This is a genomic window from Carnobacterium viridans (assembly GCF_900102725.1).
GTDB lineage: Bacteria > Bacillota > Bacilli > Lactobacillales > Carnobacteriaceae > Carnobacterium_B > Carnobacterium_B viridans.
Genome location: NZ_FNJW01000008.1, coordinates 1 through 57,671 on the forward strand (window position 1 = coordinate 1; position 57,671 = coordinate 57,671).

At 35.3% G+C, this 57,671-nt stretch carries 55 protein-coding genes, 1 tRNA gene, 1 other RNA gene, 3 pseudogenes and 2 other annotated features (1 of these 62 running past the window's edge); of the genes and pseudogenes, 53 read left to right on the plus strand and 7 right to left on the minus strand.

Annotated elements, in window-relative coordinates:
• Nucleotides 1-165: 165 nt before the first annotated feature.
• The 10 genes and pseudogenes from BLT48_RS01485 to BLT48_RS01530 all read left to right on the plus strand — a co-directional run bounded on the left by BLT48_RS01485 (nt 166) and on the right by BLT48_RS01530 (nt 10,413).
• A pseudogene (locus BLT48_RS01485) lies at nt 166-735 on the plus strand (phage tail tube protein).
• Nucleotides 735-1,031, plus strand: a complete 297-nt coding sequence (locus BLT48_RS01490; protein ID WP_176944045.1) for a hypothetical protein — start codon at nt 735-737, stop codon at nt 1,029-1,031. The pseudogene BLT48_RS01485 and the gene BLT48_RS01490 overlap by 1 nt, the downstream one beginning before the upstream one ends.
• Nucleotides 1,028-1,435, plus strand: a complete 408-nt coding sequence (locus BLT48_RS01495; protein WP_089974651.1) for a DUF5361 domain-containing protein — start codon at nt 1,028-1,030, stop codon at nt 1,433-1,435. Before BLT48_RS01490 ends, BLT48_RS01495 begins: the two co-directional genes overlap by 4 nt.
• Nucleotides 1,347-3,788 (plus strand): annotated as a pseudogene (locus BLT48_RS01500) (phage tail protein). The gene BLT48_RS01495 and the pseudogene BLT48_RS01500 overlap by 89 nt, the downstream one beginning before the upstream one ends.
• The gene (locus BLT48_RS01505; RefSeq protein WP_089974654.1) at nt 3,785-4,714 is read left to right on the plus strand and encodes a hypothetical protein; all 930 of its coding nucleotides are present in this window, start codon (nt 3,785-3,787) and stop codon (nt 4,712-4,714) included. Before BLT48_RS01500 ends, BLT48_RS01505 begins: the two are co-directional and overlap by 4 nt.
• Nucleotides 4,714-6,279: a phage tail spike protein gene (locus BLT48_RS01510; RefSeq protein ID WP_089974656.1), complete on the plus strand. Its 1,566-nt coding sequence runs from the start codon at nt 4,714-4,716 to the stop codon at nt 6,277-6,279. Before BLT48_RS01505 ends, BLT48_RS01510 begins: the two co-directional genes overlap by 1 nt.
• Nucleotides 6,280-6,296: 17 nt before the next feature.
• Complete coding sequence (locus tag BLT48_RS01515) at nt 6,297-8,648, plus strand: hypothetical protein (RefSeq protein WP_089974658.1); 2,352 nt, start codon at nt 6,297-6,299, stop codon at nt 8,646-8,648.
• Between the two features lie 70 nt (nt 8,649-8,718).
• On the plus strand, nt 8,719-9,045 hold the full coding sequence (locus tag BLT48_RS01520; RefSeq protein ID WP_089974660.1) for a hypothetical protein: 327 nt from the start codon (nt 8,719-8,721) through the stop codon (nt 9,043-9,045).
• A 1-nt stretch (nt 9,046) separates the two neighbouring features.
• Complete coding sequence (locus tag BLT48_RS01525; RefSeq protein WP_089974662.1) at nt 9,047-9,313, plus strand: hypothetical protein; 267 nt, start codon at nt 9,047-9,049, stop codon at nt 9,311-9,313.
• A gap of 2 nt (nt 9,314-9,315) precedes the next feature.
• Complete coding sequence (locus BLT48_RS01530) at nt 9,316-10,413, plus strand: N-acetylmuramoyl-L-alanine amidase (RefSeq protein ID WP_089974664.1); 1,098 nt, start codon at nt 9,316-9,318, stop codon at nt 10,411-10,413.
• Between the two features lie 81 nt (nt 10,414-10,494).
• On the opposite strand, the gene BLT48_RS01535 is transcribed toward BLT48_RS01530, so the two are convergent.
• Nucleotides 10,495-10,737 (minus strand): hypothetical protein, encoded by a 243-nt coding sequence (locus BLT48_RS01535; RefSeq protein ID WP_089974666.1) that lies wholly within the window; start codon nt 10,735-10,737, stop codon nt 10,495-10,497.
• A gap of 149 nt (nt 10,738-10,886) precedes the next feature.
• On the opposite strand from BLT48_RS01535, the pseudogene BLT48_RS01540 reads away from it, so the two are divergent.
• The 17 genes and pseudogenes from BLT48_RS01540 to BLT48_RS01620 form a co-directional block, all read left to right on the plus strand.
• Nucleotides 10,887-11,123, plus strand: a pseudogene (locus BLT48_RS01540) (JAB domain-containing protein); the annotation flags it as partial.
• 159 nt (nt 11,124-11,282) lie between these two features.
• Nucleotides 11,283-11,483 carry a cold-shock protein gene (locus BLT48_RS01545; RefSeq protein WP_013710476.1) on the plus strand — a complete coding sequence of 67 codons (201 nt, stop codon included), beginning with the start codon at nt 11,283-11,285 and terminating at the stop codon, nt 11,481-11,483.
• 326 nt (nt 11,484-11,809) lie between these two features.
• The gene (locus BLT48_RS01550; RefSeq protein WP_013710477.1) at nt 11,810-12,010 is read left to right on the plus strand and encodes a cold-shock protein; all 201 of its coding nucleotides are present in this window, start codon (nt 11,810-11,812) and stop codon (nt 12,008-12,010) included.
• A 360-nt stretch (nt 12,011-12,370) separates the two neighbouring features.
• Nucleotides 12,371-13,384 carry a rod shape-determining protein gene (locus BLT48_RS01555; RefSeq protein WP_035022269.1) on the plus strand — a complete coding sequence of 338 codons (1,014 nt, stop codon included), beginning with the start codon at nt 12,371-12,373 and terminating at the stop codon, nt 13,382-13,384.
• Nucleotides 13,385-13,527: 143 nt separating this feature from the next.
• Nucleotides 13,528-14,379 carry a rod shape-determining protein MreC gene (gene mreC / locus BLT48_RS01560; RefSeq protein ID WP_035022272.1) on the plus strand — a complete coding sequence of 284 codons (852 nt, stop codon included), beginning with the start codon at nt 13,528-13,530 and terminating at the stop codon, nt 14,377-14,379.
• A complete protein-coding gene (gene mreD / locus BLT48_RS01565; RefSeq protein ID WP_089974670.1) occupies nt 14,380-14,901 on the plus strand; it encodes a rod shape-determining protein MreD in 522 nt (173 codons plus the stop codon).
• A 42-nt stretch (nt 14,902-14,943) separates the two neighbouring features.
• On the plus strand, nt 14,944-15,645 hold the full coding sequence (locus BLT48_RS01570; protein WP_035022277.1) for a septum site-determining protein MinC: 702 nt from the start codon (nt 14,944-14,946) through the stop codon (nt 15,643-15,645).
• Nucleotides 15,636-16,430, plus strand: coding sequence for a septum site-determining protein MinD (gene minD, locus BLT48_RS01575; protein WP_035022280.1), 795 nt, complete (start codon nt 15,636-15,638; stop codon nt 16,428-16,430). Before BLT48_RS01570 ends, minD begins: the two co-directional genes overlap by 10 nt.
• A 24-nt stretch (nt 16,431-16,454) precedes the next feature.
• Nucleotides 16,455-16,709: a binding site (T-box leader), on the plus strand.
• 94 nt (nt 16,710-16,803) lie between these two features.
• Nucleotides 16,804-17,601 (plus strand): amino acid ABC transporter substrate-binding protein, encoded by a 798-nt coding sequence (locus BLT48_RS01580; protein WP_089974672.1) that lies wholly within the window; start codon nt 16,804-16,806, stop codon nt 17,599-17,601.
• A gap of 40 nt (nt 17,602-17,641) precedes the next feature.
• Complete coding sequence (locus tag BLT48_RS01585; RefSeq protein ID WP_226776677.1) at nt 17,642-18,445, plus strand: amino acid ABC transporter substrate-binding protein; 804 nt, start codon at nt 17,642-17,644, stop codon at nt 18,443-18,445.
• Nucleotides 18,446-18,473: 28 nt separating this feature from the next.
• Nucleotides 18,474-19,109: an amino acid ABC transporter permease gene (locus BLT48_RS01590; RefSeq protein WP_035022289.1), complete on the plus strand. Its 636-nt coding sequence runs from the start codon at nt 18,474-18,476 to the stop codon at nt 19,107-19,109.
• A gap of 15 nt (nt 19,110-19,124) precedes the next feature.
• On the plus strand, nt 19,125-19,817 hold the full coding sequence (locus tag BLT48_RS01595) for an amino acid ABC transporter ATP-binding protein (protein WP_089974677.1): 693 nt from the start codon (nt 19,125-19,127) through the stop codon (nt 19,815-19,817).
• 93 nt (nt 19,818-19,910) lie between these two features.
• Nucleotides 19,911-19,982 (plus strand) — a sequence feature (ribosomal protein L21 leader region).
• Nucleotides 19,983-19,997: 15 nt separating this feature from the next.
• Entirely contained in the window at nt 19,998-20,306 is a 309-nt protein-coding gene (gene rplU, locus BLT48_RS01600; RefSeq protein ID WP_013710487.1) for a 50S ribosomal protein L21, read from the plus strand.
• Nucleotides 20,307-20,323: 17 nt separating this feature from the next.
• A complete protein-coding gene (locus BLT48_RS01605) occupies nt 20,324-20,659 on the plus strand; it encodes a ribosomal-processing cysteine protease Prp (RefSeq protein WP_035022295.1) in 336 nt (111 codons plus the stop codon).
• A gap of 28 nt (nt 20,660-20,687) precedes the next feature.
• Nucleotides 20,688-20,972: a 50S ribosomal protein L27 gene (rpmA, locus tag BLT48_RS01610; RefSeq protein ID WP_023177465.1), complete on the plus strand. Its 285-nt coding sequence runs from the start codon at nt 20,688-20,690 to the stop codon at nt 20,970-20,972.
• A 249-nt stretch (nt 20,973-21,221) separates the two neighbouring features.
• A complete protein-coding gene (locus BLT48_RS01615) occupies nt 21,222-22,229 on the plus strand; it encodes a class I SAM-dependent methyltransferase (RefSeq protein ID WP_089974680.1) in 1,008 nt (335 codons plus the stop codon).
• A gap of 28 nt (nt 22,230-22,257) precedes the next feature.
• Nucleotides 22,258-23,448, plus strand: a complete 1,191-nt coding sequence (locus tag BLT48_RS01620) for an acetate/propionate family kinase (protein ID WP_035022303.1) — start codon at nt 22,258-22,260, stop codon at nt 23,446-23,448.
• A 55-nt stretch (nt 23,449-23,503) separates the two neighbouring features.
• Here BLT48_RS01620 and BLT48_RS01625 read toward each other — a convergent pair whose 3' ends face one another.
• The 3 genes from BLT48_RS01625 to BLT48_RS01640 all read right to left on the minus strand — a co-directional run bounded on the left by BLT48_RS01625 (nt 23,504) and on the right by BLT48_RS01640 (nt 26,072).
• Nucleotides 23,504-23,962, minus strand: a complete 459-nt coding sequence (locus BLT48_RS01625; RefSeq protein ID WP_035022306.1) for a universal stress protein — start codon at nt 23,960-23,962, stop codon at nt 23,504-23,506.
• Nucleotides 23,963-24,507: 545 nt separating this feature from the next.
• Nucleotides 24,508-24,695, minus strand: a non-coding RNA gene (gene ssrS / locus BLT48_RS01635) — 6S RNA.
• Nucleotides 24,696-24,785: 90 nt separating this feature from the next.
• Complete coding sequence (locus BLT48_RS01640) at nt 24,786-26,072, minus strand: replication-associated recombination protein A (RefSeq protein ID WP_089974683.1); 1,287 nt, start codon at nt 26,070-26,072, stop codon at nt 24,786-24,788.
• A gap of 233 nt (nt 26,073-26,305) precedes the next feature.
• Here BLT48_RS01640 and BLT48_RS01645 point away from each other — a divergent pair, with 233 nt between their 5' ends.
• The 8 genes from BLT48_RS01645 to recD2 all read left to right on the plus strand — a co-directional run bounded on the left by BLT48_RS01645 (nt 26,306) and on the right by recD2 (nt 37,041).
• Complete coding sequence (locus BLT48_RS01645) at nt 26,306-27,445, plus strand: hypothetical protein (protein ID WP_035022316.1); 1,140 nt, start codon at nt 26,306-26,308, stop codon at nt 27,443-27,445.
• Between the two features lie 50 nt (nt 27,446-27,495).
• On the plus strand, nt 27,496-28,026 hold the full coding sequence (locus BLT48_RS01650) for a pyrophosphohydrolase domain-containing protein (protein ID WP_089974686.1): 531 nt from the start codon (nt 27,496-27,498) through the stop codon (nt 28,024-28,026).
• A complete protein-coding gene (gene gshAB, locus BLT48_RS01655; protein WP_089974689.1) occupies nt 28,023-30,314 on the plus strand; it encodes a bifunctional glutamate--cysteine ligase GshA/glutathione synthetase GshB in 2,292 nt (763 codons plus the stop codon). The genes BLT48_RS01650 and gshAB overlap by 4 nt, the downstream gene beginning before the upstream one ends.
• Nucleotides 30,315-30,409: 95 nt before the next feature.
• A complete protein-coding gene (locus BLT48_RS01660; protein WP_089974692.1) occupies nt 30,410-31,558 on the plus strand; it encodes a cysteine desulfurase family protein in 1,149 nt (382 codons plus the stop codon).
• A 419-nt stretch (nt 31,559-31,977) separates the two neighbouring features.
• Nucleotides 31,978-32,319 carry a cysteine desulfurase gene (locus BLT48_RS01665; protein WP_035022326.1) on the plus strand — a complete coding sequence of 114 codons (342 nt, stop codon included), beginning with the start codon at nt 31,978-31,980 and terminating at the stop codon, nt 32,317-32,319.
• Between the two features lie 174 nt (nt 32,320-32,493).
• On the plus strand, nt 32,494-33,618 hold the full coding sequence (gene mnmA, locus BLT48_RS01670; protein ID WP_035022327.1) for a tRNA 2-thiouridine(34) synthase MnmA: 1,125 nt from the start codon (nt 32,494-32,496) through the stop codon (nt 33,616-33,618).
• 211 nt (nt 33,619-33,829) lie between these two features.
• Nucleotides 33,830-34,510, plus strand: coding sequence for a tetratricopeptide repeat protein (locus tag BLT48_RS01675; RefSeq protein WP_089974695.1), 681 nt, complete (start codon nt 33,830-33,832; stop codon nt 34,508-34,510).
• 47 nt (nt 34,511-34,557) lie between these two features.
• Nucleotides 34,558-37,041 carry an SF1B family DNA helicase RecD2 gene (gene recD2, locus BLT48_RS01680; RefSeq protein WP_089978608.1) on the plus strand — a complete coding sequence of 828 codons (2,484 nt, stop codon included), beginning with the start codon at nt 34,558-34,560 and terminating at the stop codon, nt 37,039-37,041.
• A gap of 60 nt (nt 37,042-37,101) precedes the next feature.
• On the opposite strand, the gene BLT48_RS01685 is transcribed toward recD2, so the two are convergent.
• The gene (locus tag BLT48_RS01685) at nt 37,102-38,052 is read right to left on the minus strand and encodes a diacylglycerol/lipid kinase family protein (protein ID WP_089974697.1); all 951 of its coding nucleotides are present in this window, start codon (nt 38,050-38,052) and stop codon (nt 37,102-37,104) included.
• 171 nt (nt 38,053-38,223) lie between these two features.
• Here BLT48_RS01685 and BLT48_RS01690 point away from each other — a divergent pair, with 171 nt between their 5' ends.
• The 13 genes from BLT48_RS01690 (at nt 38,224) to BLT48_RS01750 (ending at nt 49,849) form a co-directional block, all read left to right on the plus strand.
• The gene (locus BLT48_RS01690) at nt 38,224-39,099 is read left to right on the plus strand and encodes a YitT family protein (RefSeq protein WP_089974700.1); all 876 of its coding nucleotides are present in this window, start codon (nt 38,224-38,226) and stop codon (nt 39,097-39,099) included.
• A gap of 343 nt (nt 39,100-39,442) precedes the next feature.
• A complete protein-coding gene (gene alaS / locus BLT48_RS01695; protein ID WP_089974703.1) occupies nt 39,443-42,091 on the plus strand; it encodes an alanine--tRNA ligase in 2,649 nt (882 codons plus the stop codon).
• Between the two features lie 235 nt (nt 42,092-42,326).
• On the plus strand, nt 42,327-42,593 hold the full coding sequence (locus BLT48_RS01700) for an IreB family regulatory phosphoprotein (protein WP_035022335.1): 267 nt from the start codon (nt 42,327-42,329) through the stop codon (nt 42,591-42,593).
• The gene (ruvX, locus tag BLT48_RS01705) at nt 42,593-43,015 is read left to right on the plus strand and encodes a Holliday junction resolvase RuvX (RefSeq protein WP_035022337.1); all 423 of its coding nucleotides are present in this window, start codon (nt 42,593-42,595) and stop codon (nt 43,013-43,015) included. The genes BLT48_RS01700 and ruvX overlap by 1 nt, the downstream gene beginning before the upstream one ends.
• A 66-nt stretch (nt 43,016-43,081) precedes the next feature.
• A complete protein-coding gene (locus tag BLT48_RS01710; protein ID WP_035022340.1) occupies nt 43,082-43,390 on the plus strand; it encodes a DUF1292 domain-containing protein in 309 nt (102 codons plus the stop codon).
• Between the two features lie 177 nt (nt 43,391-43,567).
• Nucleotides 43,568-44,719: an endolytic transglycosylase MltG gene (gene mltG, locus BLT48_RS01715; protein ID WP_089974709.1), complete on the plus strand. Its 1,152-nt coding sequence runs from the start codon at nt 43,568-43,570 to the stop codon at nt 44,717-44,719.
• An 86-nt stretch (nt 44,720-44,805) separates the two neighbouring features.
• Nucleotides 44,806-45,447 carry a uridine kinase gene (gene udk, locus BLT48_RS01720; protein WP_035022344.1) on the plus strand — a complete coding sequence of 214 codons (642 nt, stop codon included), beginning with the start codon at nt 44,806-44,808 and terminating at the stop codon, nt 45,445-45,447.
• Nucleotides 45,448-45,628: 181 nt separating this feature from the next.
• Complete coding sequence (greA, locus tag BLT48_RS01725; RefSeq protein ID WP_035022347.1) at nt 45,629-46,102, plus strand: transcription elongation factor GreA; 474 nt, start codon at nt 45,629-45,631, stop codon at nt 46,100-46,102.
• Nucleotides 46,103-46,262: 160 nt separating this feature from the next.
• Nucleotides 46,263-46,997, plus strand: a complete 735-nt coding sequence (gene liaF / locus BLT48_RS01730; protein ID WP_035024134.1) for a cell wall-active antibiotics response protein LiaF — start codon at nt 46,263-46,265, stop codon at nt 46,995-46,997.
• On the plus strand, nt 46,994-48,079 hold the full coding sequence (locus BLT48_RS01735) for a sensor histidine kinase (RefSeq protein ID WP_035022350.1): 1,086 nt from the start codon (nt 46,994-46,996) through the stop codon (nt 48,077-48,079). Before liaF ends, BLT48_RS01735 begins: the two co-directional genes overlap by 4 nt.
• Entirely contained in the window at nt 48,072-48,704 is a 633-nt protein-coding gene (locus BLT48_RS01740; RefSeq protein ID WP_089974712.1) for a response regulator transcription factor, read from the plus strand. The genes BLT48_RS01735 and BLT48_RS01740 overlap by 8 nt, the downstream gene beginning before the upstream one ends.
• A 72-nt stretch (nt 48,705-48,776) precedes the next feature.
• The gene (locus BLT48_RS01745; protein WP_035022356.1) at nt 48,777-49,436 is read left to right on the plus strand and encodes a potassium channel family protein; all 660 of its coding nucleotides are present in this window, start codon (nt 48,777-48,779) and stop codon (nt 49,434-49,436) included.
• Nucleotides 49,437-49,555: 119 nt separating this feature from the next.
• Nucleotides 49,556-49,849, plus strand: coding sequence for a HesB/YadR/YfhF family protein (locus BLT48_RS01750; RefSeq protein WP_035022358.1), 294 nt, complete (start codon nt 49,556-49,558; stop codon nt 49,847-49,849).
• Between the two features lie 60 nt (nt 49,850-49,909).
• Here BLT48_RS01750 and rnjA read toward each other — a convergent pair whose 3' ends face one another.
• Nucleotides 49,910-51,580 carry a ribonuclease J1 gene (gene rnjA, locus BLT48_RS01755; RefSeq protein WP_035022361.1) on the minus strand — a complete coding sequence of 557 codons (1,671 nt, stop codon included), beginning with the start codon at nt 51,578-51,580 and terminating at the stop codon, nt 49,910-49,912.
• A complete protein-coding gene (locus BLT48_RS01760) occupies nt 51,580-51,795 on the minus strand; it encodes a DNA-directed RNA polymerase subunit epsilon (protein WP_035022364.1) in 216 nt (71 codons plus the stop codon). Before BLT48_RS01760 ends, rnjA begins: the two co-directional genes overlap by 1 nt.
• Before the next feature lie 467 nt (nt 51,796-52,262).
• Between BLT48_RS01760 and BLT48_RS01765 the strand changes: the two genes are divergently transcribed.
• The 5 genes from BLT48_RS01765 to spxB form a co-directional block, all read left to right on the plus strand.
• Nucleotides 52,263-53,993, plus strand: coding sequence for an ABC transporter ATP-binding protein (locus BLT48_RS01765; protein ID WP_035022367.1), 1,731 nt, complete (start codon nt 52,263-52,265; stop codon nt 53,991-53,993).
• Nucleotides 53,990-55,765, plus strand: coding sequence for an ABC transporter ATP-binding protein (locus BLT48_RS01770; RefSeq protein ID WP_035022370.1), 1,776 nt, complete (start codon nt 53,990-53,992; stop codon nt 55,763-55,765). The genes BLT48_RS01765 and BLT48_RS01770 overlap by 4 nt, the downstream gene beginning before the upstream one ends.
• Before the next feature lie 404 nt (nt 55,766-56,169).
• On the plus strand, nt 56,170-56,949 hold the full coding sequence (locus BLT48_RS01775) for a Cof-type HAD-IIB family hydrolase (protein ID WP_035022373.1): 780 nt from the start codon (nt 56,170-56,172) through the stop codon (nt 56,947-56,949).
• Nucleotides 56,950-57,033: 84 nt separating this feature from the next.
• Nucleotides 57,034-57,104: transfer RNA gene (locus BLT48_RS01780), tRNA-Ala, on the plus strand.
• Between the two features lie 379 nt (nt 57,105-57,483).
• Nucleotides 57,484-57,671, plus strand: partial view of a pyruvate oxidase gene (spxB, locus tag BLT48_RS01785; RefSeq protein ID WP_035022376.1) — the beginning only. It continues 1,594 nt past the right edge of the window; 188 of the gene's 1,782 nt are visible here — the first part of the coding sequence; the start codon lies at nt 57,484-57,486; its stop codon lies beyond the right edge, outside the window.

Here is a 57,671-nt window from a genome sequence, read left to right on the forward strand (position 1 = left end):
TAGCATTATTAAATGAAGAACTAAAAGAAGTCGTTGAAAATTTAATCTTATTGAATGAAATCAGTGGGGTTAGATTAAACAGCGACTATAATTTCACAGACACAACAACAAAAGAATACAGATACCAAGCGGTATTTGATATTAATCATTATTAGGAGGATACGAATGGCACAAACAGCAAATGTTTCAACAGCTAAACCGAAAGTAGGAGGGGCAATTATTCAGCTCCTTTAGGTACAGCATTACCTGCAAGATGCAATTACAGACTTAGCAGCTACATTTAAAAGTTTAGGTTACATCTCAGAAGACGGTTTAACGAACTCAAACACACCTTCATCCGAAACAATCCAAAGCATGGGGTGGAGATATCGTTGCATCTGTTCAAACAGAAAAAGAAGATACATTCACTTACACATTGATTGAAGCGACTAACGCTGACGTTTTGAAAGAAATCTATGGTTCTGAGAACGTTAATGGAACTTTAGAAACAGGCATTGTAATCAAAGCAAACTCAAAAGAACTAGAAGAACATGTCCTGTTGTGGATGTGGTCCTTAAAGCAGGCGTTTTAAAACGTATCGTTATCCCTAATGGTAAAGTTTCAGAGATTGGCGAAATTAGTTACACAGATGCCGATGCAATTGGATACGAAACAACTATTGCAGCTATGCCAGATACAACAGGTAACACGCATTACGAATACATTCAAAAACCAACAGCTGGCGGTGAAGAATAATGGTAAAAACTAAATCAGGATTCGAAATTGAATTATCTAAAGATCGATTGAACAACTATGAATTGCTAGAAGCTGTTAGCGAAATTGATGAAGATCCATCTGCCATTACAAGAGTATTAAAACTGCTCTTAGGAAAAGAAGATACCAATCGTTTGAAAGATCACATAAGAACCGAAGATGGAATTGTTCCAGCTGATAAGTTGACTGATGAAATCACAGAAATGTTCCAATCTATGGTTGAAACAAAAAAACTCTTAGTCCTTGCTAGAATGAAAAAACTGACGAGGATGCGCTGATTTGTGACCTCGCAGAAACTTATCACATATACGATTACAGACAGTTGCCACTAAAAATGGTAGCTGTTTTTTCTGTTGGTTTGAGGAATAACTCACGCATAAAGATGAGGATGAACAAACAACCTGTCGAATTAGACACTCTTTTACTGGCTGGAATCAGTGATAAATTAAGCACGATGATGTGGTGGCAAACCAAAGACGGTCAAAAAGGTGTCAACAGACCAGATTCATTAGTAGACGTGATTACAAATAGTCAACCAAAAGAAAAGAATGTGATTGCATTTAGTTCTGGCGAGGACTTTACAAACAGAAGAAATGAAACTCCTAAAAAAACACGAAAGGAGGAAAATAATTGGCAAACAGAAATTAGGTCAAGCTTATATACAAATTATGCCTTCAGCTAAAGGTATATCTGGCTCTATTCAAAAACAATTTGATCCCAGAAGCTGAATCTGCTGGTAAAAGTGCAGGTAGTAAGTTAGGTGCAGGATTAAAATAGCAGCAGTAGCGGCAGTTGCAGCAACAGGTGTTGCTTTAGGTGCAATATTGGAAAGTCTTTGACAGAAGGTGCAGCACTCCAACAATCTTAGGTGGTATCGAAACCCTATTTAAAGGTAGCGGCGATAAAGTAAAAGCCTATGCAAACGAAGCTTATAAAACAGCTGGGTTGTCTTCTAATGCTTATATGCAAGCTGTTACAAGTTTTAGTGCGAGTCTTTTTGCAATCTATGGGTGGAGATACTGAAGCTGCGGCAGATACTGCAAATATGGCTTTAATAGATATGTCCGATAACGCAAATAAAATGGGTACTTCGATGGAAAGTATTCAAGATGCTTATAAAGGCTTTGCAAAGCAGAATTATACGATGCTGGACAATTTAAGTCTTGGTTACGGTGGGACAAAAACGGAAATGGAACGTCTCTTAGCTGATGCCACGAAATTAACAGGTGTCAAATACGATATAAGCAATTTAGGTGACGTTTACGATGCTATCCATGCAGTACAAGAAGAAATGGGTATCACAGGAAACAACAGCTGAAGAATCTGCTGCAACATTCAGCGGGTCGCTCGATTCAATGAAAGCAGCTTTTGCAAACGTAATGGGTGGTCTATCACTAGGTCAAGATATTAAACCAGCATTACAAGCTTTGGCCACAACCACATCTACGTTCTTATTTGGTAACTTTTTACCAATGGTAAAGAATATTTTATCCGCATTACCAGGAGCCATTGCTACATTATTCCAATCAGCTGCTCCATTATTTATGCAGGCAGGAACTGATTTTTTAAATAGTTTAGGTATTGGAATAACTGGAGGTATGGGCGGTTTACTTGCAACAGTTATGACAACCATTGCTCCAGTTATCAATGCATTTAAGACAGCTTTTGGACAGTTACCACTCTTGTTTCAAACAATTGTTGGTGCCATTTCTCCAATCATTAGCACAATAGCTACTGCTTTTACTCAACTAGATTTTAGCGGACTCCAAACATTAATTTCGGCTATTGTTCCAGCTATAACAAATGCTTTTAGCGTGATGATGGCAATTGTTGCTCCAGCCATTGATATGGTTGTTGCTTCATTTGTTAGAATGTGGAATGCGGCTCAACCGTTAATATCTGTTTTAGCAAGTGCTTTAATGCCAGTTTTACAAGTTGTAGGTGCATTTATTGGTGGAGTATTAAAAGGTGTTTTAATGGGTATTTCAGCCACATTCGACACGATTACTTCAGTAATAGGATTCTTAACTCCAGTTATTGCAGTTTTAGTTAATGGTTTTAAAGCAATCGTTCCAGCATTAACCACAGTAGCTACATGGGTAGGGACAGTTATTGGGTTCTTCATGAATTTAGGCGGAGCAGGAAATTCTTTAAAATCTATTTTAACTAGTGCGTGGTCAAATATAAAAAACGGCATCTCTCTTGCCGGTTCGGGAATTTCAGCTGTTATCAATGTTATCAAATCAGCATTCAGTGGTGTAGGTTCAGCAGGTGGTGTTCTTAAAGCTATTTTAAGTGGCGCTTGGAACGGCATTCGTTCTGTTATATCCGCGGTAGGAGGAGCAGTTGGCGGAGTAATCAACGGTATCAAATCCGTATTTAACGGATTGAAAAGTACAGGTACTTCACTAAGTTCAGGAATTTCTGGAGCTTTTAACGGAATGAAAAACGTTATTTCGAGTGTATCTGGATCAATCAAATCAACGATAGATACTGTTAAAAATGTATTTAACAGCTTGAAAGATATCGACATAAGTGGTGCAGGTGCAGCAATCATGGATGGTTTCTTCAGTGGATTGAAAAAAACTTGGGGTAAAGTTACAGACTTTGTTGGAGGTATTGCAGGTTGGATTGCTGATAACAAAGGCCCGATTGACTACGATAGAAAGTTATTGATACCCGCTGGTGATGCTATCATGGGCGGTTTGAATTCAAGTTTGCAAGATAAATTTAAAAGCGTGCAAAAGACAGTTTCCGGAATGGCCGGAGCATTATCTGACCAGTTTAGTGTAGAACCTTCAACGTTTGAAGCAACGAAAAATGTTGTTTATGGACTATCAGCTAGTCAGTTTAAAGCACAACTTTCTTCAAGTAATTATCGAGGGAACGACAATTCAGAAATGATTCGATTATTAAAAAATTTAGGTAACTTAACTGTTGTTTTGGAAGATGGAACGATTGTTGGAAAGTTAGCTCCAGCATTTAACCAATATTTAGGTAATGAAGCGAATATGAACAGGAGGTATGGCCGATGAGTGGGTTTATATTTAATGGAAAACATATTAATGAAGAATTTCCAAATTTAAAATTAGTTGAACGTTCTACACCACCTCCTGAAGATATTCCAATTAAAGATTCTGTTATCGGTATGCAAGGAGACTATGATTTTACAATTGCTTTGTTTGGCGAACGGCTATACGAAAATAGAGAACTAATTTTTGTTTTTAACGGTAAAGAACTAAACAATAGCAATAAAACTTTTAATAAAAGAATGTTAGAAAACTGGTTATTAAGTGGAAGTTATATGCCATTATATGACGACAAAGAGCATATGCATTATTATATGGCGAGGTGCGTAGATGTTAAATTAGAAAGCGATGATGGGATACTTAAAGCTCCTTACACGCTAACGTTCGATGCTTATCCGTTTAAAATAAAAAAAACAATTGAAGGTAGTCCGTATTGGGATGATTACGATGTGTCTGATTATTATCAAAAAACTAGTTTTGAATTAAGGAGAACGACATTTAAATCATTACCAATCGGTGAAGTTGGAACCATTGGAGCATGGTCCACTCAATATGATGGGTTTGAGAGCATAGCGAAACAATTATTAGGCCAATCTTATACAATTACTGATAAAAGAACAACAAGCCAATCTGTTAGTAGTTACTCTTATTATTTAAGTGGTTTAAATAAGTGGGTAATCGAACAAGATATTGTTCAAACACAGAATGGCGCACAAAAAATTGATTTATTTAATAACGGAGTAGCTTCAATTATTCCTAAAGTTACAGCGACTGGACCAATCACGATCATTCGTGGCAATGAGGTGTTTAATTTATTTACTGGTGTAACAGAATCTGATCTTTTTAGAATAAATGTCGGATACAACCATTTAGTTGTTGCTAGCGGAACTGCAGCGGACATTAAAATTGAAATGCACAAGGAAGTGATTTAATGTATCGAGTAATTGTTTATGATGGACCAAACGACGGTATTGGAACACTTATTCATTCTACTTATGCAAACACTCAAAAAGTATCATCTGGTAGCGTTCAGCAAGTTGTTGAAGGGATTGACTCAATGGACTTTACAATCAATCCTAGAAACGCTGGTTGGGGAAAAATTAAGCCGTTAACCACATTGATAAAGGTAATGAATATAAAAACAGGTTTAAATGAGTTTGAGGGTAGAATACTAAAGCCAAAACAAAACATGAGTGCAGGTGGATTATTTACGATTCAATATGAATGTGAATCATTTTTAGCTTATTTATTGGATTCTTCTCAAAGACATGATGAGATTCATAACAAAACCATAGCACAATTCTTACAAATTATTTTAGATAATCACAATTCGCAAGTTGAAGCTCATAAACGCTTTAAATTAGGTAATGTTACTGTTACGAATACGACCGATAACGTGTATCGATATTTAGGTTACGAAAGCACTTACGACACAATCAAAGATAAGCTAATCGATAGATTAGGCGGTTATTTAGTCGTTCGGCATGAAGCAGATGGTTTGTATTTAGATTATCTAGCAGAAGTAGGAACACTGTCCACAACCACAATCAATTTAAAACGTAACCTAAAAAGCATGTCACGAGAGATTGATCCGACGGAAGTTATCACTCGATTGGTTCCTTTAGGCGCTCAAATCGACAGTGAAGATGAAGGCTCGACTGACGCTAGTAAAGCAAGGGTAGATATCAAAACAGTCAATGGTGGATTAGATTATATCGATGATGTGAAACTGATTGCTGAGTTTGGTATTATCGAAAAAACCATCACGTTTGACGATGTTAACCAGCCAAATATTGTAAAAAATAGAGGACAGCAATACCTAGCTAGTCAAAAAACATCTAAGAATGCATTTGAATTAACGCCGCTTGATTTAAGTTTAAATGATTTAGATGCTGAAAGTATCGTTCGCGGAGATTGGTACCAAGTTGAAAACCCTATATTTGTTATCAATGAGCCGTTACAAGTCGTTCAAAAGAATTTAAATATCGTTAATCCGTTGGACATCAAAACAACGATAGGTGATAAGTTTAAGACATTAACGCAGTATCAAGTTGAAGCTAATAAAGGTTTGAAGCAATTCGATAAATTAAGAACAGCAGTAACGAATCAATCCCTAACAATAGCAACATTAAAAAAATCAAACACTGAAATTACAGCAAGCTACAACGCTATGCAACTATCTTACAATAATTTAGCTACAACGTTAGAAATTGACGCAGATACTGGAACAAGTTTAGCGTTGAATCATCTGAAAACAGCTATTGATAATCTTGGAGACAAAATTGTCAGTTATGGCGCAGCAACCAGTTCAAGTGATGGTTTAATGAGCTCGGCAGATAAAATCAAGTTAGATAACTTGAGAGAAGCGACTCAATCACAGAGTGGTCTTTTAAGTGCCACCGATAAGGTTAAGTTGGATTTAGTTGTTACTAGTAGTAGAATTGATTTAAACGATGTAATGGCAAGAATAATAGCTTTAGAAAACCCTACAGTATAGATAAGGAGTGATAAGATTTGGTAGAAACAACTGAAGAGTATCGCACAAGAATCAATCAACTACAATCAAGTATATTATCAGAACCGTACATGAAAAAAATGCGCCCGGATATAGCAGAAGGAATTGGTAAAACAGGAAATAGACAAGCGGATTTAGAAGTTAAAATAGAAAAACGACAACTAGCGATTGAGGTAGACCAAATACGGTTACAAGACGGTTTTTCAGCGGCACAACAAGATGCACGTTCTACTAGTCCAAACGGTGCTGAACTAGCTGTAGCTGCTGGAAAGTACGGCACTTTGGACGCTAGATTGAATGCAAAAGAAAAACAATTAGCACAAAAAACTTTTTTTGCGGATACGGTGGCGGTTATGAAGACCATAAACTATCTAAAAGGAGACGTCATTTATACCAAAGGCTATTACGAAGCGAATGATGGTGGGGCAGCCGAATATCATGTAACAGATACCGTATTGATTGATGAAGGAACGTTTTCACACACGCTAGCTGGTGGGTTGTATGCCGAATTAGTAGCTGTTAAAGAAGTGCACGTCAACCAATTGGGTGCAAAGCCGAACTACTGGGGCGACGACATAGATAACTTTTCGATCATTCAAAAAGCCTTTGACAGTAACGTCCCTACTATCCAGTTTCAAGGCAGCGGGTACTATGTACGAGACGCGGGCAAACGGCTAAACACAAAACGAAAAGTGACGCTTGAAGGAAACGGGGCGACGCTGCTAGCAAGTAACGGGGTATTCCTAGACACGAACGGATCTGCTAAAAAAGTCACAGCTCGAAACTTAAACGTCGTATCAAACAACACACACGACGGCGATCAAGAAAGAGTGGGCGTAGGGATTGAAATGGCTAACTTAATAGCGGGCGTTCCCGCATGGGGCGCTTGTGTCGATTTTACCAACATAAGGTCCGAAGGCTTTAGCGTAGGAGTTAGAGGAGATTGTCTTTTTCAAGCAAAAATGGACAACGTCGCTGCACCCTATTGCAACATTTCGTTTGATTTAATTTCGTCACCTATTTTTAGTAATGTGAATACGTTTAATCAATTAACAGCCATGTACGCTAAGTACGGAATCGTGATGGAAGATTTTCGTAATGCTATCTTTACGAATACGACAATCGAAAATGTGGACTATGGCGTCGTCGTAGATACAGAATCGGAGTTAACGGTTTTTGAAACCAACTGGTTTGAATACATTCATAACGCGCCCGTTGTATTTGGAAAAGTAGTACGTGAAAGCATGACACTAAAACGATCAAACAAAACAAACACTTCCGTGACTTTTAAAGGCAATCGCTATTCTCTCAGCGAGTACCAAGAAGGAAAAGAACACTCTGATTTATTTTTCGACAAGTCTACTTCGTTTTCTTCTAGCTATAAAAAGGCGGACAAGGCAAACTCAGACTATACAGAATTGATGACTAGCGGCGTTGCTTACAAAAACTTAAGTCCGGATACGCTAGCAGTAACTTATCAAACCGGTGGTGTCTTGACAAACACAACTAAAGCTACTCCATTCGGTCAAAAAACTGTTTTGACAGCAGCAGGCGTTGATCTTTCAAAACCGTTTTTCGTTCACTGCAATTACAAAGATTGGATTCCGTCACACGTGTATTTGTTAAAAGTTAGATTACGAGTAAGCAAGCCTTTGAGTACGATGCTAACCGTGCCTTCCAGCCCTGCTGCTTTCACGGACATATCAAATTCCACATTAGTTCCAGCGGAAGCTTGGACAAATGTATCCTCTATTGTCAAAATGAAAGAAACGTTTTCTGGAATTGTGTTAGACGACGGTGGAAGATTTGGGTTTAGTTTTTATGGTGACCCAAGCGGGACCGCAGATATAGATGTTATTGAACCAATGATTGTTGATTTAACTGTCATTTTCGGTGCAGGTAATGAACCGGATGTCGGTTTGAACAAGGAGATAGGAAACCACTTAACTTACGTTAATCAATATGTAACTAGCAAAACCGGAAACCAGTCAGTTGATGTCAGTAATAAAAAGCGGGTGACCGTTTCACTACAAAACGGCTGGACGGGATCTGCTTCCTACAAATATTTAGGAAACGGATTGACCGAAATAAGCGGATACGAATTGGGTACAGGTGCTATAGCCTCTGCAGGCGTTCTTTTATTTACAATACCTTTAGATTATGCGCCTATCGCATCATCTATACAGATGGCTTTAGTCACCAATATAGATCCGTTTAACAAAATGATGACCGTCATTGTAAAAAAAGACGGAAAGGTAATGATCCAACCCTTTGTGGGTCATGAGATAGCAGCAAATTCACCTTTAGCATCCGTTCAGTTTCATTTTGTTATAGCTTCAAATGTATTATAAAAGACAGTATTAGATAAAGGTAACCTTAATCGGTTGCCTTTTTATTATGCAAAAGAAAGGTGGTCAGCAATTGGAATGGAGTGTACATGTGTCACAAATAGCAACTCTCATCGGTTCGTTCACAGTAATTGGTAGTGCGTTGATTTGGGTTTACAAAAAACTAGTATCTGATCCCGATAAAAGAATGGCCGAAAAGATTCAGAGAGAAAATTCGGAGTCGTTAAAAAAGACCGTTGAACCATTAACGAAGTCAATCGAGTTGTTGAATCACAATTTAGCTGAAAGCGAAAAAGATAGAATCCAGTTGAATAAGCAGATGGGTAAACACAATGTGATTTTAAACAATCACGAAACAAGAATCACGGTCTTAGAAGACTGGAGAAAAGGGGAAATTTAATATGGAAAGTATTTTAACAACATTAATTTTATCAGCAATTGGAGGAAGCATTGTTGTTTCCGGAATCACAGAAGTTGTGAAGCAAAATAGCAAACTATCAGGCATTTGGGTAATCGTATTTGCTCTCGTGGTAGGCGTGGTTCTGTTCGGTGCAATTGCTTTGGTATTTGACCTACCACTTGCTGAATCGTTGCTAACTGGATTTTTGACAGGCTGGGCGAGCGTTGGGGCATTTAACTCTTACGACCAAACTAAAGGAGGAATTTAATCATGGTAGAAATCAAAAAACAACATACAAAAGTAAACTTCACCAATGTAAATATTAAAGTAGAATACATCGTAGAACACGATACGGGCGTCCTAGGTCAGACAGCTAAAAATAATGCTGACTATTTTGAAAAGACAAACCGTGGAGCTTCTGCTAATTACTTTGTTGATAAAACATCTATTTACGAAGTTGTCCCTCCAGGTAAAAAAGCTTGGCATGTTGGTGACGACCGTGATGATTCTGACGATGGTATCAACAACGGCAATACTATTGGTATTGAGTTGTGTGCTGAGAAAGATGGTACTTTCCACCCAAATACATTAGCAAACGCTGCTTGGTTGACTCAGAAACTTATGAAAGATTACAATGTACCAGCTAAAAAAGTAGTTCGCCATTATGATGCTTCTGGTAAAAATTGCCCGCAAAGAATGAACACTGATGGAAAATGGACATTGTGGTATAAGTACCACAAACAATTAACAGGAGCTACATCTGTATCTGTCCCTTTACCTTCAAATAACACTAAGGAATCACAGCATACCGTTAAATCTGGCGATACTCTTTGGGGATTGTCTAAACAGTATAATGCAACTGTTGCTGACTTGAAGAAATGGAACAACCTTAAATCTGATATTATTGTTGTAGGCACTAAATTAAATTTAGGAAATAACGTTAAAGTGCCTACTGCAAATCCTACACCTGTTGCAAGTACTCCAAAAGCTACCAAATCTATTCAACAACTTGTCAATGAAACCAAAGCCGGTAAACATGGTAATGGAGATGCGCGCAAGAAATCATTAGGTTCCAACTATGATGCAGTAATGAAAGTTATCAACGGTGGCTCAAAACCTGCAGCTAAACCAGTCACTAATAAAAAACGTGTCTATCTTCCCAAATCAGCTAAAACGTGGAGAGTTTACAAAACTTCAGGACCATATACTACTGGTAAAGAAGTTGGATTCTTAGCACCAGCACAATATGGCGGTTTGAATTATGAAATCATTAAAGCATTAGCTACTGATGTTTATGAAATTAAAACAAGTGCATTTGGCAACGTAGCAATCTATGCTGCTAAATCTACTGGAGCAACAATTAAATAAATTCTAAAGTGGTCGAAATCGACCAGTTATGAAAAGTAAGTATAACCCTATCTCTTAATTGAGGTAGGGTTATTTTTTTGCTCAAAATTCGTCAAAAAAGTCTTCTACAGATTTTATTTTTTCTAAATACTCATTAATCATTAAGTCAGCAAAATATTGAGCTTCATCGATAGTTCTGAAAGGATAGGTAGATAAATCTTTTTCGTAACTAATATTTACATATGGCGATTTTATAACGGATATAAAAGCCTCTATCTTTAATCCTTCATGTTTAAAACATACTATTCTTAAATCTGGTGGTAAAAATTCTACAAATACCTTCATTTAAGATTCTCCTTTTAAATGTGATACTTACAATATACGCAGATTAATTTGAATGATTTATTTTTGTTATAATTTATTCATCATCCTACTCGTTAAAGTTTAGAACTTACTAGTTACTATAGTAGGTTCTTTTTTTATCGCTCAATGGATTGGCAATTAGTATTGCTCATCCCCGTGAGATTTTTAGAGGAGCAGTCAGGTATTCAGCTGCGCGGATGATTGTTGGTCACAATCACCCATCGGGCAATCCAGAACCTTCTGAAGCGGATATCCAATTTACGCGAAGGATGTCTGAATGTGGTGAATTAATGGGAATTGATTTGCTGGATCACATTATTATAGGAGAACAAGAATTTATTAGTTTAAAAGAGATAGGGGTTTGTTAAAAAGAAGTGGTTGTAAAGGTTGCTTAATTAAAATGTCCATGCTATACTAAGGTAGAGTTTTTGTTAGGTAGAAAATAGAATTGTTTCAGAACATTCCAATTCGCACCGCAAGCAAGAATATCACTAAATGTGCTTAAGGGCACGAGGAGGAATTTCATTATGGAACAAGGTACAGTAAAATGGTTTAACGCAGAAAAAGGTTTTGGATTTATCGAACGTGAAGGAGCAGACGATGTATTCGTACATTTCTCAGCTATCCAAAGCGAAGGATTCAAATCTTTAGAAGAAGGACAAGCAGTAACTTTCGACGTTGAAGAAGGAAACCGTGGACCTCAAGCAGCAAACGTAAACAAAGCTTAATTTGAAATTAAAATTGTTTAAGGAGTTAGTCTTAGGACTAACTCCTTTTTTGGTTAAAGCGATTCGTTTAGCTAGGGTATATGGCTCTATGCTTTTTAATGTTGATAGCTTAGTTAAATTAATGGCATGAAAATTCTGGTGAAATAGGGTTTAAAGTGATTTTTTGAATTCCTGATAGTTAATCGCTTGTACATTATTTAATAACATGATATACTAAGGTAGAGTTTTTGTTAGGTAGGAAATAGAATTGTTTCAGAACATTCCAATTCGCACCGCAAGCAAGAATCTCACTATATGTGCTATAAGGCACGAGGAGGAATTTCATTATGGAACAAGGTACAGTAAAATGGTTTAACGCAGAAAAAGGTTTTGGATTTATCGAACGTGAAGGAGCAGACGATGTATTCGTACATTTCTCAGCTATCCAAGGCGAAGGATTCAAATCTTTAGAAGAAGGACAAGCAGTAACTTTCGACGTTGAAGAAGGAAACCGTGGACCTCAAGCAGCTAACGTAAACAAAGCGTAAGCATAAAAATTAAAACTTTTAAGAGTCTAGTGATTTTCACTAGACTCTTTTTTTGCGACGTAAAACCTATATGTACAAGGATGAACCTTCAAAAAGACCGGTAGTCTTATTTCTAAAGACTATTTCATTTTGTTTACTTATATATGGAATTGCTTAAATTTGTGTTAAAATATAAAAAAACCTGGTGTCATAAGCAAAAAAATACAGTATGATGGTTACGATTAGAGCTTTCTATTCTATTTTTTGCTATACTGTTTAAGTGTCTACCTTTCAGTAGTAAATAAAAGAGATACAATTGCAATCAATCTGAAACGAACTATAAATATTAAAGATCAGGTAGACTTGAGAGGATGAAATTATTTGTTTAGATTTGGAAATAAAGATATAGGAATTGATTTAGGTACTGCAAACACAAATGTATTTGTAGCTGGAAAAGGGATTGTCTTAAGAGAACCTTCAGTAGTTGCAAAAGATACTGTAACCGGGGAAATTGTTGCAGTTGGAGAAGATGCAAGAAATATGATTGGGAGAACACCAGGCACAATCATTGCTATTCGTCCTATGAAGAATGGTGTAATCGCGGATTACGATACGACAGCGGCTATGATGAAATATTATATTGAAAAAGCAATTGGAAAATCAACATCTAAACCATTTGTCATGATTTGTGTACCAAGTGGAGTTACAGAAGTCGAGAAAAGAGCCGTTGTTGATGCTACTAGAATGGCAGGCGCAAAAGATGCTTTCATTATTGAAGAGCCATTTGCAGCAGCAATCGGAGCCGGTTTGCCAGTGATGGATCCTACAGGAAGTATGGTAGTGGATATTGGGGGCGGAACCACAGATGTAGCTACAATCGCATTGGGCGGAATTGTTAGCAGCCGTTCTATTCGCTTGGCTGGAGATCGCATGGACGATGTGATCATTCACTATGTCCGCAAAAAATTCAACTTGCTTATTGGTGAACGAACAGCTGAACAAATTAAAATTGAAATTGGTTGTGCTTCTGTTGAAAAAGCATCAGAGTATGGTGTCATGGACATTAGAGGTCGAGACTTGTTAACAGGACTGCCGCAAACAATTGAAATTTCAGCGGTTGATATTGCTGAAGCTATTCAAGAAGTCGTAGAAGGCATTATTGTGGCTGTTAGAGAGACGCTTGAAGAAACATCTCCTGAAATTTCAGCAGATGTCATTGATCACGGGATTGTTTTAACTGGCGGCGGAGCTTTATTAAAAAATATTAGTGATGTTATTGCAGAAGAAACAGACGTTCCGGTTTTCGTGGCAAATGAACCGCTTGATTGTGTTGCAATAGGTACAGGAGAGTCACTAAAACACATTGATATTTATAAAAAAAGAGCAAATAGATAAGCAAGCCTAAATAAGGTTGAAAGGTGCGGGAAGTTTATTTTCTTCCCGCATATTTTCATGTAAAAAAGAAACAAGTTAGGCAAGTTATTTAGGTTAACTTATGTTAAAATAAAGGAAGCCTGTAAAATTAATGAGGTGATGTTTTGAATCAGTTCTTTTCAAATAAAAAACTAATCATTTTGTTAGTAAGTATGATTGTCTCCTTAGGCTTGATAGCCTTTTCAATTACAGGAAGTGGAAACATTCCTATCCTGCAACAACTTACTAATGATATTACTGCAGTTGTTTCTCGTGTAGTAGCAAAACCGACGAATGCAGTTGTTGATTTCTTAGAATCAGTAGACCGTTTAAAAAATACGTATGAAGAAAATCAATTATTGAAATCAAAAATTGATAAACTGTACGAAACAGAAGTAGAAATTGCAGATTTAAAACAAAATAATGAAAAGCTTAAAGAACAATTAGATTTAACAGCTACCTTATCGGATTATGAATCAATCAATGGAGCAGTAATCAGTCGAAATCCTGATAGTTGGGTTGATCAAATCGTTGTAGATAAAGGAAGCCAAAATGGTATTGAATTAGATATGTCCGTTATGTCAGGAAATGGTCTGATTGGCCGTGTTGTTGAAGTCAATCCTACTAGTTCAAAAGTTCAATTAGTAACAACTTTAGATCAAAATAATAATCGAGTTGCAGCATCTGTTAGTACAGATGAAGGAGTTGTGCATGGGATTGTGAATGGATATGATCCTGAAACCAACCGATTAGTTATGAAACAAATTACAACGGATGCTGAAATAAAAGAAGGTGATCAAGTGATGACTTCTGGTTTAGGTGGAGTATCGCCTAGTGCGTTACTAATAGGAACGATTGAAGAAGTTAAATTAGACTCTTTTGGTTTGTCACAAGAAGCCTATATTGTTCCAGCATCAGATACGAATGATATTCGTTATGTAACCTTCATTAAACGATCCGCTGAAAGTGGTGAGTAAATGGCAGCGAATTGGAAAACAACTACATTAATCCCGCTAGTGATTACTTTTTTATTTTTACTAGATGGACTATTGACGGCTATTTTTTCAGCGCAATTTCTTGATGGTACAAAAACGATGACTCCAAGGCTGATTGTATTAGTACTTATCTTAATGTCTTTTTATATTCCAAGAAGTAGAATGCTGGTTTATGGAGTTATTTTTGGCTTGATTTATGATAGTTATTATGTAGGAATTCTAGGAGTATATGTTCTTCTATTCCCTTTAATCATCTACTTAACAGAAAAACTTAAAAAAATTCTCAATCCTAATCCTGTTGTTATTGGTATGATGGTTATTATCAATCTAAGTTTAATTGAAACTTATCTTTATCTGTTTTATCAAGTGCTAGGATACACAACGATTAATTGGGCAACATTTTTGGCAGACCGATTAGGGCCAACATTGCTCTTGAACTTAGTCTTGTTTATTATTGTATTTTATCCGTTAAAAAAGATAACTGAACGTATTCAAGAAGAGTAAACGACAGTAAAGATTAACATTTTGGCTGAGGGAGTTGTTAAAGTGAAACAAAGTGTGACATTAAAAGGAACTAAAGACAGCTTTGTGTTAAGCTTGGATGAAGCAGCTTCTTTTGTATCCATCATGAAAGAATTAAATGAACTACTTGAACATCTACATGGTGAACAAAAAAGGTCGAAAGAAGTTCAAAAAGATATTTATCTAGAGATAAAAACAGGAAACCGCCTGTTATCTCAAGAACAACAAGAACGAGTGATTGAAGAAATCGAATCAAAAAGTACGTTTTTAATTAAAAAAATTACGTCTAGTGTCGTGACCTATGAAAAAGCAATTGAATGGCAAGAGGCAGTAAGCCTTCAAATGGAAGTGCAAACGGTTAGAAGTGGACAAGTTTTAACGGCACCAGGTGATCTTCTTTTTGTCGGTAAGGTCCACCCTGGTGGCATGCTTCGAGCAAACGGAAGCATCTTTATCATTGGTGAATTGATGGGAATCGCACATGCTGGATTTGAAGGCGATACAAATGCAGTAATTGTTGCGGATTTTCATACGGATGCACAAATTAGAATTGCAGACAGCATACAGATCATTGAGAAGAAAAACAATCATCAAGACAGCATTAGAAAAAATGAATTTGCCTATATCAATGATCTACATATTTTAGATTTTAATTCATTGGAACAATTAATAAAAATGCGTCCAAATTTAGGTAAAGTGATTGGAGGATTAAACGAATGGGTATAGCAATCGTTATTACATCTGGAAAAGGCGGTGTAGGAAAAACAACTTCCACTGCAAATTTAGGTACCGCTCTTGCTCTTCAAGGAAAGAGAGTTTGTTTGATAGATATGGATATTGGGCTAAGAAATTTAGATGTTATTCTAGGGTTAGAAAATCGCATTATTTATGACATTGTTGATGTAGTAGAAGGCCGCACGAAATTGCATCAAGCAATTATAAAAGACAAACGGTTTAACGATAATTTGTATTTGCTTCCTGCAGCTCAAAACGCAGATAAAAATGATGTAAATGGCGAACAAATGATTGAAATTGTTTCTGAATTAAAAAAAGAATACGATTATATTTTAATTGACTGCCCGGCTGGAATTGAACAAGGGTTTCAAAATTCGATTGCAGCAGCAGATCAAGCAATCTTAGTGACAACCCCTGAAATCTCTGCTATTCGTGATGCAGATCGAATCATCGGACTATTAGAGCAAACAGAACTTGAACCGCCTCGTTTAATTATAAATCGTATTCGTAAACGAATGATGCAAGATGGAGAAGTAATGGACATTGATGAAATCACTAGACATTTATCGATTGATTTATTAGGAATCGTTTTTGATGATGATGATGTAGTCCGCTCTTCTAATAAGGGAGATCCTATTGTTTTAAATCCAAAGAATCCTGCTTCTCAAGGATATCGAAATATTGCTCGTCGGATTTTAGGCGAAACAGTTCCTTTGATGACGTTGACAAAAGAAAAACCTACTTTGTGGCAGAAATTATTTGGCAAGCGGAAATAAGTGTGCTATAGTATTAAAAAATGATTAAAAGCTTTGAAGAGAAAAAGTAAGTTTAGGAACTTTTTAGAGAGATTGCGGTGGTGAGAGCAATTAAGGAACTATACTGAAAACACATCTCTGAGCTGACAGTTGAACGTAGATTTCACTACAAGTAAATTGATTCGGGAGTGCCCGTTATAGCACTAGTGTTTAGTAGTTTTGAACACGATGAGGCAGCTTTCTGTGAAGAAGTTGCGAATAAAGGTGGAACCGCGATAATTGATATCAATCGTCCTTTGATTTTCTGTTAACAGAAAATCAAAGGACTTTTTTTGTTTTTAAGAACTGCAGCTTGAAAACAACAAATTATACTAAAAAAAGGAGAGAATATAAGATGAAAAATACAGTAGCAAAGGTAGTTTTAGGTTTAGGAATGGCAGGAGTATTAGTAGGATGTGGAGCGGAAGAAACAGCAAAAGATTCTTTTGATCAAATTAAAGAAAAAGGAACTTTAGTTGTAGGTCTGGATGACACCTTTGCTCCCATGGGTTTTCGTGACAGCGATGGAGAAATCGTAGGTTTTGATATTGATTTAGCAAAAGAAGTTGGTGAAAGATTAGATCTAGATGTTGAATTCCAGCCAATAGACTGGGCTTTAAAAGAAACAGAATTAACTAATGGAAATATTGATTTGATATGGAACGGCTATACAATTACGGATGAAAGAAAGAAACAAGTTGATTTTAGTTCACCTTATTTAGAAAACAGCCAAATTATTATTGTGTTGGAAGACAGTGAGATTCAAACAAAAGAAGATTTAAGCGGAAAAGTAATTGCTGCACAACAGTCTTCAAGCGCAGTGGATGCCATCAATGCTGATGAATCAACTATCATTGAAGAATTTGCGAATGAAGAAGTCGTTTTATATCCTTCTAACAATGACGTATTTAATGATTTAGCTTCAGAAAGAAGTGACGCTATTGTTGTGGATGAAACACTTGGTCGTTATTATATGAAGCAAAATGAAGACATTAGTTACCGTGTGTTAGAAGATAATTTTGGAGAAGAAGAATACGCTGTTGGTATGCGTAAAGAAGATGACAAGTTAACGGAAGCAATCAATCAAGCTCTAGAAGAAATGAAGACAGATGGAACCTATGATAAGATTTATGCTAAATGGTTCGCAGAGTAAAAAGATAGAGAGTATGTTTGTATAGTCTAGGGGGAAAGACATGAAGAGAATATGCATGGTGATGAGTTTATGGATTTTTTCACTGCTATTAGTGGCTTGTGGGAATACTGCTGATACAAAAACTGAAGAAGCTAAGGTGTTCTTAGGTGAACCTGGGGATACTTTGGTAGTCGGGTTGGATGATACATTCGTACCAATGGGTTTTCGCGATAGTGAAGGAAACCTAGTGGGACTAGACGTTGATTTAGCAACAGAAGTAGCTGAGCGGCTTGAGTTGAAGATTGAATTTCAGCCTATTGATTGGGCAATGAAAGAAACCGAATTAAACTCTGGCAATATTGATGTGATTTGGAATGGCTATTCTATTACAGAAGAACGTAAAGAAAAAGTTAATTTTAGTATTCCGTATATTGGTGGAGGACAAATATTTGTGGTTCTGGCAGACAGCCCAATAGAAACATGGGATGATCTGAAAGGGAAAACAGTAGCTGCACAACAATCTTCTAGTACAGTTGACTTATTAGCAAGTCATGAAAGTGGAATAATGGATACATTTGCAAATGGAGAAGTTATTCAGTATCCGTCTTATAATGATGTCTTTAATGATTTAGACAGTAAGAGAAGTGAAGCCATTGCAGTTAGCGAAATATACGCTCGGTATACAATGAAGCAAAAAGATCTTGGAAAATACCGTATTCTAGATAAAAGTTTTGCCGAGGAAGAAACTGCAGTAGGTGTTAGAAAGACAGACACTAACTTTTTAGAAAAGTTGAATACTACCTTAACTGACATGGAGAAAGATGGAACATTGGGTGAAATTAAGAATAAATGGATCACAGAATAAATTAAATAAGGAAAAGAGTGAATAAATAATGGATTTGATTGCTGAGATAACCCCTAATTTGTTAGATGGATTAAAAACGACCTTATTACTATTTTTAATTATCGTTATTGTAACCATTCCATTAGGATTTTTGATTGCTTGTATAAGAGTTTATGCTCCAAAATGGATGTCTTGGATGATACAAATTTATATTTATATTATGAGAGGAACCCCGTTGTTGCTACAATTAATGGTTGTGTTTTTCGGATTGCCTCTTGTGGGAATAACCTTTGACCGTTTTTCAGCAGCTGTGTTCACCTTCACGATTAACTATGCAGCATATTATGCAGAAATATTCCGTGGTGGTATCTTATCTATTCCAAAAGGACAATTTGAAGCAATCAGAGTATTGGGCATTGGGAAAATAAATGGATTTAGAAAAATTATTATTCCTCAAGTTATGCGTGTCGTATTGCCTTCAGTAGGAAATGAAGTGATTGCGTTAGTCAAAGATACCTCTCTTATCTACATTTTAGGAATCGGCGAATTATTACGAGCAGGGCAAATTGCAGCAAATACGTATGCTTCATTGATTCCTTACGCTGCAGTTGGAGCAATCTATTTAGTAGTAACAGGATTAGTCACCTTGTTACTAAATGCTATTGAGAAGAAGTCAAATTACTAAAGGAGATGGTTGGAAATGGGATTGAAAGCAACGAACTTAACAAAGCAGTTCAATGGAATAGATGTTTTAAGAAATTTTGATTTCACCATTGAAGCGGGAGAAATTGTGACGCTTGTTGGTAAATCAGGTACAGGGAAAACAACATTAATGAGAGTTCTTAATCAACTTGAAAAAGCTGACAATGGAACAGTAGCAATTGATGACCATTATTTATGTAATGAAACTCTGGAAGGTAAAGCAGAGTATGTTTCAAAAAAAGAACGAATGACTTACAACAACCAAATAGGTATGGTATTTCAAGATTATCAATTATTTCCGAACTTAACTGTTATGGAAAATTGTATTGAAGCACCGCTAGATCAAAAATTGATGACAAAAGAACAAGCAGTTGAAAAAGCCGTGCAACTCCTGACTCAAATGGGGATTTTAGATAAAAAGGATGTGTATCCAAGTACTTTATCAGGTGGACAACAACAACGGGCAGCCATTGCTCGGTCCATGATGCTCAATCCTAAAATCCTTTGTTTTGACGAGCCAACTTCTGCCCTAGACCGTGATTCTTCAAATGAAGTCGGCAAAATGATTCAAACAATAGCTTTATCCGGTACAGGAATCTTAATCGTCACTCATGATCTTGAGTTTGCTGAAACGTTTGGAACAAGAGTTGTGTCTTCGGATGAATTTTTAAGCTATAAAATTGAAAGTTAAAGCACGGTTGTTTTAATATTTTTTGTTTACACAAGTATTTATTGACGCAAGCAATACAATTTGGTATGATGTTAATGTTGTAAATGTGTAGCACCACAACTACAACCGCACTGGAATGAGTTTAAGTCCATAATGGCACTCATGATGGCGAGTCTAAGTCTAATAAGGAGGTGCGAAAGAATGTACGCAATTATCAAAACAGGTGGAAAACAAATTAAAGTTGAGGTTGGCCAAGAAATCTACATTGAAAAATTGAATGTTGAAGCTGGTGAAACTGTAGTCTTTGAAGAAGTTGTCTTAATTGGTGGAGAAGAAACAAAAGTTGGAGCTCCAACTATTGTAGGAGCTACTGTTGAAGGTACTGTTGAAAAACATGGTCTTCAAAAGAAAGTTACGACTTTTATCTACAAACCTAAAAAACATAGTCACCGTAAACAAGGTCATCGTCAACCATATACAAAAGTTATTATCAACGCAATCAACGCATAAGAAAGTGGTGTTCCAATATGATTCAAGCATTCTTTAAACGTAATAACAAAGAAGACATCGTTTCCTTTGAAGTTACAGGACATGCAGAGTCTGGACCCTACGGCAGCGATATTGTGTGTGCAGCTGTTTCAGCACTAGTTTTAGGAACAACGAATAGCATTTCTGCTTTATCAGGCGTTTCTCCATTAGTAGAAACAAATGAAAAAGTTGAAGGCGGCTATTTATACGTTGAACTTCTAAGCGAATTAACTGAAGAACAGTCTAAAATTTCACAAATTCTTCTCGAGAGTCTACTTCTTTCCTTAACAGGAATTGTTGAAGAGTATCCAGAATATGTCAAACTTGCACAGTAAAAAAATTATAATAGGAGGTGCAACTCATATGTTGAAAATGAATTTACAATTCTTCGCCCATAAAAAAGGTGGCGGTTCTACAACTAACGGACGCGACTCAAACTCAAAACGTTTAGGCGCTAAACGTGCAGATGGACAAACTGTTTCAGGTGGTTCAATTTTATTCCGTCAACGCGGAACTAAAATTTATCCAGGTGTTAACGTTGGAATCGGTGGAGACGATACTTTGTTTGCTAAATGTGACGGAGTTGTTCGTTTCGAACGCAAAGGCCGCGACAAAAAACAAGTTTCTGTTTATCCAGCAGCACAATAATTTAAAATAAAAAAAGCTCTTCTACTCTTAGAAGAGCTTTTTTTACTGCCATGGTAACGTATGTTTTCTTAATTTAACTTAGGTTAAGCAAAGATAATTTACTTTTGAAAATAAGTTAAGCTCATACTTGAAACCTTACAATATATTCGTTAAAATGGAAGAGTAGTGCTTTTTTATAGATGACTCATTTCATTTCTTACATGGCTGGTGCAAAGGTACTGTAAGAAAAATAGAAAGAGGTTGAAATTATTGTCTCAAAAAGAAATCGAACAGTTATTTAATAAATTGGATAGTTCTGTCCAACTCTTGCAAAAGGAATTAGATAGTTCTTATTTAGAGGCTCTTTCAGAAACGGGAGAGAATATTTTAGCCAATAGAATTCCTCATCAAGTTGATGGTCTTCCTTCAGATGAAACGGTTGGAAAATTGACGAAACTTTACAAAGAGGTTTCAATAGACAGTATGGAACCAGAAGATATTCGAAAAGCTGTTCAATTAGCTTTTTTGAAAGCTTCGAAAACGGATGCGTTGCAACCAAATCATCGAATGACACCAGATGCTATCGGCTTTATCTTAAACTATTTAATTGAAAAATTAATTAGTGGAAAAGAGCAGGCTATACGTTTGCTTGATCCTGCTGTAGGAATGGGAAATCTATTATCAACTGTTTATAATGGATTAGTTTCAAAGAATATTTTGGTTGAGGCAGAAGGAATCGATAATGATGATTTGCTTTTAACTCTTGCGTCAGTCAATACAACCTTGCAAAGGCAAAACGTCACCTTGACACATCAAGATGCGCTACAAGATCTTTTAATGGATCCTGTGGACGTTGTAGTAAGCGACTTACCTGTTGGCTACTACCCTTTGGATGAAAAAGCCAGTAAATACAAAACGGCTGCAAAACAAGGTCACTCTTATGCACATCATCTATTTATTGAACAAAGCTTGCATTACCTAAAAGATGGTGGATTTGGACTATTTTTAGTTCCAGCTCAATTATTTGAAACGGATGAGGCCCCAGGATTACTGAAAATGATTCAAGAAGAAGCGTTCTTACAAGGAATGTTAAATCTGCCGAATGAGTTATTTAAAACCAAAAACTCACGGAAATCAATTCTTTTGATTCAAAAGAAGGGGAGCAATGCCAAACAAGCTAAACAAGTTTTGTTAGCACAGATTCCAGATTTTAAAAATCAAAAAGCCATGCTTCAATTTATGCAAGAAGTGGATAGCTGGAAAAAAGAAACTATTTAAAAAATTTGAATTAGGAGATGGAAAAAATATGACAAAAACAATTGCAATTAACGCAGGTAGTTCAAGTTTAAAATTTACCTTGTATGAAATGCCAGCTGAGACAGAAATCGCTTCAGGAATTATCGAAAGAATCGGCTTGAATAATTCAATTTTCACTACAAAATATGCTGGTGAAAAATATAAAGTGGTTGAAGATATTAATAACCATGAAATTGCTATTCAAATGGTATTAGATAAATTAATTGAACTAAAAGTAATTGCAAACTACGAAGAAATTACTGGTGTAGGACACCGTGTGGTAGCTGGTGGAGAAATATTTAAAGATTCAGCACTAATTACTGATGAGGTATTAGCACAAATTGAAAGCTTGGCTGAATTTGCTCCTTTGCACAACCCGGCAAATGCTACAGGAATCAAAGCATTCAAAAAATTATTACCAGAAATTACTAGTGTAGCTGTATTTGACACATCTTTCCATACTACTATGCCTAAAGAAAACTATTTATACAGTCTTCCAATGGAATATTATACAGACTTTGCAGCGCGTAAATATGGTGCTCATGGTACTTCACATAAATATGTTTCTGAACGTGCAGCTGAAATGTTAGGCAAACCTCTTGAAGAAACAAAAATTATTACATGTCATTTAGGTAACGGTGGATCTATCACAGCTGTTAAAGGCGGAAAATCAATTGATACTTCAATGGGATTCACTCCTTTAGCTGGTATTACGATGGGTACTCGTACTGGTGATATCGATGCATCTTTATTACCATTCCTAATGGATAAATTAAATATTACAGATATCAATGATATGGTTTATATTTTAAATAATAAATCTGGTTTACTTGGCCTTTCTCATGTTTCAAGCGATATGCGTGATGTTGAAGAAGCTGCAGAAAAAGGAAATGAAGATGCTCAAACAGCGTTAGATATTTTCTATAACCGTGTTCAAAAATACATTGGCCAATATTTTGCAATTTTAAATGGTGCGGATGCAATTGTCTTCACTGCTGGAATTGGTGAAAATTCTCCTGAAACACGTCAAATTATTATAGATGGTATGAACTGGTTTGGCGCTGAAATTGATGCTGAAGCAAACAATGTCCGTGGAAAAGAACGCATCATCTCTACTCCAGAATCAAAAGTAAAAGTATTATTGATTCCTACTGATGAAGAAATCATGATTGCTCGTGATGTTGAAAGATTACGTGCATAAAAAAACAAACAAAAAAAACAACCAAATTTGGTTGTTTTTTTTGTTTGGTTTTCAATTAATCTCTTTTATTTTCTAAATCGGTACGAACAATCAGCACGTCACAATTCGCATGTCGAATAACATATTCTGAAACGGAACCTATAAAGATACGCTCTACAGCGTTTAATCCAGTTGCGCCTAATAGAATAAGGTCAATTTTCTGATCTTCAGGAATTTGTTTTGCAATCAAAACTTTTGGAGAGCCGTATTCAATAGAATAAGTGATGTCTTGGACACGGTGATTTTTGGCATAACGTACATATTCTTCTAAGGTATTTTTAGCTTGCTCACTTGCTTTATCAGCCATAGCGCCATCAAAAGTAGAAATACTTTGAAATGCTCGGGTATCAATAACATGTGCAAGAACTAACGTAGCAGAATTTCGTACAGCAACTTGTACAGCTTTTTTAAAAGCAATTTCAGCTTCTGCTGAGCCGTCCACAGCCACTAAGATTCGATTATATTGTTGTAACATACACATTCACTCCATTTCTTATGATAAACGATAGGAACTATTCCTTCTTAGGCATATTGTACCTTAAATGTATCCATTTTCATAGAAATAAGAAAGAAGATGTTGTTTAAAAATGATTAATAAAATTCATATTCGTTTATTTAAACTCATAATAAATAAAAGCATGCTAATCATAACAAAGAATAAAACAGTAAAAGCCAGCCAAATAGGATGAAAAAATACAAGTAGAAGAGAGCTAAGTCCACCAATAAAAAAAAGAACACCATAGAATTTAAAAAAAGGTGCTGTTTCTGAGGGACTAGTTTTATTCGTATGAGTTAATAGAATAGAAGCTTTTCCAGTGTAAAAAAAGAATGCTGCATAAAGAAGCAACGCTGAAAAAATAAAAAATAATATCGATAATAGCATGATAAGACCTTCTTTCAATAGGTAATTACAAAATAAGAATAACATATATTCCTAATAAGTTAAGGGTAAATTTGCTTTAATAACAAAGAAAAAAGCCATTCAATTAAGAATGACTTTAAAAGTTTTAAACTTTAAATGAGAAATCCGATGATGCCGTTGATATGCTCAGTTAGTATTGAACCCGCAAGAAGCAGGTGGGCTCCGCCGTCAATCTTCTAACTACCAAGTGAAAAGGCTTGTTATCCGATTGAATCAGGTTGGATCCCAAGGTAATATTAATTGTTCGGTCAACACATGTTGAGCAAGACGAGCATCTCAGAAATCTTATCCTTATAGTAGCATAAGCATATGATGTTGTCAATTATTTGCCTGTAAACGTTCTGTTGAAAGATTGTTTTAACAACAAAGAAAGCGGTTAATGAATACTCTTGTTTCCTTTTTTTAAATTGATTGAATCATACTGCTTTGCCAAAGTATCTTCATATTTTCCTGTGTGATTTGGTGTATAGTAAGAAGCATTTTTTAGTTTGTCAGGTAAGTATTGCTGATTTACCCATGCACCAGGATAACTATGCGGATAGAGATAATCTACACCGCGGCCAAGTTCTTTTGCTCCACTATAATGAGAATCTTTTAAATGATCAGGTACATCTCCACTTTTCCCAGCTCGTACATCTTGGAGGGCTGCATCAATCGCTGCGTAAGACGAATTTGATTTTGGAGAGAGACATAAATCAACTACTACATTAGCTAAAGGTATTCGGGCTTCCGGAAAGCCCAATTTTTCAGATGCTTGAATAGCGGTAACAGTCCTAGAAGCTGCAGAAGGATTAGCTAATCCGATATCTTCATAAGCGATAACCATTAACCGCCTTGAGATAATAGGTAAATCGCCAGCTTCAATCAGTCTAGCAAGATAATGTAAAGCAGCATTTACATCGCTTCCACGAATGGATTTTTGTAAAGCGGAAATAACATCATAATGAGCATCACCATCTTTATCATGTGTTAAAGCTTTTCTTTGAACACACTCTTCAGCAATCTCTAAAGTAATATTGATCGTTCCTTGTTCATCTGGAGCTGTTGATTTAATCGCCAGTTCTAAACCATTCAAAGAACTCCTCAAATCTCCGCTTGTGGCTCTAGAAAAGTGGAGTAATGCTTGATCTGTAATAGCTATTTTTTCTTTACCAAAGCCTTTTTCTGGGTCTTTTACTGCATTCCACATAGCTTGTTGTATATCTTCATTAGAAAGCGTCTTAAGTTCAAATATTTGTGTTCTACTTCGGATGGCAGGATTTATCGTAATGTATGGATTTTCAGTTGTTGCCCCAATTAAGATAATACGTCCATTTTCCAAATGGGGCAGCAAAAAATCTTGCTTAGGTTTATCCAGACGATGGATCTCATCTAAAAGTAAAATCACAGTACCGCTCATTTTTGCTTCTTCCACGACAATTTGGAGATCTTTTTTTGTGTCACTAGCAGCATTCAAAATGCGAAATGCGTATTTTGTTGTCCCAGCAATCGCACTAGCGATACTAGTTTTTCCAATCCCAGGAGGGCCGTATAAAATCATCGAAGAAAGCATTTTAGCTTCTACCATACGTCGAATGATTTTTCCTTTTCCTACTAAGTGTTGCTGTCCAACAATATTATCAATATGAGTAGGCCTCATCCGATAAGCTAAAGGTTGATTCATAAAGCGTATCCTCCTATCAACATTATTATCCTTAGTATACCATTCTACCAAAATGGATTCTACAATAAAGAACGTTTGTTTGATTTTTAAAAATCAGCTTACTTTTATAAAGCAAATTGAATTTTTGGTTTGGCTTTTCTATGATTATTTGCGATAATGTGTAAGAAGTCATTTTTTTGATTAGGTTCGATTAATCAGAGGATTATGAAAGTGAGAAAGAAAGGAACTTTGTAATGGATGAAAAACACGAGTCCAATTTTTTAAACAGGTTATTAAAAACGGAAAATAAACAGCAACGCAGTTTATTTTCAAAAACAGCAAATGTCGTTTTTAACTCTGTTTTAGGAAGGGCAATAAAAGAAAAAGAATCATTGCGATCGAATCAACTTAAACCATCTAAACGAACGACAAAAACAGCCCTTTTAAATGAGAAAGAGCTTCTCCAGCAGGCAAAGAATGAAGCAGAGGAAATTTTGGCCGAAACTTTTCATCAATCTGAAAAGATGTATCAAGAAGTTCAACAAGACATAGCGGCCGCTAAAGAAGAAATTAAATTAAAAAAAGAGCAATCCACTGAACAGTATGATAAAGAAAAAGTGGAAGCAAATAAAATTACTCGAAAAGCTGAACTGCATGCCCAAGAGATGCTTGCTTCAGCTCAGTTTAAATCTGAACAAGTAGAAGAGGAAATCTCATTGAAAAAGGCAGCTTATCATCAGGAAATAGATAGAGAATTAGAAAAGTTAGTCAAAGAAAAAGAATGGTTTGAACAGTATCAAGAACAAGTACAAGAATCTATGGATAGAAAAGAAAAAGTTCTTTTTTATGAAACTCGAAAAAAAATAGAACAAGAACACTTAGAAAAAGCTGCATTGCAAAATAAAGTGGATTATTTAAAAGCATTGAATGCGAAAAGAAAAATAAATTCTTATCGTATTGGACTAGTGATTTTTAGCTGTACAGTCGTAATGAGTGTGCTATTAGCTGGACTTAGGTATTCAACACCGTTGTTTACGTTTATTATTACTTGTTTAGCTTTTGTTATTGCTTGTTTAGCATTTGTAGTGGTTTATATTAATTTAGTAGATGGTAAAAATGAAAAGAAAATAAAGGGAATTGGTTTTCAAAATGCTTCATTAATTGAAAAAAATAAAGCATTAACTGATACAATAGAAGATCTCGAAAAAGATATCAAGCAATTGAGTGATGAAAAAATCCAGCTTGAGAGGACCAAACGACAATCGCAGGATAATATGGAATTTTTAAAAATTATGCAAGCTGATTTGAAAGAATCTGAAATTAACAGAAGGATCTTAGAGTCAGAGAATGCGGCATTGAGAAAGCATTTAATTAGTGAGGAAGCAATCGAATAAAAAATCTGATCAACTTAAGACCTTATTTATATCAGAAGGAGAACCGAAGTATGACTAAATTATCACCATTTGAGCAAGTCAAAGAGTTTCATGAAGTATTCGATAAGCCAGTAAAAAAAGAGCCGCAAGCTTTAACTCCTGAAGAAGCTGTTACACGGGCAAATTTTACAACAGAAGAACTATTAGAATTCCTTTATGCAACTGTAGAAGGGGACGTCAACCAATTTGAATCTTTGGTTTCAGAATGGAAGCAAGCAGCTGAAGAATCTATTTTAAAGTTAAAAGAGCAGTCCAAAGAGGTCCCTGATCGTTTGATTGGACAAGTAGATGCGCTAACGGATGCAAATTATTTCAACTATGGTTCTTTTGTATTAATGGGTATTAATCCAGATCCAATTTTCTCAATCGTGCATCAAGCAAATATGGGGAAACTTTTTTCTGATGGCAAACCGCGTTATAGAAAAGCGGATGGAAAAGTTCTGAAACCTGATAACTGGGAAAAAGAGTTCGCTCCTGAACCAAAAATCCGAACAGAAATTGAGCGACAAATAATTAAAGTAGATGAGGGATTAATAAAATGAAAACAGTGAAGCAAATGATTCAAGAAACAGAAATAGGCGCAGCTTTTTATCAAGCAACATTTGGGATTGAAAAAGAAGGGCTAAGGGTGACGCCAACAGGTGAGCTTGCTTTAACAGCTCATCCAGTAGAATTTGGCAATAGAAGCTTTCATCCTTATATTCAAACAGATTATAGCGAATCACAATTGGAATTGATTACGCCGCCTTTAAGTACGATAAAGGAAAGTTACGAATGGTTAACCGCACTACATGATGTTGCCCTTCAAACCCTTCCTTCTGATGAAGCCATTTGGCCGATAAGTATGCCAATGGTTCTTCCGGATGAATCGGTTATCCCAATCGCAAAGTTAGACAATAAAGATGATGTAACGTATAGAGAGATTCTGACAGAAAAATATGGCAAGAAAAAACAAATGATTAGTGGTATACATTACAATTTTGAGTTAGACGATCAACTAGTTGTACGTTTATTCGACTGTCAAACGGATTACTCAAATAAGGAATCTTTCAAGTCGATGCTTTATTTAAAATTGACAAAAAATTTCCTTCGCTACCGTTGGCTTCTAACTTATTTACTAGGAGCCTCTCCTACAGTAGATAAATCGTTTTTTGCGAATCAAAAAATTCCACAAGATTATGTTCGAAGCATTCGAAGCAGTCAGTACGGGTACGTCAATCCGTCAGAAGTTGCGGTATCATTTCATTCAATTGAAGATTATGTGTATAGCTTACAAGATATGGTTGAAAAGGGATTTTTATCTGAAGAAAAAGAATTTTACTCAGCTGTTCGTTTTCGTGGTACAAATAAAGCGGAAGAATTGTTGACAAAGGGTATCTCTTATCTTGAACTGAGGAGCTTTGATTTGAATCCATTTGATCCATTTGGCATGTCAAAACACACAATGGAATTTGTTCATCTTTTTTGTTTATACATGATTTGGATGGATGAAACAGCTACTACGGAAGAAATTGCAGTTGGAGAAGAAATGAGTCGGTTAACGGCAATGGAACAGCCAGAACAAATTTCAAGTTTTCAAAAGGAAGGTTTCCAATTATTGAAGCAAATGGAAGAAATGATTCAAGCAACAAATGGAACTAAATCCGCACTAAACTGTATTCAAGAAGCTAAGAAGCACTTGATCGATCCCAACTCAACTATTGCTGCACGTATGGTGCGTGGCATAGAAGAAAAAGGGTCCTATATTGATTTTAGTCTAGAGCTAGCGAAACAATACAAGAATGAAGCGACTATGAAACCGTACAATTTAAGAGGTTTTGAACCATTAGAGATGTCTACCCAACTATTGCTGTTTGATGCGCTACAAAAAGGAATTCAAGTAGAAATTTTAGATGCGCAAGACCAATTTTTAAAGTTAACATTTGATCAACATAGTGAATTTGTTAAAAACGGAAATATGACATCAAAAGATTCTTATATTGCTCCGTTGATTATGGAAAATAAGACTGTAACGAAAAAAATTCTTGATTCAGCTGGATTTCGTGTTCCAGCGGGCGAAGAGTACGTCACTCTAGCAGAAGGGAAAACAGCGTTCTGGCGTTATGAGCAAAAACAAATTGTTGTAAAACCTAAATCAACTAACTATGGGTTAGGTATTTCTGTCTTTAAACATGCACCTACAAAAAAAGATTATGAAAGAGCACTTGAGATAGCATTCAAAGAAGATACAGCTGTTCTAGTTGAAGAATACATTCCTGGAACTGAATACCGCTTTTTTGTGTTAGATGGAAAAGTACCAGCCATTTTGTTACGGACTCCTGCAAATGTTGTCGGAGATGGTCAAAAATCAATTAAAGAATTGGTTGCCGAAAAAAATGAAGATCCTTTACGCGGGGAAGAAAAACATCGTTCGCCTCTTGAAAGAATCGAGTTAGGTGAACTTGAACAATTAATGTTAAAAGCTCAAGGTTATACTATTGAAAGTATCCCCGAATTGAACACGGTTGTTTATTTGAGAGAAAATTCAAATATCAGTACTGGAGGAGACTCTATCGATGTTACAGATGAAATTGATGACAGTTATAAACAAGCTGCTATTGATATGTCTGAGATTATTGGTGCGAAAGTTAGTGGGATTGATTTGATTATTCCGGATACAACTTTACGTAGTACTAAAGACCATTTAGGCTATACAGTATTAGAAGCTAACTTTAATCCTGCTATGCATATGCATGCTTTTGTTTACAAAGGCAAAGGTCGCCGATTAACCATGGGTATCCTAAAAATGTTATTTCCAGAATTATGGGAAAAGGAAGCAGATAACGAATAAATATGCTTACTCAAAATAAGTGGTTGTTGTAGATAGAGAAAAGTGATAAACTTTAAGAATTGTAAGTTTGGATAAATTAGGGAGGATTTTCTTAGATGGAAAAAATGTATTTTGATCATGCCGCAACTAGTCCTGTACACCCAGAAGTTATTGAAGTTGTTTATGAAGCAATGAAAAATCATTATGGCAATGCATCAAGTATCCATAATTTCGGAAGAGACAGTCGTCGTATTGTAGACAATGCTCGAATAGTTTTTGCTGAAAGTATTGGTGCCAAACCGAGTGAGATCATTATTACTAGTGGTGGGACAGAATCTGACAATACCGCAATTATTGAAACGGCATTAAAGAGACAACAAGATGGAAAACACATTATTACATCAGTTGTGGAGCACCATGCTGTTTTGAAACCGATGGAGTATTTAGAGAAACTAGGATTTGAAGTGACTTATCTACCAGTAAATGAAAAAGGTCAAGTTGATCCTATAATGGTTGAAGAAGCTTTGAGACCAGATACCATTCTGGTATCAATCATGTATGCAAATAACGAAGTTGGTACCGTAATGGATATAGCAGAAATTGGTACCCTAATTGAAGCAAGTGAATCTACAGCCTATTTTCATACCGATGCTGTACAAGCTTATGGAACAGAGGAAATTGATGTTAAAAGAGACCATATCGATTTATTATCTATTTCAGGTCATAAAATTAACGGTCCTAAAGGTATTGGATTTCTTTATGTGAAAGAAACCATTTTTTTACCAAGCTTTATGCTGGGCGGCGAACAAGAAAAAAAACGACGTGCTGGCACAGAGAATATTCCTGCTATTGCAGGATTGCAAAAAGCAGTTGAAATCATTCAACCTCAAAGAGAGAACCGTAAAGAAAGACATCGAGAATTGCGTAAACAACTTATTGAAGAATTGACTCAAAAAGAGATTGAATTTGAAGTCAATGGAAATACGGCTAAACAATTAGATCATATCGTAAGTGTCTGGTTCAAGAATGTATCAGCTGAACAATTGTTAATGAGTTTAGATTTACGTGGCATAGCAGTATCATCTGGCTCAGCTTGTACTGCTGGCAATATTGATCCGAGTCATGTCTTAATAGCAATGTATGGAGAGAAGAATCCAATTGTGGCTGAAACGATTCGAATCAGTTTTGGATTAGGGACGACATCAGAACAAATCAGTTATTTAGCTGAACAACTGGCGACCATTAGTTTAAGATTGAAAAAATAACTTTTCATCAAATGGTGTTGATAAAAGTAAATAAAATTTCTTCCGGAATAGACGGGTTTGCTTGTGGAGAGCCATAGGAACGTCTGAAGCCTATAGTCTTCAGAGCTTTCAAGCCTCAAACAAAGCGTAATCGCTGAAGCACTAACGCTTTATAATTCCCATTGAATCTTTTACATGGCTACAAGCAAACCCTATTCCTCCAGAAATTTCGAGCTATTAATTTAACTAAGTTATCAACACTAAAAAGTATAGACCAAAAAAATAACTTTAATGACAAAGGTAGAAATACTGAAGAGCCTGGAATGTTTTCAGGCTCTTTAGTATTTCTACTGATTTTTATAGAAAAAAAGATAAAAGCTATGGTATAGTAGAAATGAAAAGGGTTACGACTAAGTGAAGAGAAAAAGTGAGGGAATAGCATGGCATTTGAAAAAGAAGCAACTTTATTAGGATCCAAAGAAACGTTTAAAGTAAATCCTAACGCAAAAAAATATACATTAAGAGACAATGGATTTGAAGAAACTAAAAAAGGGAATTTTCAATTGATACGTACGATGGATACTAATTTATTGAATAAACAAGGAGTAAAATTGAAAATTGTGATCTCAGATGAGGTAAAACAATTAAAAATTTCAATAACTACTGGCAATGGATTGCGTCCAGTAAACATCTACAATGGCGATGCGTATAAAGAAATTCGTGAAAAAGTAGCGTTCACTTTATCAGACCTTGTTGAACGCGGAGTGTTAGAAAAAGTATAAAATTTTAATTACAAGATTTATAGGGAGATATTCACTATGGTGAGCATCTCCCTATTTTTAGATTAAGCAACTTGATTTCTGACTAAAAGTTAGTATAATGATAGAGACTGAAAAAATGCGACCTTCAAATCGTAAAAAGATTTTTCAGAATCTATTTGAAATGATGGTGATGTAATGAAAGACAATAGCAAGACTCGCGTCGTAGTTGGCATGAGTGGAGGCGTTGACTCATCCGTTACAGCTTTAGTTCTAAAACAACAAGGCTATGATGTGGTGGGTATTTTTATGAAAAACTGGGATGATACAGATGAGTTTGGTGTCTGCACAGCGACAGAGGATTACAATGATGTTGCGTTAGTAGCAAACCAAATTGGAATTCCATACTATTCGATTAATTTTGAAAAACAATATTGGGATAAAGTATTTACCTACTTTTTAGAAGAATATAAAAAAGGACGCACACCTAACCCAGATGTTATGTGCAATAAAGAAATCAAATTCAAAGCCTTTTTAGACTACGCTATTGAACTAGGAGCAGATTATGTAGCTACTGGACATTATGCTCAAGTGGAACGTGATGAAAATGGCGTTACACATATGCTAAGAGGACTAGATAATAATAAAGACCAAACTTACTTTTTGAATCAATTATCTCAAGAACAACTTGCTAAAACGTTATTCCCATTGGGTGGAATGCAAAAATCTGAAGTGCGTAAAATTGCTGAAGAGGCTGGGTTAGCAACAGCTAAGAAGAAAGATTCTACAGGTGTTTGTTTCATTGGAGAACGCGACTTCAAAAAATTCTTAATGACTTATTTACCAGCTCAACCTGGAAATATGATGACAGTAGACGGCGAAGTAAAAGGGCAACATGATGGATTAATGTATTATACGATTGGACAACGCCAAGGATTAGGAATTGGTGGCGGCGGAAAATCAAGTGATCCATGGTTCGTTGTCGGAAAAGATTTAGAAACAAATACACTATATGTAGGACAAGGGTTTAATCATGAATGGTTGTTGGCTACACATTTAGAAGCTTCTGACCTTCATTTTACAACAAATGAAGAAAAATCCCGTACATTCAAATGTACTGCGAAGTTCCGTTACCGCCAAGCAGATACAGGTGTGACGGTTCAATTGAATGAAGATGGAACTACAGCTACAGTTGAATTTGACGAACCTGTACGTGCCATCACACCAGGTCAAGCAGTTGTTTTTTATGATGGTCTGGAATGTTTAGGCGGCGGTACGATTGACGCAGCTTATAATGAAAAAAAAGAATTACAATACGTTTAAAAACTTCATACAGTAAAAAAAGCTAGGGGGAACTCCTAGCTTTTTTTATCCTTTCCTACCTAAAATTCTAATTTACATGGCGTGTATGCTTCAAAATAAAATTTCTTATAAAAGTTAACCTGAAATAACTAGAAAACAGAGACATCTGTAGAATCCAATAGAATTTTGGTGTAAAATAAGTAAAGTTGCAAGTAAGAAGGAGGAAATAAATATGGATCGAAACCATGAAGCTTTTCAGCTATGGGAGACAGGCGAATTTAATAAGGCCATTCAATTACTTATGGAAGAAATTAACGATCATCCTGCAAATAGCGATAGTTATTATAATTTAGCGACCATGTTTATTTTAGGTAAAAAATATGAAGATGCAAAAGTTATTTTAGAAACAGCAATTGAAAAGTACCCTGAAGATCCTATTTTTGTTTATGCATTTGGGAATCTCTATTATGAAATTGAAAATTATCAAACATCGCTAGAGTATTTTAATCAAGTGATTCAATTTAGTGAAACACCTTTGAAAAAAGATGCCATGGTTATGATCGGACAAAACTTCTTAGCATTAGATCAAGCTAAAAAAGCATTGGTTTACTTTTTAAGTGCTTATGAAGAAGACAAACTGGATATGACAGTTATTTTATTCATAGGGAATACGTTAATGCAATTAGGATCATTTAAAGAAGCCAAACAGTATTTTGACATAAGTATCGATAAAGCTCCTCAAAATGATGAAGCTTGGTTCAAACGTGGAGTAGTAGGAATGGCATTAAAGGAAGAGCAGGATTCTGTTGATGAGTACTTCAATAAAGCAAAAGAGTTAGATCCTATAACATATAAGGAACGTATCGAGCAGTTAAAAGCCATAGAAGTTATGATGAAAAATCAAAAAGGCTAATTCTGTTAATTAGCTAAGATAGAAAGGGTGGAGGCAGTAAAGTGGTTATGCAAGACAATTTAGATTTATTTGCAGGAGAGCCTCCCTATTTTGTAGGACAAGTGGCTGCAGTTTTCTATCAAAATCCGACAAATTTTTACAAAGTATTATTAATACGCGTTGTTGATACTAACAGTTCGTTCAAAGAAAAAGAAATCGTCGTCACGGGAAATTTTGGACAAATCCAAGAAGATGAAACGTATCGTTTTTTTGGCCAATTAACTGAGCATCCTAAATTTGGGATGCAATTTAATGCAGAGCGTTATCGGCAAGAAAAACCAACTTCGGCCGAAGGGGTCGTCGCTTATCTCTCTAGTGATAAGTTTCCAGGAATAGGGAAAAAAACTGCAGAAACGATTGTGGATCTTTTAGGTGAAGATGCCATTGATCAAATTAACGCAGATGAAACTGTTTTAGCTAAAGTTCCCGGGTTAAATGAAAAAAAGAAAGAAGTCATCGTTAACACGATACGTTCCAGTAATGGAATGGAAAAAATTATTATCGGATTAAATGACTTTGGGTTTGGAAGTCGATTAGCGTACACAATCTACCAAACTTATCAGACAGAAACATTAGAAATCATTCAAGAGAATCCTTATCAATTAATAGAAGATATTGAAAATATTGGATTCAAAAAAGCCGATGCTATTGCTGAAAACTTAGGTTTTGCTGCAGACTCTCCCCGGCGTATTCAAGCGGCTTTATCATTTGCATTAAATGAATTGTGCATCAGTGAAGGCAATACGTATACTTTAGCAGAACCCTTATTGAATGAAACCATAAGAGTACTTGAAGAAAGTCGTTCATTCATTATTGAACCAGATATAGTAGCAAAAGAATTATTAAACCTGATCGAAGAAAACAAATTAATTGAAGATCAGCACAAGTTGTACATTAACTCGCTATATGCTGCTGAGTGGGGAATTGCAAACTCTGTAAAACGGTTAATGGAAAACAGTAAAAAAATTCAGTATCCAGCGCATAATGTCAAAAAAGAAATTCGTAAAATGGAGAAAAGATTGGGTATCCAGTATGGGAATTCACAAATCGAAGCAATTGAAGAAGCAGTTGTCTCACCATTGTTTATTCTGACTGGGGGTCCAGGTACCGGGAAAACAACGGTATTAAATGGAATCGTAACCTTGTTTGCTGAATTGAATGGCTTGTCTTTAGAGATAGATGATTACCACGATAAGATTTTTCCAATTCTTTTGGCAGCCCCTACAGGACGCGCGGCTAAACGAATGAATGAATCTACGGGATTGCCAAGTAGTACGATTCATCGTCTTTTAGGATTAAATGGTCAAGAAAAACCAAGTGCAGAGCTTTCTGATAGAGAGCTAGAAGGTGGATTGTTGATTGTCGATGAAATGTCTATGGTGGATACATGGCTAGCGAATCAACTGTTAAGAGCAGTCCCGCAAAATATGCAAGTCATCTTTGTAGGAGATAAAGATCAACTGCCTTCTGTGGGCCCTGGTCAAGTTTTGCATGATCTTATTCGTGCAAAACAGATTCCTAGTAGAGAGCTAACTGAAATTTACCGACAAGACGATGGGTCTTCCATTATTTCATTAGCACATGCCATTAAAGAGGGGCAACTTCCTGCAGATTTCACGAAAAATAAAAAAGACCGGTCTTTCTTTCAATGTACTACCTATCAGATTGAACCGGTCATTCGTCAAGTAGTAGAAAAAGCTAAAGAAAAAGGATTCACTGCCCAAGATATTCAAGTTTTAGCACCTATGTACAGAGGTCCAGCAGGGATAGATGCATTGAATAAAATGATGCAAGAAATCTTCAATCCAAATCCTTCTGGTAGACGAAAAGAAGTTAAATTTAACGATAAGAATTACCGTATCGGGGATAAGGTATTACAGTTAGTCAACTATCCCGAAATGAATGTGTTTAATGGAGATATGGGAGAGATTGTCGGAATCAATTTAGCTAAAGAAACCGAAGATAAAGTAGATGAAATCGTCATTCAATTTGATGCTAATGAAGTTGTCTACAAACGAAATGAATGGATGAAAATTACGCTAGCCTATTGTTGTTCAATTCATAAGTCTCAAGGCTCAGAATTTAAAATGGTTATCTTACCAATGGTGCAAAACTACCACCGTATGTTGAGACGTGATTTACTGTATACAGGCATTACAAGAAGTAGTGAATTGCTTATTTTGTGTGGCGAACCTAACGCTTTTGAGGAATGTGTAGCAAAATCTTCCGCAACCAGACTCACAACATTGACTGAACGTTTATTAGGAGAAGATCAACATGTTGATCTTGTTGTGAAAATGCCTGCTAATATAGATAAGCTAAAAGAAACAAAACTAACAGATTTTATTTCTCCTTCACCATCAGTAACCGAAAAAAAAATTGAAAAGATAAATAAAGAAGAACCGAAGAATTATCGCCTGACAATCGAAATGATTCAATCCAATATGATTGATCCGATGATTGGCATGGATGGAATAGTACCAAGTGTATAAAAAAAGTTTCAGAAGATTTTTCTTCTGAAACTTTTTTTATACACTTGGAAGACGTGATGTTCAAATCCAAAAATAACGCGAGCCAGTTTTGAATTGAAAATCAATTGGCTGATCCACCAATATTTCCCCATCGGCATTTGCATCCATTTTTGAAGTTGTTTTGAGAGAAATAGTGGATACTTGATAATAATACACATTTTTATGATTTAAATGTTTTCCTCCAAGGATCATTAGAATAAAAAGATACAATAAGTTAGCAAACGAGTGTTTAGGCAAAATAATCAAATCTAATTTTCCATCTATTTGAGAAGCTTTTGGTGAAACAGGGATGCCACCACCGAAATAAGGATGGCTATTAATAATAACTAAAAAAGCATCGTCAAACTGAGATTTTTCGCCATTTGTTGTAATCGTCAAAGGAAAAGCTTTTTGTTTAAAAAAGACTTGAACTAGACTGGCAAAATAAACAAAAGAGCTCATCCCTAACTTGTTTAAAAAGACTTTAGATGGAGAATGGTTTGCCCTTTTTACGACTGCCGCGTCAAAACCGATACCCACATTATTTACAGCAAATCCCTTATGTTGTTGATTGTGGTCGTAATATTCAATGATATCTAATATTGTTGCTTGTTGAGCAGTAAGGATTTGTTTTAGAGCTTTTTTTGGGTCTTTTGAAATACCTGTTCCTCGCGCAAAGTCATTACCAGAGCCAGCAGGGATATACCCTACTGGGATGTGGGCATATTGTTCACCTAAACCTATAAGAACTTCATGTAAGGTGCCATCCCCACCAATAACGATAATTAATTGAGACAGCTCATGCTCTTTATCAATTTCTTGCGCTACTGCTTTAGTTAATTCCACAGTATGTCCGTGATAAGCAGATTTATGTACAGTAAAACTTATCTGCTGAGCCATCAGCAAGTTACCAATTTGGTGACTGATTTTTTTTCCTTTACCAGAACCTGAAAGCTCGTTAATAATAAGATGATAATGTTTAATTGTTGACATGAGTACTCCTTTTGACTTGCTTTTATAATTGCGCCACTTTACATTATAAAACAAATAAAAATTAAATTCGAAGTAAATTTATGAGAAAATCAAAAAAAAACAGTTACAAACTAATTGAAAGTGTTAGAATAAACAAGGATTTTGTTTCACGTTTAGGAAGGATGGACAAATATGAAGAAAAAACTATTATCAAACAAATATACACTAGGAGTAATTGACATTCTTTACATTGTGGTGGGTTCGTTTATTGCAGCCTTATCATTTAATGCATTTTTATTGCCGAACTTAATTATTTCGGGCGGTATCAGTGGGGTCAGTACAATTACGAAAAGCGTATTTAGCTGGGATCCTTCAATCGTACAGTTAGCTTTCAATATACCCTTATTGTTGATTTGTTTTATATTTTTAGGAAAAGAAGCAGGATATAAAACTATTTTAGGGAGTTTAATATTACCTGCATTCATTGGAATGCTAGACTTTATCAAACCATGGACGGATACACCTTTATTAGCAGCTTTATTTGGAGGTATTTTAACTGGTATTGGTTTAGGTATTGTATTTAGAGCAAAAGCATCAACCGGTGGGACAAGTATTATCGCACAAGTGATTCATGAGTACATAAAATTGCCTTTAGGTATGAGTGTTGCGTTAATTGATGGATTAGTGATTGTATGTGCACTACTTGTTTTTGATGGTGAAGTTGTCATGTATTCCATTATCTCGCTATTTGTTATTAGTCGTACTATCGACGTTGTACAAGTTGGATTTAATCATTCTAAGACTGTCATGATCATTTCTGAATACCCATCAGAAGTAAAACAAGCAATCTTTAATACGGTTAATCGTGGAGTGACGAACTGGGGTATTAAAGGCGGATATGGCAATTCAGATAAACAAATGCTAATGTGTGTTGTGGCTGAACAAGAATTTACGTTCTTAAAAGATGCTGTTTTAGATGTAGACGAAAATGCCTTTGTAGTGGTAATGAGTGCGAGTGAAGTTTGGGGACGTGGGTTTACTCTAGCTAAGGAAAAGCCTATTATCTAAAGGGATTTAGTGAAAAAGATACTTTTATTTATTGACAAGTTGCGCATCTTCTCCTATACTTTAAAGCGTACTAAGGATAAATTTATTTAATCACTTGTTTAAAGAAAAGTTTTCCATGGCTGAAAGAAAACTAACAATATTAAATCAATGCTCCCTTATTAAAATAGTAGAAATACTATCGTTTCTCGCGTTATCGAGACTTAAGAGGTAATGAACAGTCAAATGACTTCATTGCAAACAAGGTGGTACCGCGATTCATTCGTCCTTGTCTGGCAATGTTGTTGTTGGACTTTTTTTGTGCTCTTTTATAAATACACGAGTTAAATTTGAAAGGAAGAAAACGATGAAAAAATTATCAAGCAATGAAGTTCGTCAATTATTTTTAGACTTTTTTGAATCAAAAGGACACAAAGTGGAACCTAGTGCATCACTCGTTCCTTTTGAAGACCCAACGTTATTGTGGATCAATTCCGGTGTAGCAACATTAAAGAAATATTTTGATGGTTCAGTGATACCTGAAAATCCAAGAATTACAAATGCACAAAAAAGTATTCGTACAAATGATATCGAAAATGTTGGGAAAACAGCTCGTCACCATACATTATTTGAAATGCTCGGAAATTTTTCAATAGGGGAATACTTTAAAGAAGAAGCTATTGAATGGGCATGGGAGTTTTTAACAGAAGATAAATGGTTGGGATTAGATCCTGAAAAACTGTATGTAACGGTGTACCCTGAAGATACAGAAGCTAAAAAGATTTGGAAAGAAAAAATTGGATTAACGGATGATCATATAGTAGATGTGGCTGATAATTTTTGGGATATTGGAGCTGGTCCAAGCGGTCCAGACTCTGAAATCTTTTATGATCGAGGAGAAGCCTTCAATGATTTAGCTGAAAATGATCCTGAGAACTACCCAGGAGGCGAAAATGAACGTTGGTTGGAAATTTGGAATTTAGTATTCTCAGAATTCAATCATAAACCAGATGGCACCTATGAGCCGCTACCAAATAAAAACATTGATACAGGTATGGGGTTAGAGCGGGTCGTTTCCATTTTACAAGATGCGCCAACAAATTTTGAAACAGATCTATTTATGCCAATTATTAAAAAAGTAGAAACTTTGAGCGAAACAAAAAAATACGGTAAAAATCCAACAGATGATATTTCATTTAAAGTCATTGCAGATCACGTTCGTGCAGTAAGCTTTGCTATCGGAGATGGTGCGCTGCCTTCTAATGAAGGACGCGGATATGTATTACGTCGCTTATTGCGCCGAGCAGTTATGCATGGGAAAAAATTAGGTATTGATGAAGCCTTTATGTATAAATTAGTTCCTATTGTCGGAAGTATTATGGATAGTTTTTACCCTGAAATATTAGAACAAGAAGATTTCATCATCAAAGTGATCAAAAATGAAGAAGAGCGTTTCCACGAAACCATCAATGATGGCTTAACGATTTTAAATGAACGAATCACTGAATTAAAAGAAAAAGGTGAAACAAGCATCGCAGGATCTGATATTTTTAAATTGTATGATACGTATGGATTTCCGGTTGAATTGACCGAAGAATACGCTCAAGATGAAGGCTTTAACGTAGATCATGAAGGATTCGAAAAAGAAATGACTGCTCAAAGAGATCGTGCGCGTGCTGCTCGAAGTGGCGAGAAATCGATGGGCGTCCAAACAAAATTATTCTCTGATTTAAAAGAAGACAGTATTTTTGTAGGGTACGATAAAACAACTGAAATGGGTACTTTAGAAGTGATTGCAACTGATGAAGAGCTTGTGACTTCAGCGCAACCTGGAGAACGTGTTCGTTTGATTTTTGATCAAACACCATTTTATGCTGAAATGGGTGGACAAGTTGCCGATAAGGGTGTTGTCAAAGATACGACTGGTAAACTTATCGCTAAAGTGGTAGAGGTTAAAAAAGCTCCAGCAGGACAACCACTGCATATAGTTGAAGTGCTTGAAGTTCTGACCGTTGGAGAAACTTATGCATTAGAAGTTGATAAAGCATTAAGAAATAAAATCACTCGAAACCACACGGCTACTCATTTACTGCATCAAGCCTTAAAAGATATTTTGGGTGAACACGCTAACCAAGCTGGTTCATTAGTTACACCAAATCATTTACGTTTTGATTTTACTCATTTTGGTCAAGTTACACGAAATGAATTAGATCAAATGGAGCAAATTGTAAATGAAAAAATATGGGAATCTATTTCTGTAGTTACAGTTGAAACGGATATTGCTAATGCTAAAGAAATGGGAGCAATGGCCTTATTCGGCGAAAAGTATGGCGATTTGGTCCGTGTCGTTAATGTGGGTAACTATTCTATTGAGCTATGTGGTGGTGTTCACGTCAGCAATACAAGTGAAATTGGTATCTTTAAAATCGTTTCTGAATCAGGAATAGGTGCTGGTGTTCGCAGAATTGAAGCTGTAACAAGCGAAGCAGCGTATACATTATTGCAAACAGAACAAAAACGTCTCATTGAAGTTGCTACTTTAGTAAAAGCTCAACAAACACAAGATGTGAAAACCAAAGTACAACAATTACAAACAGAATTAAAAGAAGCACAAAAAGAAAATGAATCGTTACAAGCAAAATTAGCTAATGACCAAGCAGGCGATATTTTTAAAAATATCCAAGAAGTGAACGGCGTAACGATCGTAGCTGCAGAAGTTGATGTAAAAGATATGAATCAACTTCGTCAATTAGCCGATCAATGGAAACAAAATAGTGTATCTAATGTCTTAGCATTAGGTTTTTCGACTAATGGAAAAGTTAATTTGCTAACAGCTGTTGATGCAGAAACAATCAAAAAAGGATTCAAAGCAGGAGATCTAATCAAAACCATCGCTCCACTTGTTGGCGGTGGCGGTGGCGGACGTCCGGATATGGCTCAAGCTGGCGGCAAGAACCCAGCAGGTTTATCAGATGCTTTAGCTAAAGTAACAGACTGGGTTAAAGATAAAGACTAATTTTAGTTAAGTCACGTATGCTAAGAATATGAAAACAGTTAACTAGAGTGTTTTTTGAATATAGATTGAAACCAATAAGCAAAGATAAAGAGGAGTGGAAGCTTTAGTTTCCACTCCTCTTTAGTTATAAAATAGAAAAATAAATTTTATGATGTTCATTTTCTGATAATCATTGTAGTTTGAAGTGCTTTCTTGTAAAATAAGAATAGATGTTACAGAAATTGAGGTGTAGACCATGAGTTCAACAGATGAAACAGTACGTTTTAACGTTGGTGACAACAGCGAAAAAAGTGTCAAAGAAACTTTAGAATTAGTACATGATGCATTAGAAGAAAAGGGATACAATCCGATCAACCAAATAGTTGGCTACTTGCTTTCAGGAGACCCAGCCTATATTCCACGTCACAATGATGCTCGAAATCTAATTAGACGCCATGAACGTGATGAAATTGTTGAAGAGATCGTTAAAGCCTATTTGAAAGAGAGTGGACCTAAAGCTTAATGAGAACAATGGGATTAGATGTCGGTTCCAAAACCGTTGGTGTAGCCGTTAGTGATCCATTCGGTTGGACCGCACAAGGAATCGAGATCGTTAAAATTAATGAGATGCAAGAAGAATACGGCATAGAACGTATTGGCGAATTGATTAAGATTCATGAAGTCACAAAAGTAGTGATCGGTTTGCCAAAGAATATGAATAATTCTATCGGTCCTCGAGCAGAAGCTTCTCTTCGATATGCTGAATTAATTAAAGAAACATTTAATTTACCAGTAATTTTACAGGATGAACGTTTAACGACTGTTCAGGCTGAAAGAATGTTGATTGAAGAAGGAAATACTTCTAGAGCAAAAAGAAAAAAAGTTATTGATAAACTAGCGGCAGTAATGATTCTACAGAATTATTTGAATCAAAATCAAAACTAGCAATTCAGTCAATAGTGCGCTAAAATAGAAAAGAAACTTATCACATAATTAAAGGAGTGTTGACCAATGTCACATGACCACGATCACGACCATGAACATGACCACGATCATGAACATATTACCTTAGTAGATGAACAAGGTAACGAACAATTATACGAAATTTTATTTACATTTGACTCAGATGATTATGGCAAATCTTACGTTTTTGTATATCCTGCTGGAGCAAATGAAGGAGAAGAAGTTGAACTTGAAGTTTACTCATTCATTGAAACAGAAACTGGAGAACAAGGCGAATTAAAACCAATTGAAACTGAAGAAGAATGGGATATGATTGAAGAAGTCTTAAACACATTCTTAGCAGACGAAGAAGAATAATTCGTTAATTTTATTAATGCAACTATGAGTAAAACGTGTGAAAAAGCTGACAAATTTGATTTGTTAGCTTTTTTTTGTTCTCATAAAGTAAGATATCATGTATAATGATACAAGTTAGTGTCATAGCCAAAGTGAAAAATCAATGGAAACCTTATTATAGTTTAGGAGGGTCACTTTTTGTCAAAACGAAATAAGAACAACCAAACAAAAAATACTAAAGAAGTAAAAATCGATTTAACTAGTAATGTAAGTGAAAGACAAAAAGAAAAATCATTGGTTAAGAAAATTGTACTTAGCATTTTAGCAGCATTTATTATTCTGTTGATTCTATTTGGATTAATAGGTTATCAGTATGTGACAACATCGTTAGAACCATTAGATACAGAAAATAAAACTGAAGTAGCGGTAGAAATTCCTACAGGTTCGAGTTCAAAAGATATCGCACAAATTTTACAAGATAACGGCATTATAAAAAGTGCAATAGTGTTTAGTTACTATGTTCGTATGAATAATGAAACGGACTTTCAAGCTGGAAACTATGCCTTTTCTCCGTCAATGTCTCTTGACTCGATTGTTGATCAACTTCAAGAAGGTGGAACAGCCGAAAGTTATCAAGGTATAAAAATATTAGTTAAAGAAGGTACTTCGATTGATCAAATCGGAGATACTATTGCTGAAAGTTCAGAGTATACTAAAGAAAATTTTTTAACGGCTATTCAAAATGAGGTGTTCTTAACGGATATGCAAACCAAGTATCCTGAACTATTAACTTCAGCTCTTGAAGCAGAGGATACGCGGTATCGTTTAGAAGGATATCTTTTTCCTGCTACTTATGATTTTCCGGAAGAAATGACATTAGAAGAACTGATTGAGAACATGATTAGTAGAATGGATGAAGAAATGACAGGTTTTTATCCTGAAATTAAAGAGTCCAATAGAACTGTACAAGATATTTTAACGATTGCTTCTCTAGTCGAACGTGAAGGATTTACGTTAGAAGACCGGAAAAAGATTGCTGGTGTTTTTTATAACCGTTTAGCAATCGATATGCCTCTACAAACGGATATTGCTGTTTTGTATGCATTAGATGAGCATAAGGAATATATATCAAATAAAGATGTTTCAGTAGATTCTCCATATAATTTATATGTGCACCCTGGATTTGGTCCTGGACCGGTTAACAGTCCAAGTGCAGATGCTATAAAAGCTACGTTACAGCCAACTGAATCAGAGTATATGTACTTTTTAGCAGATATGGAAACTGGGAAAATTTACTACGCTGAAACCTATGAACAGCATCTGGAATATAAAGCTGAATATGTTGATTAATAGATTTGAATGAACTGTAAATAAAGAATAAAAAAAAGCATTGGATCACTTGATTCAATGCTTTTCATAAAGGAAAGAGGAATAGTATGACGAACAAAAAGAGACCAATAGTGATTGGAGTTACTGGAGGATCTGGAAGCGGAAAAACAAGTGTCAGTCGTGCCATCTACAATCAATTTACAGGACATTCTATTTTAATGTTGGAACAAGATTTTTACTATAAAAATCAAGACGACTTATCCTTTGAAGAACGTTTAAAAACAAATTATGACCACCCGTTTGCTTTTGATACAGATTTACTTATTCAGCACTTAAAAGATTTGATTCACTACAAGTCAATTGAAAAGCCAGTATATGACTATGCTGCGCATACTAGAAGTAAGGATATTATCATTCAAGAACCCAAAGAGGTTATCATTCTTGAAGGAATCTTGATTTTGGAAGATTCACGATTAAGAAAATTAATGGATATAAAAGTATACGTAGATACAGATGACGATATACGTATCATTCGTCGAATCAAACGAGATATAGAAGAACGAGGCCGTACACTTGATTCAGTTATTGAACAGTACTTAACAGTCGTGAAACCGATGCACCATCAATTTGTTGAACCTTCTAAAAAATACGCAGATATTATTATTCCAGAAGGTGGAACAAACCAAGTAGCAATCGATTTGATGACGACAAAAATTAGAAGTATACTAGTTGAAGAATCGAAGGTATAAAGACAATAGTAAATTCATTTAAAAGATGATAGTTGAATCAAAAGTTTAGAAAAATTAGAATTTTAGGTTTACAAATAGAATTCTACATGGTATCTTGTCAATATTGAAAATATAATTACGCTTTCAGCTAAATAGTGAAAGCAAGAATCAGATATGATTCTAATAAAGGAGATCGCATTAAATGATTGAAAAAGTATATCCAATGACATTAGATGGCAAACAAAAGTTAGAAGAAGAATTAGAATACCTTAAAACGGTTAAACGTAAAGACATCGTAGAAAGAATCAAGATTGCTCGTAGTTTTGGAGATTTATCTGAAAACTCTGAGTATGAATCAGCAAAAGATGAACAAGCTTTTGTTGAAGGAAGAGTAACAACTATTGAAAATATGTTGCGTTTTTCTGAGATTATTGATAATTCAAATACCGCAACTGATGAAGTTTCATTAGGTAGAAAAGTAACCTTTATTGAATTGCCAGATGGTGATGAAGAAGAATATACGATTGTTGGTAGCGCAGAAGCTGATCCTTTCAAGGGATTAATTTCGAATGACTCACCTATTGCCAAAGCTTTAATGGGCAAAAAAGTAGGTAGTGAAGTTACTTTTGGAACTCCAGGTGGAGATATGTTGGTTAGAATTGTAGAAATTAGTTGATTTAATGTATTTTTTAATAAAAGCTACTCATTGAGCAGCTTTTATTTTTTTTGGATATACGTCTTTAGTCTTAGTTAGAGTTCATGCTAAAGAACATTACATAATGAGTTAAAAACGGTATACTGGGTAAAAGAAACATAACAAAGGAGACTTAATGGGTATGAGAAATAATTGGAAATGGTTCTTACTAATTGAATCACTCTTATTGATAGTAGCTTTATACCAGCTGATTCATAATCTATTTATATTAGGGCTCTTTGCTATTGGTGGCTGGTTGATCTTTTTAAGCCGTGATCAGCAAAAAAGAAAAAGAAGAATGCCTTTAGTTATTGGAATTTTTTTAATGGCTTTTGCATTAATGTCGTTAGCTGGTTTTTGGTATATGCTAATTGGAGCGGTTGTCTTCCTTTACCTAAATTATGGCAAGGTATTTTCAAAAATGGACTCCTTCAATTTCCAGCAAGCTCCATGGAATGAAAAAGAGATTGTAGTTGTTGAAACAACCGATAGTTTGCCAAAGAATGCCAAGCGCTTTAAAAGAAATTGGTTAGGAAATGAAAGAATCGGTAACACAATATATGAGTGGGATGATATTAATTTTTCGATTTTTATGGGAGACACAATCATTGATTTAGGAAACACTATTCTCCCAAAAAATGAAAGTTATATTGTTATTCGAAAAGGATTTGGGAAAACACGTATTTTGGTTCCAAATGGTATTGGTATCATGATTGAACACAGTGCTGTTAAAGGGAAAATTACATTTGAAGAACAACAGTATATTTTGGAGAATGAATCCGTTAAACTATACAGTAAGCATTATGAAGACCAAGCCAGAACATTAAAGATTATAACAAACGTGTTGGTTGGGGATTTAGAGGTGATCGCAATATGAAGCAAAAAGTTATTCGATCACTTTTTTTCTCCAGTAGTATCATTATATTTATGTTGTTTTTTGTCATTATAGCCAGTTACAGCTTTGCATATTCTCCTGAAAGCTGGTATTTAGATATTTTTACAACACGCTTTTTTTATATTCCTTTTATTGGGTATTTACTGGCTGTCTCAGCAGCGATTGGTCTAGGTGTTACACTTGGTGTTTATTATCTAAACAAACGCCAGTGGCAACACATAGAAGAGACTCTTCACACTCTTGTAAAAGGAGACTATTCAAAAGAGACATTTGATCAACTACTTGCTAAGAATGAAGAGGATTATTTTTTTTCTGATGAATTGAAAAGAGCACTTGTGGATATTCGTGAAAAATTAGTCACATTAGCCAATGAAGTACAAATAAACAGCAATTCAGCCAATTCTATTAATGGTCAGACGAAAGAAGAAATTCTGGTCTCTGAACGGAGCCGTTTGGCACGAGAATTACACGATTCCGTCAGTCAACAACTATTTGCAGCTATGATGATGTTGTCTGCTTTAAATGAGCAGATGGGTGAGTCAAGCGGAGCCTTACAAAAGCAAGTAAAATTAATAGAGTCTATTGTAAATGAAGCGCAGGCTGAAATGCGAGCTTTATTACTCCATTTAAGACCCGTCAATTTAGAAGGAAAGTCATTGAAAAAAGGAATTGAGCAACTGTTAAATGAGCTTCGCACCAAAATTCAAATTGAATTAAATTGGGATATTGAGGATGTTTCACTACCAAATGGCATAGAAGATCATCTTTTTCGTATCGTTCAAGAACTTCTTTCAAATACATTGCGGCATTCAAAAGCAAACGAATTAGAGGTTTACTTGCACATCATTGATCAATCTGTTTTATTGAGAGTCATTGACGATGGAATTGGTTTCAATACGACTGAAAACAAAGCTGGAAATTATGGGTTGCAGAATATTAATGAACGAGTAATCGGAATGGGTGGGACATGCAAGATTATCAGCTTTAAAAATAAGGGAACAAGTGTTGAGATAAAGATACCGCTTATGACTAAAATCGAAAAAGGGGCAGGGAAATATGATTAAAGTATTATTAGTGGACGATCATGAAATGGTTCGATTAGGAGTTTCCTCTTACTTATCCATCCAAAGTGACATAGAGGTTATAGGAGAAGCTGAGAACGGAAAAATTGGTTTTGAAAAGGCAATGGAGCTGCGTCCAGATGTTATTTTGATGGACTTAGTGATGGATATAATGGATGGTATCGAGTCAACAAAAGCTATTATGAAAGAATGGCCTGAAGCAAAAATCGTTATTGTAACTAGTTTTATTGATGACGAAAAAGTTTACCCTGCACTGGAAGCAGGAGCGTCCAGCTATATTTTAAAAACATCAACTGCAAGTACAATTGCGAATGCGATTCGCTCTACATATAAGGGTGAAACGATTCTGGAACCGGAAGTAACCGGAAAAATGATGGAACGTCTAACTAAAAAGCCTATTCATCAACTACATGAGGATCTAACGAATCGTGAACAAGAGATTCTCATGTTGATTGCTCAAGGCAATTCTAACCAAGAAATTGCTGACGCACTTTTCATAACCCTTAAAACGGTTAAAACACATGTTTCAAATATATTAGCTAAGTTAGAAGTAGAAGATCGAACGCAAGCAGCAATTTATGCTTTTAAACATCACCTTATTGAGTAAAGCAAGATAAACAAGTACAATGAAGTCGATAGGAACTAGTATAGAGTTAAGAATAAGAAAGATGGTGAATAAATGAAAAAGAACTTTGCAATTATTGGTTTAGGGCGTTTTGGCAGCAGTATTTGTCGTACGCTTGTAGAAAGTGGACATGATGTACTGGCGATTGATTTAAATGAAGATAGAGTAAATGAGTATATGAATATAGCCACTCATGCAGTTGTTGCAAATGCTCAAGATGAAAGTGTTTTACGTTCATTGGGGATCCGTAATTTTGATCATGTCATTATAGCTATTGGTGAGGATATTCAAGCAAGCATTTTAACCACACTTATGATCAAAGAAATGGGTAATTCATACATCACAGCTAAAGCTCAAAATGCCTACCATGGAAAAGTGTTAGAAAAAATAGGAGCCGATCATGTTGTCCACCCTGAAAGAGATATGGGTATTCGAATTGGACATCATTTGGTTTCACGAAACGTAGTGGATTATTTAGAACTATCGGATAAATATTCATTAGTTGAACTAAAAGTAACCAACTCAAAATTTTTTAATAAAACACTTTTAGAATTAAATTTTAGACAACGTTATGGACTAAATGTTATTGGAATTCGACGAGGGCAAGAGATGATCATTTCTCCTGCAGCTGATGCCGTCATTCAGGTGAATGATACGCTTATGATCGTTGGCGGTATTAAAGAAATTGATTGGTTAGAAAACCAAATGCCATAGAAATACGTTCAAGAAAAACCCAAAGATGTTGTTGTATCTTTAATTATGATACTATTAATAAGGATAATAAGTTCTTATGAGAGGAGGAATCACAGAGAATCATTTCTGTGAAACTTACTATGAAAATTGAAATAACAGATAGTGCTAAAGAATGGTTTGAAAATGAGGTGGGTCTTGAAAAAGGAAGTGGCATTCGATTTTTAGGAAAAGTTTATGGAAGCACTGAAGTCCATGAAGGATTCTCAGTCGGAATGGAAGTTACTCAACCCGCTGAAGTCTTAGCTAAAACCATTATTGATGGGATCATTTACTTTATTGATAAAAATGATGAATGGTTTTTTAGTGGATACGATTTACAAGTTAATTATGATAAAGAACGGGAAGAACCAATCTACCATTTTATTGAACACTAAAAAAAGCCTCACCCGACATTTTATTTTGTAGAATGTCAGGTGAGGCTTTTTTTTAAGAGATTAAACTGGCATAATAACCGGTAAAATCATAGGGTGTCTTTCAGTTCGTTCAAATAAGAATGGTTTTAAACTTTCAATGATTGTGTTTTTTAAAGTTTGTTCGGTAACTTTATCATTTGCTAAACTTCTATTTAAACTTTTAGTCATAACTTGTTGTGCATCATTAATTAATTCTCCAGATTCACGCATATAAATAAATCCACGAGACAAGATATCAGGACCTGCTAATACTTCTTTAGACTTGTAATCGATTGTTACTACGACAACAACCAACCCTTCTTCAGATAGCAACTTACGGTCACGTAAAACAACATTTCCGATGTCTCCGATTCCTTTACCATCTACATAGACATCTCCAGCTTCGAAGTGCCCAGCTTCTCTGGCTGAATCAGCCGTTAAAGCTATGATATCACCATTATCTAAGATAAAAGAATTTTCTTTAGGAATTCCTACTAGTTCAGCAAGACCTGCATGAATTTTTTGCATTCTGTATTCACCATGAACAGGGATAAAGTATTTAGGTTTCATTAAACGAAGCATCAATTTTTGTTCTTGTTGACCACCATGTCCAGAAGTATGAACATTATTTACTCTTCCATGAATAACATTTGCACCAGCTTCAGAAAGTAAATTAATAACACGATTTACACTTGAAGTATTCCCAGGGATAGGAGAGCTAGAAAAAATTACTGTATCACCAGGTTGAATAGAAATTTGACGATGTGTACCATTAGCGATACGACTCAAGGCTGCCATTGGCTCACCTTGTGATCCTGTACATAAAATAATACTTTCCTTTGCAGGAAGGCGATTAATTTCTCTAGGTTCTATAAAGGTTTCTTCTGGAGCAGTGATATAGCCTAATTGACGACCAGTTGTAACAGACGATTCCATACTACGACCAAAAACAGCTATTTTACGTCCTGTTTTGATTGCTGCATTTGCAACTTGTTGCAAACGAGAAATATTAGAAGCAAAAGTCGCAAAAATGATACGGCCTTCTACTTTTTGCATGATACTTGTGATTGATTCTCCAACAACTTGTTCAGATTTAGTGAAAGTAGGGATTTCAGCATTTGTACTATCAGATAAAAGAGCTAGTACACCTTCATCACCTATTTTAGCCATTCTGTGCAAGTTTGCTGGTTTGCCTACTGGAGTAAAATCAAATTTGTAATCTCCAGTTAGAACGATGTTGCCGGGTGGTGTCTTAACGACAATACCAAAAGCTTCGGGAATACTATGTGTCGTTCTAAAAAAACTAACACTTGTTTTACGGAATTTTATGACGTCATCTTCACCAATTTCGTGCAATACTGTATCACGCAATAAACCATGTTCAGTTAATTTGTTACGAATTAACGCAGAAGCTAATGGTCCGGCATAAATTGGAATATTGGCTTGTCTTAATAAGAAAGGAATACCACCAATATGATCCTCATGTCCATGTGTGATAACTAAAGCTTTAACTTTATGGATATTTTGAACAATGTAACTGTAATCAGGAATAACATAATCAATTCCTAATAATTCGTCTTCAGGAAATTTAATACCGGCGTCAATAATGATGATTTCATCTTGAAATTGAACACCATACGTATTTTTACCAATTTCCCCTAAACCCCCAATGGCAAAGACAGCAGCTTCATTATTTTTTATAGAAGGTTTCATTAGTTAAACTCCACTAACTTGAAATCCGGACTATTTTGTTCGTATTCAAGATACTTTCCATCAATTTTTTGAACAAGTTCAATATTATAGGGGGTATTTTGTTCAACCAATTCACGTGCTTCCACAGCACTTCCTGCTTCTAGATAAAGTGCTTGTGTGTCTTCTCTTTTTGGGTTTCTTAATTTTGTTTCTTGATAATTAACTTTAAAAATCATTTATTTCTCTCCTCTTTATACGTTCTCTCTAGAATAGATAGAACGTTAGTCTTTTTTATAAAAAATTGGTGAAGTGTTTTGCATTACGAAAAAATCAATCTATGAACTTTATTCAAAGATGACAAACGAAAACCACGTCAGTTTAATTCCTTAACATGAATGTAAAGCTACTAGAAAAAAATTATGATTTCTTCTTTGTATTCAGTTTAGTTTTTTCCCGAACTAGTGGTTGTGGTAAGTACACAACAGCTAAATTTATTTTACCATAATTCATTAATTAAGTATAGAAAGTTAGTTGGTACGAAAAAAATAGAAATTGACTATTCGTACTTAGAAGAAATTATGCTATATTGTAATAGATGTTTTTTGACGATGCAAGGGATAAACAGACTAAGATCTTATTTTTAGTTTTAAAGGTAAAAACACAAAATCATCAACAATAGAATAATTTTAAGGGAGATGAGAAATTGAATTTAATGTGGAGATATACAATGAAGTATAAAAAATTAGTATTGATAAATTTTTTGTGCGTTTTTGGTTTCATCTTGATTGAACTAGGACTGCCCACTTTGTTGGCACAGCTAATCAATAAAGGTTTAATGTTTAATGATTTTGACGTTGTAACCTATTATGGGAAATGGATGTTTATCATTTCTATAATTGGATTGATTGGGTTGATTGGTCTAGCGTATACCGTTAGTAGCATTACTACTAGACTCGTTCGTGATATTCGTAATGACATTTTTGAAAAAGTGCAGTCTTTTTCTCACAAAGAATACAACGAATTTGGTGTCTCTTCATTAGTGACACGCACAACAAATGATGCATTTCAAATTATGGTTTTCATGCAAATGGTTTTACGAGTAGGAATGATGACTCCGCTCATGTTCATTTCTAGTTTTATCATGATCATTCGAACCAGTCCGTCATTGTCGTATGTCGTGTTGATTGCCGTCCCTTTTTTAATTGGAATTGTTTATTTCATTGGAAAGCACTCCGCACCTTTATCCAATAGACAACAAATTAATTTGGATGAAATCAACTTAAACTTACGCGAAAATTTAACAGGTTTAAGAGTGATTCGTGCATTTGTAAAAGAAAAGTTTCAAGAAAGCCGATTTTATCAAGTTAACGATAATTATATGAATGTTTCTAAAAAATTATTTAAGTTGATGGCGTTAGCCATGCCGACTTTCTCAATTGTCTTTAACTGTATTTTTGCAGTTGTTATTTGGTTGGGGGCTATAGAAATAAATACTGGGGATCTTCAAGTAGGGAGTTTAGTTGCATTTATAGAATATATTTTTCATGCTCTTTTTTCATTTATGATGTTTGCTAACATTTTTACTATGTACCCAAGAGCAGCTGTTTCTGCTAGACGGATCGAAGAAATATTAACTACTGTACCGTCTATTACAGAAAATGAAAATGGCGTAACGGAAACGGAAACACATGGATACTTGACTTTTGAAGATGTGACGTTCGCTTATCCTGGCAATACTGAAGAACCGGTTATTGAAAATGTAAGTTTTACAGTGAGACCTGGTGAAACTGCTGCATTTATTGGAAGCACAGGTAGTGGAAAATCGAGTTTGATTCAGTTGATACCTCGATTTTATGATGTTACGAAAGGTCGTATTTTAGTCGATGGAGTAGATGTTAGAGAATATAACTTAAGAGCATTACGTCAAAAGATAGGCTACATTCCTCAAAAGGCTTTGTTATTTACCGGAACAATTACTGACAATATGCGTTATGGGAAATGGAATGCTGACAATAAAGAAATTGAGGAAGCTTCAGATATTTCTCAATCTAAAGATTTTATTTTGAAAAAACCGAAACAATTTGATGAATTTTTATCTGAAGGTGGAAGCAATATGTCTGGTGGACAAAAACAACGTCTATCGATAGCACGTGCCATCATAAAAAAACCGGATATTTATATTTTTGATGATAGTTTCTCAGCATTGGATTATCAAACTGATGCAAAATTAAGAGCGCGTTTAAAATTGGAAACTAAAAATGCAGCCGTCCTGATTGTTGCCCAACGAGTGGGTACCATTATGCATGCGGATAATATTATTGTATTAAACAAAGGTGTTGTAGTTGCTCAAGGAACGCATGCAGAATTATTGAAAAAATCTGATGTCTACTATGATATTGCCTCATCACAGTTGTCGAAGGAGGAGTTAGAATGAGTCATATGAAAGGTTCATTACGCCGAATTTGGCAGTATATCAAACCTTATAAAATTGGTTTTCTATCTGCTATTTCGTTAACCATTGTCTGTATGATCGTAAATGCTCTACAGCCTTACATTATTGGATTGGCTATGACAGAGCTAGGTAAAAATGTTTCTGATATGTTGAATAATGTGCCGAATGCAGGAGTTAATTTCCCTTATATTCGTAACATTATCATCATTATCTTGGGGATGGCAGCTATTTATCAAATTACCTTGTATTTATCTTCGTATATCATGACGAATGTCGTTCAAAATACCATGCGTGATTTAAGAAATGAAATTGAACTAAAAATTAATCGTCTTCCAGTCTCATACTTTGATCGAAATCAACAAGGAAATATATTAAGTCGTGTCACAAATGATGTTGATTCCATAAGTAATGCGATGCAACAAAGTTTAATTCAAATGGTTAATTCGTTTATGGGAATTGTGTTCGCTATAACGATGATGTTGTATATCTCTGTTCCATTAGCAATAGTGATTATGACAACCATTCCACTTTCTTTTATTATTTCAAAAGCTATTATCAAAAAATCGCAACCCTATTTTAAAGGGCAACAAGAATCACTAGGGGCGATGAATGGACATGTGCAAGAAAGCTTTAGTGGATTTACTGAAATCAAACTTTATGGAAAAGAAAAAGATAAATTAGAAGAATTTAAAGGAATCAATGCAACGTTGAACAACTATGGTTTCAAAGCTGCCTTTATCTCTGGGATAATGAGCCCTTTAGTAGGATTTGTATCCAACCTAGCTTATTTCGGTATCGCGGTCGGCGGTGGGTACTTGGTTATTATGGGAAACCTGTCTTTAGGAAATTTACAAGCTTTTACTCAATACATTTGGCAAATTAACCAGCCTATTTCTCAAATCACACAACTATCTGGTGTTATTCAAAGTGCAGCAGCAGCAGTTAACCGTGTGTTCGAGATTTTAGATGAACCAGAAGAAATCATTAATGAAACTGAACATGCATTACCTAATACTATAGAAGGTAATGTTGATTTTGAACATGTTTCATTTGGCTATGACAAAGAAAAACCATTGATTACTGATTTGAATGTGTCAGTGAAAAAGGGGCAAACGGTAGCTGTTGTTGGACCTACAGGGGCAGGGAAAACGACGCTAATCAATTTATTAATGCGTTTCTACGACGTTGATAAAGGGGCCATTAAAATTGACGGTATCGATACAAAATCAATGTCCAGACAAGATGTTCGTTCGTTATTTGGAATGGTTTTACAAGATGCTTGGGTTTATAGTGGAACGATTGCTGAAAATATTCGTTTTGGTAAGTTAGATGCAACGGATGAAGAAGTTGTGGAAGCAGCAAAAACAGCTAATGTGGATCATTTTATACGAACTTTACCTGATGGATACAATATGAAACTAAACAAAGAAACGTCTAATGTATCTTTAGGTCAGAAGCAACTTTTAACTATTGCACGGGCTGTAATTTCTGATCCGAAAATTTTGATTCTAGATGAAGCGACTAGTTCAGTAGATACACGCTTAGAAAGTTTGATTCAAAAAGCGATGAAAAAAGTGATGGAAGGCAGAACAAGTTTCGTCATTGCCCATCGCTTGTCCACAATCCGAGATTCTGATTTAATTTTAGTCATGGATCAAGGTGAAATCATTGAACAAGGAACGCATGAAGAACTGCTTGAAAAAGGAACTTTTTATGCAAATCTATACAACAGTCAATTTAGTGAAGAAGAATAAAAAAAATTGAAAAAAACGGTTCTTTATTTTCTGGAGTTGATAAGGAAATTTCCTTCGGATTACGGGATAGCTTGCGGAAAGCCATGGGACCATTTTGAGCCGAAGAACGCGTCTCAAAACTTGCAAGCGTCAAACTTAACGTAGCGGCTAAAGCCGAACGCTAAGTAATTCTCAATGCATCCTTTTTCATGGCTGCAAGCTTCTCCTATTCCTCCGAAAATTTCTGGAATGTGTTAAAAGAAACTCAATTAATTACTGACCAACGTCAAATGTTGAAGAACCAAAAAAACATGGAAGTCCAGCGTGAATGGACTTCCATGTTTTTTTGTTTTTCAGTCTAGTAGTCTAGAAGAATAAAGGGTACAATTGTCTTATAAGCAGCAACAGAAAGGAAGAACCTAAACATGCAAAAGAAAATGATTTTTTTTGATATCGATGGAACATTAGTTAATGATCAAAAAAACATCCCAGAGAGCACCAAATTAGCGATTAAAGAACTAAAAAATAACGGTCATGAAATAGCTATTGCTACTGGACGAAATTTATTCATGGCTCAAAATATCATTGATGAATTAGAAATTAGCCATTATGTTGTTTGTAATGGAGCAGCAGGATACTTACATAACGAACAAGTTTACGAAAACCCGTTGGACCAAGCTCAATTAGAGAAACTTATTCAAGTAGCAGATTTGAATAATCATGACATGATTTATGAAACACCAGAGACATTAAGAAGAAGAAATGAAGAAGCTGACGTTAGTATAACTACAGCTATGAAATCTGTAGGTTATGGCGTCCCAAAATACGATCGAGATTTTTACTTACACAACTCGTTAGTTCAATGTTTGCTGTTTTACCGCGAAGACGAGAAACAATTTTATGAGAGTGGACAGTTTTCAAAATTCCGGTTTGTACGTTGGCATGATTCTGGAGTAGATGTATTGCCGCATGATGGTTCAAAAGCAAATACGGTCATTAGAGTTGCTTTAGAAAATGGCTTTAACATAGAAGATACCATTGCGTTTGGAGATGGCTTGAACGATTTAGAAATGATTGAAAAAGTTGGAACTGGAGTAGCAATGGGCAATGCTTTAGAAAGTGTAAAGTTAAGAGCCGATAAAGTAACAAAAAGTTGCAATGAAGATGGAATTTATATTGCATTAAAAGAACTGGGTTTGATATAATAAGTAGGCAGTCAATAGATAAATTTCGATTTATTTATATTGGGAGTATGGCTCAGTTATTTAGTTGCTGAAGCATTCTACTCTGGGGTCTTGGTATAATGGGATTACGATTGGCTGGCAGCCAATTAATACGGGTTCAATTCCCGTAGACTCCATACTTGAATTTAATAGTTGTTTGTAAAAGCATTGATATAATAGGTTTATATCAATGCTTTTTGCTTGTGATGCTTTTCAGGTTGGAGTTTAGGACTCTCTTAATAGATAAATTTGTTTTATAATCAAATGAATCTTGGTTTGGAATTCATTTGATTGATAAAACTATTTATTAGTCAAATTGAGCGATTTATTGTTTTTAATTGTAAATATGTAGAATAAATGATGGAATTTTGAATGGTTCGTTAGATTAGGTTAAAAATCTGTACATTTTTTCACAGAATTTCATTTTATTGGAAAGTAAACCTTGATTCTTAATTTAAACGTGTTAAAATTGGACTGGCGTTTATTTTATGAAATTAATTTAGGAGGATTTTTAAAATGACAAATGGAAAAACTAAAGTTAGTACAGCTTCATTAAAAGTTTTAGCGGGATGGGGAATAGACACAATTTATGGTATTCCTTCAGGAACTTTGGCTCCTTTAATGGAAGCTTTAGGCGAACAAGAAGAAACAGATATTAAATTCCTACAAGTAAAACATGAAGAAGTAGGAGCAATGGCAGCTGT

What these genes read in the sequence shown, in the direction of transcription:
- BLT48_RS01665 (WP_035022326.1), top strand. Translation starts at nt 31,978, where the DNA reads ATGGCATTTGAAAAAGAAGCAACTTTATTAGGATCCAAAGAAACGTTT.
- greA (WP_035022347.1), top strand. Translation starts at nt 45,629, where the DNA reads ATGATTGAAAAAGTATATCCAATGACATTAGATGGCAAACAAAAGTTA.
- BLT48_RS01595 (WP_089974677.1), top strand. Translation starts at nt 19,125, where the DNA reads ATGGGATTGAAAGCAACGAACTTAACAAAGCAGTTCAATGGAATAGAT.
- gshAB (WP_089974689.1), top strand. Translation starts at nt 28,023, where the DNA reads ATGAAAACAGTGAAGCAAATGATTCAAGAAACAGAAATAGGCGCAGCT.
- mreD (WP_089974670.1), top strand. Translation starts at nt 14,380, where the DNA reads ATGGCAGCGAATTGGAAAACAACTACATTAATCCCGCTAGTGATTACT.
- BLT48_RS01620 (WP_035022303.1), top strand. Translation starts at nt 22,258, where the DNA reads ATGACAAAAACAATTGCAATTAACGCAGGTAGTTCAAGTTTAAAATTT.
- recD2 (WP_089978608.1), top strand. Translation starts at nt 34,558, where the DNA reads ATGCAAGACAATTTAGATTTATTTGCAGGAGAGCCTCCCTATTTTGTA.
- BLT48_RS01775 (WP_035022373.1), top strand. Translation starts at nt 56,170, where the DNA reads ATGCAAAAGAAAATGATTTTTTTTGATATCGATGGAACATTAGTTAAT.
- BLT48_RS01625 (WP_035022306.1), bottom strand. Translation starts at nt 23,962, where the DNA reads ATGTTACAACAATATAATCGAATCTTAGTGGCTGTGGACGGCTCAGCA.
- BLT48_RS01550 (WP_013710477.1), top strand. Translation starts at nt 11,810, where the DNA reads ATGGAACAAGGTACAGTAAAATGGTTTAACGCAGAAAAAGGTTTTGGA.
- BLT48_RS01750 (WP_035022358.1), top strand. Translation starts at nt 49,556, where the DNA reads ATGAAAATTGAAATAACAGATAGTGCTAAAGAATGGTTTGAAAATGAG.
- BLT48_RS01770 (WP_035022370.1), top strand. Translation starts at nt 53,990, where the DNA reads ATGAGTCATATGAAAGGTTCATTACGCCGAATTTGGCAGTATATCAAA.
- BLT48_RS01660 (WP_089974692.1), top strand. Translation starts at nt 30,410, where the DNA reads ATGGAAAAAATGTATTTTGATCATGCCGCAACTAGTCCTGTACACCCA.
- rnjA (WP_035022361.1), bottom strand. Translation starts at nt 51,580, where the DNA reads ATGAAACCTTCTATAAAAAATAATGAAGCTGCTGTCTTTGCCATTGGG.
- minD (WP_035022280.1), top strand. Translation starts at nt 15,636, where the DNA reads ATGGGTATAGCAATCGTTATTACATCTGGAAAAGGCGGTGTAGGAAAA.
- mnmA (WP_035022327.1), top strand. Translation starts at nt 32,494, where the DNA reads ATGAAAGACAATAGCAAGACTCGCGTCGTAGTTGGCATGAGTGGAGGC.
- BLT48_RS01640 (WP_089974683.1), bottom strand. Translation starts at nt 26,072, where the DNA reads ATGAATCAACCTTTAGCTTATCGGATGAGGCCTACTCATATTGATAAT.
- BLT48_RS01740 (WP_089974712.1), top strand. Translation starts at nt 48,072, where the DNA reads ATGATTAAAGTATTATTAGTGGACGATCATGAAATGGTTCGATTAGGA.
- BLT48_RS01685 (WP_089974697.1), bottom strand. Translation starts at nt 38,052, where the DNA reads ATGTCAACAATTAAACATTATCATCTTATTATTAACGAGCTTTCAGGT.
- BLT48_RS01760 (WP_035022364.1), bottom strand. Translation starts at nt 51,795, where the DNA reads ATGATTTTTAAAGTTAATTATCAAGAAACAAAATTAAGAAACCCAAAA.
- BLT48_RS01700 (WP_035022335.1), top strand. Translation starts at nt 42,327, where the DNA reads ATGAGTTCAACAGATGAAACAGTACGTTTTAACGTTGGTGACAACAGC.
- ruvX (WP_035022337.1), top strand. Translation starts at nt 42,593, where the DNA reads ATGAGAACAATGGGATTAGATGTCGGTTCCAAAACCGTTGGTGTAGCC.
- BLT48_RS01650 (WP_089974686.1), top strand. Translation starts at nt 27,496, where the DNA reads ATGACTAAATTATCACCATTTGAGCAAGTCAAAGAGTTTCATGAAGTA.
- BLT48_RS01745 (WP_035022356.1), top strand. Translation starts at nt 48,777, where the DNA reads ATGAAAAAGAACTTTGCAATTATTGGTTTAGGGCGTTTTGGCAGCAGT.
- BLT48_RS01510 (WP_089974656.1), top strand. Translation starts at nt 4,714, where the DNA reads ATGTATCGAGTAATTGTTTATGATGGACCAAACGACGGTATTGGAACA.
- BLT48_RS01525 (WP_089974662.1), top strand. Translation starts at nt 9,047, where the DNA reads ATGGAAAGTATTTTAACAACATTAATTTTATCAGCAATTGGAGGAAGC.
- BLT48_RS01735 (WP_035022350.1), top strand. Translation starts at nt 46,994, where the DNA reads ATGAAGCAAAAAGTTATTCGATCACTTTTTTTCTCCAGTAGTATCATT.
- BLT48_RS01585 (WP_226776677.1), top strand. Translation starts at nt 17,642, where the DNA reads ATGAAGAGAATATGCATGGTGATGAGTTTATGGATTTTTTCACTGCTA.
- BLT48_RS01590 (WP_035022289.1), top strand. Translation starts at nt 18,474, where the DNA reads ATGGATTTGATTGCTGAGATAACCCCTAATTTGTTAGATGGATTAAAA.
- rpmA (WP_023177465.1), top strand. Translation starts at nt 20,688, where the DNA reads ATGTTGAAAATGAATTTACAATTCTTCGCCCATAAAAAAGGTGGCGGT.
- rplU (WP_013710487.1), top strand. Translation starts at nt 19,998, where the DNA reads ATGTACGCAATTATCAAAACAGGTGGAAAACAAATTAAAGTTGAGGTT.
- alaS (WP_089974703.1), top strand. Translation starts at nt 39,443, where the DNA reads ATGAAAAAATTATCAAGCAATGAAGTTCGTCAATTATTTTTAGACTTT.
- BLT48_RS01530 (WP_089974664.1), top strand. Translation starts at nt 9,316, where the DNA reads ATGGTAGAAATCAAAAAACAACATACAAAAGTAAACTTCACCAATGTA.
- udk (WP_035022344.1), top strand. Translation starts at nt 44,806, where the DNA reads ATGACGAACAAAAAGAGACCAATAGTGATTGGAGTTACTGGAGGATCT.
- BLT48_RS01580 (WP_089974672.1), top strand. Translation starts at nt 16,804, where the DNA reads ATGAAAAATACAGTAGCAAAGGTAGTTTTAGGTTTAGGAATGGCAGGA.
- BLT48_RS01710 (WP_035022340.1), top strand. Translation starts at nt 43,082, where the DNA reads ATGTCACATGACCACGATCACGACCATGAACATGACCACGATCATGAA.
- BLT48_RS01545 (WP_013710476.1), top strand. Translation starts at nt 11,283, where the DNA reads ATGGAACAAGGTACAGTAAAATGGTTTAACGCAGAAAAAGGTTTTGGA.
- liaF (WP_035024134.1), top strand. Translation starts at nt 46,263, where the DNA reads ATGAGAAATAATTGGAAATGGTTCTTACTAATTGAATCACTCTTATTG.
- BLT48_RS01490 (WP_176944045.1), top strand. Translation starts at nt 735, where the DNA reads ATGGTAAAAACTAAATCAGGATTCGAAATTGAATTATCTAAAGATCGA.
- BLT48_RS01645 (WP_035022316.1), top strand. Translation starts at nt 26,306, where the DNA reads ATGGATGAAAAACACGAGTCCAATTTTTTAAACAGGTTATTAAAAACG.
- BLT48_RS01675 (WP_089974695.1), top strand. Translation starts at nt 33,830, where the DNA reads ATGGATCGAAACCATGAAGCTTTTCAGCTATGGGAGACAGGCGAATTT.
- BLT48_RS01690 (WP_089974700.1), top strand. Translation starts at nt 38,224, where the DNA reads ATGAAGAAAAAACTATTATCAAACAAATATACACTAGGAGTAATTGAC.
- BLT48_RS01605 (WP_035022295.1), top strand. Translation starts at nt 20,324, where the DNA reads ATGATTCAAGCATTCTTTAAACGTAATAACAAAGAAGACATCGTTTCC.
- BLT48_RS01505 (WP_089974654.1), top strand. Translation starts at nt 3,785, where the DNA reads ATGAGTGGGTTTATATTTAATGGAAAACATATTAATGAAGAATTTCCA.
- BLT48_RS01535 (WP_089974666.1), bottom strand. Translation starts at nt 10,737, where the DNA reads ATGAAGGTATTTGTAGAATTTTTACCACCAGATTTAAGAATAGTATGT.